Here is a 57671-nt window from a genome sequence, read left to right on the forward strand (position 1 = left end):
ACCCGGAAGCTAAGCCTCACAGCGCCGATGGTACTGCAGGGGGGACCCTGTGGGAGAGTAGGACGCCGCCGAACAATCATTGTGAAGAACCCCCGTCGGAAAACCGACGGGGGTTCTTTGCGTTCTGCCCGAATTTCCTCGGAGCAGGCGGAGAATTCGGCAGCCCAGCCCAGCCCAGCCCAGCCCAGCCCAGCCCAGCCCAGCCCACCCCAGCCCAACCCCGTCCGGCCGGCGGTGCCCCGGGCTCTGCCCCGGTGGGCGCTGCGGCCTCCGGACCCCCATCAAAATGGCGCTAAAACTCCCAGCTCAAGGCCCCGATCGCTGGCAAAGCGACGTCTTCGCCGTAGTCTCGAAGGCGAAGGGAACTGGTGTCCGGGATGGCCGCCAGCTTCGGCCGGATCAAGAATGGTGCACATGGGACGCGGCAGGCTACGGATCTACCTCGGGGCGGCCCCCGGGGTCGGCAAGACGTACGCCATGCTCGCGGAGGCGCACCGGCGGCTGGAGCGCGGCACGGACGTCGTGGTGGCGTTCGTCGAGGACCACGGGCGCCGGCACACGGCGGCACAGGTGGCGGGTCTGGAGCTGGTGCCGCGGCGGGAGCTGACGCACCGCGGGGCCGTGTTCACGGAACTGGACCTGGACGCGCTGCTGGCGCGCCGGCCGCAGGTGGCGCTGGTGGACGAGCTGGCGCACACCAATGTGCCGGGGTGCCGGAACGAGAAGCGCTGGCAGGACGTCGAGGAGCTGCTCGCGGCCGGGATCGATGTCATCTCGACGGTGAACATCCAGCACCTGGAGTCGCTCGGGGACGTCGTCGAGGGCATCACCGGGGTGCGGCAGCGGGAGACCGTGCCGGACGAGGTGGTGCGCCGGGCGGACCAGATCGAGCTGGTCGACATGTCGCCGCAGGCGCTCCGCCGCCGGCTCGCGCACGGCAATGTGTACGCGCCGGAGAAGGTCGACGCGGCGCTCGCCAACTACTTCCGGCCGGGGAACCTGACGGCGCTGCGGGAGCTGGCGCTGCTGTGGACGGCCGACCGGGTCGACGAGTACCTGCAGAAGTACCGGGCCGAGCAGGGGATCAAGGGCACCTGGCAGGCGCGCGAGCGGATCGTGGTCGGTCTGACGGGTGGTCCGGAGGGTGCCACGCTGATCCGCCGGGCGGCCCGGATCGCGGCCCGCGGGTCCGGCGGTGAGCTGCTGGCCGTGCACATCTCCCGCTCGGACGGGCTGGCCGGTTCCGGCTCGGGGTCCTCGCAGACGCTGATCGAGCAGCGGGCGCTGGTGGAGGGCCTGGGCGGTTCGTACCACGCGGTGCTGGGGGACGATCCGGCCGCCGGACTGCTGGAGTTCGCGCGCGGGGTGAACGCGACCCAGATCGTGCTGGGCACCAGCCGCCGTCCGGCCTGGCAGTACGTCTACGGGCCCGGTGTGAGCGGCACGGTGACCCGGGAGTCGGGCGACATCGATGTGCACATCGTCACGCACGAGCACGAGGCGAAGGGCCGGGGTCGCATCCCGATCCGCCGGGTGACCGATCTCGGCCGGACGCGGACGGTCGCGGGCTGGCTGATCGGGGTGGCGGGTCCGCCGCTGCTGGCGCTGCTGCTGATCAATGTGGACGGTCTCGGCCTGACCACGGACATGCTGCTGTTCCTGTCGCTGACGGTGGGCGCGGCACTGGTCGGCGGGCTGTACCCGGCGGTGGCCTCGGCGCTGGTCAGCTCCTCGGCGCTGAACTACTACTTCGCTCCACCGATCCACACCTTCACGATCGACGAGCCGCAGAACATCCTGGCGGTGGCGATATTCACCGCCGTCGGCATCGCGGTGGCCTCGGTGGTCGACCTGGCGGCCCGGCGGACCCATCAGGCGGCCCGCAGCCAGACCGAGGCGCAGACGCTCAGCGCGCTGGCGGGCACGGTCCTGCGCGGGGCGCCCAGCGGGGACGGGGTGCTGACCGCGCTGCTGGAGCAGGTCCGGGAGACCTTCCAGCAGGAATCGGCGGTGCTGCTGGAGCGGCCCGACCCGCTCGGGGCATGGCATCCGGTGGCGGCGGCGGGCCCGCGTCCGCCGGAGCGGCCGGAGACGGCCGACGTCGACGTGCCGGTCGGCGAGAACCTGGCCCTGGCGCTGCGGGGCCGGGTGCTGCCGGGCGAGGACCGGCGGCTGCTCGGGGCGTTCGCGGCCCAGGCGGCCGTGGTGCTGGAGCGGCGCCGGCTGGCGGGGGAGGCGGCGGCCGCGCGCCGCGAGGCGGAGGGCAACCGGATCCGGACCGCGCTGCTGGCGGCGGTCTCGCACGATCTGCGGACCCCGCTGGCCGGGATCAAGGCCTCGGTGAGCTCGCTCCGCTCGGAGGACGTGGAGTGGGACGAGGCGGACGAGGCGGAGCTGCTGGCCGGGATCGAGGCGGGGGCGGACCGGCTGGACCACCTGATCAACAATCTGCTCGACATGAGCCGGCTCCAGACCGGCACGGTCACCCCGCTCATCCAGGAGACCGATCTGGACGAGGTGGTGCCGTTCGCGCTGGGCGGTGTCCCGCCGGGCGCCGTCCGGCTGGACGTGCCGGAGACCCTGCCGATGATCCGGGCGGACGGCGGGCTGCTGGAGCGCTCGCTCGCCAATCTGATCGAGAACGCCGTGAAGTACAGCCCGGACGGGGTGAAGGTGCTGGTCAAGGCCGGTGCCCTGCGGCCGCCGGGCGAGCCGGGCCGGGTCGAGCTGCGGATCGTGGACCGGGGGCCGGGGGTGCCGGAGGACGCCAAGGAGCGGATCTTCGCGCCCTTCCAGCGATACGGCGACGCTCCGCGCGGGGCCGGGGTGGGGCTCGGGCTCGCGGTGGCGCGGGGCTTCGTCGAGGCGATGGACGGCTCCGTGACCGCCGAGGACACCCCGGGCGGCGGGCTGACCATGGTGGTCACCCTGCCGGCCGCCGAGCGTGTGCCCGGGCCGGGGGACGCGCCGGGGCCCGAGCTCCCCGCGGCTCCCGCATGACCGCCGCCGCCCCGGGAGCGTCCGCTGCCGGACGGCTCCCTCCGAACGACCCGGCCCCGAGCGACCGCTCGCCCGACGACCACCTCCCGATCCGACAGATCCGACAGATCCGACAGCCCCGAAAGGCGGAGCCCGCATGACCCGGGTCCTCGTGGTGGACGACGAACCGCAGATCGTCCGCGCGCTGGTGATCAACCTCAAGGCCCGCAAGTACGAGGTCGACGCGGCGCACGACGGCGCGAGCGCCCTGGAGCTCGCCGCCGCCCGCCATCCCGACGTGGTCGTGCTGGACCTCGGCCTGCCCGACATGGACGGGGTCGAGGTGATCAGGGGCCTGCGCGGCTGGACCCGGGTGCCGATCATCGTGCTCTCGGCCCGGCACGCCTCCGACGAGAAGGTCGAGGCGCTGGACGCGGGCGCCGACGACTACGTCACCAAGCCCTTCGGCATGGACGAGCTGCTCGCCCGGATGCGCGCCGCCGTCCGCCGGGCCGAGCCGGTCGCGGGGGAGGACGACTCGGTGGTGGTCACCGAGAGCTTCACCGTCGACCTGGCGGCGAAGAAGGTCAACCGGGACGGCGGCGACATCCGCCTTACCCCGACCGAGTGGCATCTGCTGGAGGTCCTGGTCCGCAACGCGGGCCGTCTGGTCAGCCAGACCCAGCTGCTCCAGGAGGTGTGGGGACCGGCCTACCGCACCGAGACGAACTATCTGCGGGTGTACCTCGCCCAGCTGCGGCGCAAGCTCGAACGGGACCCCTCCCACCCGCGCCACTTCATCACCGAGCCGGGGATGGGCTACCGCTTCGAGGCGTGAGCGGGCGGCGGTCCGGGTGCGTCCGACGGCCGCCGCGGGACGCCCGGGGGAGCCCCGCCAGGGCCCCGGGCGGCTTGCGCGACCTGCCGCCGGGGGCCCCGGAACCGGTACCCTTCCGGCATGAGTGGTGACAACAGCAGCGGCCAGCCGCAGGGGCGCTTCCGCCGCATGCTCAGCCGGCTGACCTCCTCCGCGGAGGAGCTCCAGGCCGAGGAGCTGCGGCAGGAGATCGCGGCGGAGTCGGGCTGTACCCCGATCGCCAGCTGCGGGGACCGGGAACTGGTCACCGTCGCGGGCACCCTGCGGACCGTGACGCTGCGCCCGAGGGCCGGTGTGCCGGCCCTGGAGGCGGAGCTCTTCGACGGCACCGAGGCGCTGGACGTGGTCTGGCTCGGGCGCCGTTCCATCATGGGCATCGAGCCGGGGCGCCGTCTGGTCGCCAGCGGCCGGATCAGTCATGCGCGCGGTCGGCGGGTGCTGTTCAACCCCCGCTACGAGCTGCGTCCGGTCGGACACGGGAGCGAATGAGCGTGAGCAAGCAGTCCGGCGGCGATTCCGCCGCCCAGCTCGGCGTGGTGGAGATCGACGCCGACGAGGCCGCCCGGCAGGCGCAGGCCTCGCGGGAGGCCGCCGACACCGTGATGAAGGCGTTCGGCGGGGTCCGGGGCATGATCGACATGACCCTGCCCGGTCTGGTCTTCATCGTCACGTACAACATCACCCACAAGGTCCCGGCGGCCGCCTGGGCGGCGCTGGCCCTGAGCGCGCTGTTCGTGGTGGCGCGGCTGCTGAAGCGGGAGACCGTCCAGCACGCCTTCAGCGGGGTGTTCGGCGTCGCGATCGGTGCCTGGATCTCGATGAAGACCGGCAAGGCGGAGAACTTCTACCTGCCCGGTCTGCTCTGGAACGTCGGCTACTGCGTGGGCCTGGCGGTGTCGGCGCTGGTCCGCTGGCCGCTGATCGGCATCATGCTCGGCCCGGTGACCGGCGAGATGTTCACCTGGCGCAAGGAGAACCCGGGCCGGCTGGCCGCCTACACCAAGGCCACCTGGGCCTGGGTGGTGATCATGGGCATCAAGCCGCTGATCCTCTTCCCGCTGTACTTCACCCACAACGTCAACCTGCTGGGCTGGCTCAAGGTCGCCCTGGGCATCCCGCCGCTGCTGCTGGCGATGTACGTGACCTGGCAGATCCTGCTGAAGGCGCCGCCGCCGATCAAGGCGCAGCTGGACGACGAGCCGGAGCCGGGGCAGGAGCAGCCCGGCCACGAGCACTCCGCGGGCGGTCCGACCCGGGGGCACTGACCAGGCCGGGACGCCGTACGGCAACGGCCGGGGGCCCGCACTCACGAGGAGTGCGGGCCCCCGGCCGTTGCCGTACGGCGGGCGGCGCTACTTGGCGCCCGGGGAGCTGGAGAGCAGGTCCTCCAGCTCCTCCTCGCGCTCCTGGGCGGCCACGAAGAGCAGCTCGTCGCCGCCCTCCAGGGTGTCGTCCTTGCCCGGTACCAGGACCCGGCCCTCGCGGATGATCGTCACCAGGGCGGTGTCCTGCGGCCACGCCACGTCGCCGACCCGGGTGCCGACCAGCTCGGTGTCGGAGGCGAGGGTCAGCTCGACCAGGTTGGCGTTGCCCTGGCTGAAGCGCATCAGCCGGACCAGGTCGCCGACGCTGACGGCCTCCTCGACCAGGGCGGACATCAGGCGCGGGGTGGAGACGGCGACGTCCACGCCCCAGGACTCGTTGAAGAGCCACTCGTTCTTCGGGTTGTTCACCCGGGCGACCACCCGGGGCACGCCGTACTCGGTCTTCGCGAGCAGCGAGACGACCAGGTTGACCTTGTCGTCGCCGGTCGCGGCGATCACCACGTGGCAGCGCTGCAGCGCCGCCTCGTCGAGCGAGGTGATCTCGCAGGCGTCGGCCAGCAGCCACTCCGCCATGGGCACCCGCTCCACCGAGATGGAGTTCGGGTTCTTGTCGATCAGCAGGACCTCGTGGCCGTTCTCCAGCAGCTCGCCCGCGATCGAGCGGCCGACGGCGCCGGCTCCGGCAATGGCGACTCGCATCAGTGGCCCTCCTTCTCCGGGCCCCGCGCGAACGCGGCCTCGACCGTCGTCAGGTCGGCGCGGCGCAGCATCACGTGCACCAGGTCGCCCTCCTGAACCACCATCTGGGACGAGGGCAGCACGCCTTCGCCGAGCCGGGTGAGGAACGCGACCCGGGTGCCGGACGCTTCCTCCAGCTCGCTCAGCCGGTGGCCGACCCACTCCGGGTTGTAGGCGACCTCGGCGAGCTGGACGGCGCCGCTCGGGTCCTGCCAGAGCGGCTCGGAGCCGCTCGGCAGCAGCCGGCGCAGCATCTGGTCCGCCGTCCAGCGGACGGTGGCGACGGTCGGGATGCCCAGGCGCTGGTAGACCTCGGCGCGGCGGGGGTCGTAGATCCGGGCCGCGACGTTCTCCACACCGAAGTTCTCGCGGGCCACCCGGGCGGCGATGATGTTGGAGTTGTCACCGCTGGAGACGGCGGCGAAGGCGCCGGCCTCCTCGATCCCCGCCTCCTTCAGGGTGTCCTGGTCGAAGCCGACCCCGGTCACCCGGCGTCCGTTGAATCCGGCACCCAGCCGGCGGAACGACGTCGGGTCCTGGTCGACCACGGCCACCGAGTGGCCCTGTTTCTCCAGTGCGCGGGCGAGCGCGGAGCCCACCCGGCCGCAGCCCATGATGACGATGTGCACCGGCGCTACCTCACCCGTCCCGTTGGGGCCATGACCTGCGCAAACACCGCTCAATCTCCGTTTCCCCGCCCCGGTGTCCGGGGTGGGCGTCCTCGTGGGGCTCGGTACGACAACCTGAGTGTTGCCGCCCTGCTCGTATCCGACACGCTAGCCGGTCCACCGAACACAGTCGCGACGAAGGGGCACCCCGACGGGCGGCAAAGGGGTGGCCCTTCGGACCCCGGGGTCGACTACCCCTACGATTCCTTAACGTGCCTATGCCGACTGACCTACCGAAACGCATCCTGATCGGGCGTGCGTTGCGCAGCGACAAGCTGGGGGAGACTCTGCTCCCCAAGCGCATCGCGCTGCCCGTCTTCGCCTCGGACGCGCTCTCCTCGGTCGCGTACGCGCCCGAGGAGATCCTGCTGACACTCTCCCTGGCGGGTGCCTCGGCCATCCACTTCTCGTGGCAGATCGGCGTCGTCGTCGCCATCGTCATGCTCGCCGTGGTGGCCTCGTACCGGCAGAACGTGCATGCCTACCCGAGCGGCGGCGGCGACTACGAGGTCGCCACCGTGAACCACGGCCCCAACTCCGGCCTGGTGGTCGCGAGCGCGCTGATGGTCGACTACATCCTGACCGTCGCGGTCTCCACCACCTCGGGCGTGGCCAACGTGGTGTCGGCGGTGCCGGCCCTGCGCGGCCACGAGCTGACCCTGTCGGTCGTCGTGGTCATCGTGCTGATGGGCATGAACCTGCGCGGCGTCCGGGAGTCCGGTTCGGCCTTCGCCGTGCCGACCTACGCCTTCATGGTCGGCGTGATCGGCATGGTGGTGTACGGCGTGGTCCGGCACTTCGGCCTGGGGCAGGACATGCCCGCCGAGAGCGCCGGCTTCCATCTGCAGGCGACCCCGGGGAACGAGTCCCTGGCGGGCTTCGCCATGGTGTTCCTGCTGCTCAAGGCGTTCTCCTCGGGCTGTGCGGCGCTGACCGGCGTGGAGGCGATCTCCAACGGCGTGCCCGCGTTCCGCAAGCCGAAGAGCAAGAACGCGGCGACCACCCTGCTGATGATGGCCAGCATCGCGGTCGTGATGTTCATGGGCATCATCTGGCTGGCCCGGCTGACCGGCGTCCAGATGGCCGAGCAGCCCGCCGAGCAGCTGGTCGGCGTGCCCGGCGACTACCACCAGAAGACCGCGCTGGCGCAGATCAGCGAGGCCGTGTTCTCCAACTTCACGCCGGGCTTCTACTTCGTCGCCGCCGTGACCGGTCTGATCCTGGTGCTGGCCGCGAACACCGCGTTCAACGGCTTCCCGGTGCTGGGCTCGATCCTGGCGCAGGACCGCTACCTGCCGCGCCAGCTGCACACCCGCGGCGACCGGCTGGCCTTCTCCAACGGCATCATCCTGCTGGCGCTGGCCGCGATCCTGTTCATCATCGCCTTCGACGCGGACCCGACCAGGCTGATCCAGCTCTACATCGTCGGCGTCTTCGTGTCGTTCAACATGAGTCAGTCCGGCATGATCCGGCACTGGACCAGGCACCTGCGCACCGAGACCGACCCGGCCAAGCGCCGCCACATGCAGCGCAGCCGGGCGATCAACACCTTCGGCCTGGTGATGACCATGGCCGTGCTGATCGTGGTGCTCGCCACCAAGATCAGCCACGCCTGGATCGCGATCGCGGCGATGGTCGTGCTGTTCGTGATGATGAAGGCGATCCGCCGGCACTACGACCGGGTGTCGGCGGAGCTGGTCGCCGCCGAGGAGCCGGACGACGTGGTGCTGCCCACACGGGTGCACGCCATCGTCCTGGTCTCCAAGCTGCACAAGCCGGCGCTGCGCGCGCTGGCGTACGCGCGGCTTGCCCGGGCGCACACCCTGGAGGCGGTGACCGTGAACGTCGATCCGGCGGACACCGCGGCGCTGCGCGCGGAGTGGGACGAGCGCGGTATCGAGGTGCCGCTGAAGGTCCTGGACTCGCCGTACCGGGAGATCACCGCGCCGGTGCTGGACTACGTGAAGAACCTGCGCCGCAGCAGCCCGCGCGACGTGGTCTCGGTCTACATCCCGGAGTACGTGGTCGGCCACTGGTACGAGCACCTGCTGCACAACCAGAGCGCGCTGCGGCTGAAGGGCCGGCTGCTGTTCAAGCCGGGCGTGATGGTCACCTCGGTGCCGTGGCAGCTGGAGTCGTCCGAGCGGCGCAAGCCGCAGAAGGCCTGGTCGGCGCCGGGCGCGGTGCGACGTGGTGAGCCCCGGGCGCCGAAGGCCGTAAAGTCGGAAGTCTCGGCGAAGCCCGCCGGGTCGGCTGACAGCGGCAAGAAGGACTCCTCCCAGTGACCCGCAACACCCCGTCTCGTTCCAACGGCTCCTCCGGCAAGGGTGCCCGCAAGGGCGGTTCGTCCGGCAAGCCGGGGCAGGTCGCCCGGCCCCGCTGGGGCAAGCCGCAGCGGCCGGAGGCGACCGACCGCGACGGATTCACCGCGCGGACGGCGCCGCTCGCGCCGGAGGAGCGCGCTCCGGAGCGTGCCCCGGAGCGCACTGAGCGTCCCGAGCGCGCCGAGCGTGCGGGCCGGCCGGAGAAGGCCGGGCGCACCGAGCGTGCGCCGCGCGGCGAGCGTGACGGCCGTTCGGACGGTTCCGGTCGTTCGGACCGTTCGGACCGTTCCGACCGGCAGGGGCAGCCGGGCGACCGGTCGAAGGACGGCGCGCGCCCGCGCAAGCAGGCCGTGCGCCCGCCCCGCGCGCTGCGCTCCACCGCCCGCGCGCCCCGGGCCGAGTCCGCGCCCAAGGTGCCCGCCGGCGACTCGCTGATCGGCGAGCGCTACGAGGTCGAGGTCGGCCCGGTCGCCCACGGCGGCGGGCACTGCGTGGCCCGGCACGAGGGCCGGGTGCTGTTCGTCCGGCACACGCTGCCGGGCGAGCGGGTGATCGCCCAGGTCACCGAGGGCACCTCCTCCTCGCGCTTCCTGCGTGCCGACGCGGTCGAGGTGCTGGAGCCCGCCAAGGAGCGGATCGCCCCGCCGTGCCCGTTCTCCGGGCCGGGCAAGTGCGGCGGCTGCGACTGGCAGCACGTGACGCCCGGCGGCCAGCGCAAGCTCAAGGTGCAGGTGCTGACCGAGCAGCTGGCCAAGCTGGCGGGCCTGACCCCGGCCGAGGCCGGCTGGGACGGCAGTGTCGAGCCGGTCGGCGACAAGCTGCCGGCCGGACAGGTGCCGACCTGGCGCAGCCGGGTCCAGTACGCCGTCGACCCGGCCACCGGCAAGGTCGGGCTGCGCAAACACCGCTCGCACGACATCCAGCCGATCGACCGCTGCTTGATCGCCACCGAGGGCGTCACCGAGCTGGGCGTGGAGGCGCACGACTGGCCGGGGGTCGCCTCGGTCGAGGTCATCGCCGCCGCCGGCTCCTCCGACCGCCAGGTGGTGCTCACCCCGGCCCCGGGCGCGCAGCTGCCGCTGGTCGAGCTGGACCGGCCGGTCTCCATCAGCCGCATCGACGACCAGGGCAACACCCACCGGGTGCACGGCCGGAACTTCGTCCGCGAGCGCGCCGCCGGGCGGACCTGGCGGGTCAGCGACGGCGGCTTCTGGCAGATCCACCCCGAGGCCCCGGACACCCTGGTCGACGCCGTCCTGGACGGCCTGGACCCGCAGTGGGGCGAGAACGCGCTCGACCTGTACTGCGGGGTGGGCCTGTTCGCGGGCGCGCTGGCCGACCGGGTCGGCGAGGACGGCGCGGTGCTCGGCATCGAGTCCGGCAAGCAGGCGGTGGCCGACGCCCGGCACAACCTGGCCGCGCTGGAGAACGTCCAGATCGAGTGCGACCGGGTGGAGGCGCTGCTGCCGCGCACCGGCATCACCGCCACCGACCTCATCGTGCTCGACCCGCCGCGCGCGGGGGCCGGGCGGGAGACCGTCGCGCACCTGGCCGGCCTCGGTGCCCGCCGGATCGCGTACGTGGCGTGCGACCCGGCGGCGCTGGCCCGGGACCTCGGGTTCTTCCGCGAGGGCGGCTACCGTCCGGTGTCGCTGCGGGCGTTCGACCTGTTCCCGATGACGCACCACTTCGAGTGCGTGGCGATCCTGGAGCCGATCGCGGGCGCGTAGCCGCGGGCCCGGCCGGCGGCCGGGTACGGGCAGGACAGGACAGGACATGACGGAGGCGGTACCCGGCGTTCGCGCGGGTACCGCCTCCGTCGTCTCGTGGGCCGGTGCGGCGGCTCAGGGCAGGTTGTGCTCCTCTTCCCGGGCGTCGTGCGGCAGGTCGACGCCGTGCTGGGCGGCGAGCCGCAGCAGCCCGGCGATCCGGCCCTCGTACGCCTGGACGCCGTCGGCGTCCCCCTCGGCCCGGGCGGCCGCGAGTTCCTTGCGGGCCTGGTCGAGCTGCTCGCGCAGCTCCTGGTCGAACATGGCTGTCATTGCCGGCCTCCACAACCGGTCGGTGCCGCTCCAGGGAATGCTCAGGGCACTTCAGAGTCTCCGAACGTGAAGAACTCTTCAAGTCTCACTCCCGGCGGCCCCGGGCGCGTCGGACGACGGGGGAGCGGGTAGTCGGTAGGGGCGTACGGCGGGCGTGTCGGCGGGGCGTGCGGGTGTGCGCCGGCGGGGCGTGCGGCGGATGCGCGAGCCCTTGTTGTGCTAGCACTTCGGCGCTAGCTTGAAGGCATGGGTAAGAAGCAGCTGAACGTCCGGGTGGACGCCACCACCGCGGAGATGGCCCGGGAGCGGGCGGAGCAGCAGGGGATCAGCATGAACCAGTACATCGAACGCCTGGTCCAGCAGGACATGGGCGAGGCGGGCCGGGTGTTCGTCGACGCGGCCGCGCAGTTCATGAAGGAGTACGAGACGGCCTTCCTGGCCGAGTTCGGCGAGCAGCGGGGCGAGGCCGACCTCCAGGACGTGCGCCGTTGAAACTGGAGGTCGACCTCTCGTGGCTGCTCATGACCGCCGAGCAGTACACGCCCGGTGACCCGCAGGTCACCGACTACGGATCGCTGCTCGCCGCCGTCGCCCGGCACCAGGCCGAGATCTTCGACATCGCCGTCTACCCCGAGCCGCAGGACCGCGCCGCCGCCCTCATGCATCAGCTGATCCGGGTCCCGGCGCTGGAGAAGACCAACGAGCTGTTCGCCACCGCCGTCGCCTACGCCTACCTGGTGGCCAGCGGCTGCACGGTGGCCACCACCGCCCGTGAGGTGCGCAGCCTCGCCCGGGCCATCCGCGAGGGGCGGCTGACCGTCTCCGGGGTGGCGGACCGGCTGGCCGCCTGGGTGGTGGACGAGGCCGAGGACGAGGAGGTCAGCGGCGAGGACGACGACGACGCGGAGTGAGCGGCGGGACCCGGCGGACGGTGCGGGCCCGGTGGGACCCGGCGGCCGGCCCGGTGTCCGGTTCGGTGTCCGGTTCGGTGTCGGCTTCGGTGTCGGCTTCGGTCTTCTACCCGGCGTCCGGTTCGGCTCCCGGTTCGGCGATCAGTGCCGTCGCGAAGGAGCGGAAGCCCGCCCGGCGGTAGATCCGGGCCACGTCCTCGTCCGCGGCGGACAGGAACACCGTCCGCGCCCCGCCGGCCCGGGCGTGCGCGACCAGGGCCGCGGTGACCGCCAGCGCGAGGCCCCGCCGCCGGGCCGAGGGGAGGGTGCCAACCCCGGCCACCTCGGTGACCTCGCCGACCGGGTTGTGCTGGCCCGCGCAGAGCGCCGTGCCGTCCCCGAACGCCGCCGCGAGCGCCGTCCTCCCGGCGGTGATCCGCCCGGCGAGTCGCTCCGCGCTCCCGTCGGCCCTCAACGCCTCGGCCCGCACGGCCAGTTCGGCCGGACCCGCGCTGCCCACGCCGGTGCCCGGCTCGCCGAACGCCAGGTGCGGAACGGCCAGCGCCTCGGCGAGGGCCGGATCGTCGGCGGCCAGCACCCGCACCGACACACCGTCCGGTCCGGCGGCGTCCCCGTGCCCGTCCAGGGGGTCGTCCAGAGGCTCGGCCGGGTGCCCGTCCTGCGGGCCGAGCACCAGCAGCGGGTGCTCGTGCACGGTCAGCCCCGCCTCCTCCACGGCGGCGCGCAGCAGCGGGTCGTGCTCCGCCACCCACTCGAAGGCCTCCGGCAGTCCCAGCTCGCGCTGGCGGGCCCGCACCCGGCGGACGTCGTCCGCGGTGACGGCCGGACCCTGGTGGCCCAGCGCCGGCCGGGCGTAGTACGGCCAGCCGGTGCCCTCCGCGACGAACAGGCTGAGCGGGCCGAAGTCCTCGACCCGGGCCGAGCCGCGGGGCACGGCGTCGTAGTAGCGCTCGATCGCTTCGAGGAGGACCGGGTCGGGCCGCGCCGGGTCGGCGGAGGCGGCAGTGGTGCCGGTGGTGCCGGTGTCGGCGGTGGTGCCGGGGGCGGTCGGGGCGGTGGATGCGGGATCGTGGGAGGTCACGCCGTGCATCAAAGCAGGCCCGCCGCGTTCCCGCCGGGAATTTCCGGACGCCCCGTCCGGTCCCGCCCGGCCCCGCGCCGACGTGACCTGCGGGGCGCTCCGGCGGCTGTTCGGCCCGGGCATTTCACCGCGATTGTTGCCCAACGCTTACAGGCCGGGCGATCTTGCGTGAGGGCCTCGTGGCATCCTGGGGCCTTTACAGCTCTGCCGGACGTGAACGGCGGACGTCCGCGCTGGGCGAAGCGAGGGGGATGACTGGCTCATGAGGCTCTGCTTTCTGGTGGAGGAGCACTACCGGCACGACGGCATGCCGCTCGACGTCGTACGCCAACTCACGGCGTGGGGGCACCGGGTGGACGTGCTGCGCCCCGGCGACTCGCTGATGGCGATCTCCGAGGCGGTCCGGGCCGGCAGCCACGACGCCTGGGTGCTCAAGACCGTCTCCGGCGGACCGGGCCTCACCCTGCTGGAGGCGGCCGCCGCCGTCGGCCTCACCACCGTCAACGACGTCCGGTCCATCCGCGGCGTCCGCGACAAGGCCCTCGCCTCCGTGATCGCCCGCACCCGGGGGCTGCCCGTCCCCGTCACCTACGCGGCCGCCCGCTGGGAACGGCTCGCCGAGATCCCCGCGGCCGAGTACCCGCTGGTCGTCAAGCCCGCGGACGGCAGCTCCGGGCGGGCCGTGCGGCTCGTCCGCGACCCCGGGCACCTCGCCGAGGTCGGCCCGCTGCTGGCCGGCGAGGGACTGCTGATCGCCCAGCCCTACGTGCCCAACTCCGGCACCGACCTCAAGGTGTACTGCGTCGACGGCGAGCTGTACGCGACCGAGCGGTGCTCGCCGCTCAACCCCGACCAGGGGGTGCGGGAGCGGCAGGTGCCGCTGCCCGCCGAGGTCGCGCGGATCGCCGCGCAGGTCGGCGAGGTGTTCGGGCTCGACCTCTACGGCGTCGACGTGCTGCTCGGGCCGGACGGTCCGGTGGTCGTCGACATCAACGACTTCCCGAGCTTCCGGCAGGTGCCGGACGCGGTCGCGCGGGTGGCGCGGGCGGTGCTGCGGCTGGCCCGCACCGGCACGGCGGTCACGGCCCCCGCGGTGGCGCTCGACGCCTCGGGGCTGGAGGCGGTCGGCCTGGGGTCCGGCGCGGTCCGGATGCCCGCGCAGGGCGGCGGCGCGGCGGTGGGGGCCGGTGTCGCGAGCGGACTCGGGGGCGGTGGCGTCGCGGTCGGTGGCATCGGCGGTGTCGGCGTCGGTGGTGTCGGCCTTGGCGGCATCGGGGCCGCGCCGGTCGGCGGCGCGATATGAGGATCGGTCTGATCACCTCCGCCCCGGACCATCCGGTGCTCGCCGCGACCACCGCGCTGCTGACCGCGCGCGGTCACCACGTCGAGGCCCTCGACCCGACGGCCGGTCCGGACGGGCAGGCCGGGCCGTCCGACCCGCCCGCGGACGTCTACCTGCTCAAGGCGCACACCCCGGCGGCGCTCGCCCTCGCCCGGGGGCTGGAGGAGCGCGGCGTGCCCGTCGTCAACCCGGTCGCCGCCACCGAACTCTGCCAGGACCGGCTCGCCATGGCCGAACTCGCCCGGCGGGCCGGACTGCCCTTCGCACCCACCCGCGCCGCCGCCGACCCCGCCGAACTGCTCGCGGCGGTCGAAGCCGGGGACCTCGTCCTGCCGCTCGTCGTCAAGAGCCGGCACAGCCGCCGCCACGACCTCGTCGCCCGCGTCGACGACACGGCCCGGCTGCGCGCCCTCGCCGAGCAGTGGCCGGACGAGCCCGTCGTCGCTCAGCCCTACCTGCCGAGCACCGGCTGGGACCAGAAGCTGTGGGTCGTCGCCGGGCAGCTGTTCTGCACCCGCCGCCGCTCCGAGCTCGCCGGCCCCGAGCACACCGAACTCCCCGACGGCGACGACGGGTTCGGGCCCGCCGAGCTGTCCGCCGACCGGGCCGCCGTGGCGCTGCGGGCCGGCGAGGTGTTCGGCCTCGACGTCTACGGCGTCGACCTGCTGGACGGGCCGGGCGAACCGGTCGTCGTCGACGTCAACGCGTTCCCGGGCATCCGGGGGCAGGCCGGGGCGCCCGAGGCGCTCGCCGCGCTCGCCCTGCGCGTCGGCGGGGCGGCGTCCGGGGTCCCGCGCCCGCGGGCGGACGGCACCGACACCGGCACCGACGCCGCGACGCCCGCGCCGGCGGATGCGGGACCGGGCACCGTCGCTGGTTAGGCTGGCACTCCCGGCCCGAGCACACGACCGGGCCGCGAGAGAAGACGGACCCTTGCTGCAGGACATCGAGCCCTACCTGGCCTGCCCGCACTGCGCGCGGCCGCTCACCCTCGACGGGCGCACCCTGCGCTGCCCCGGCGGGCACAGCCACGACCTCGCCAAGCAGGGCTACGTCAGCCTGCTCGCGGGCGACGCCCACATCGGCACCGGGGACACCGCCGACATGGTCGCCGCCCGGGGCGACTTCCTCGCGGCCGGCCACTACCGGCCGATCGCCGACGCGCTCGCGGAGGCGGCCGTCGAGGCCGTCGCCGTCGCCGTCGCCGTCGCCGTCGCCGTCGCCGATGCCGATGCCGGCGCCGCTGACTGCGGTGACGGTCCCGGCGTTGACGGTCCCGGGGCGCTGGTCGCCGACCTCGGCGCCGGCACCGGCCACTACCTCGCCCACGTCCTCGACGCCCTGCCCGGCCGGCCCGGCGCCGCCCTCGACATCTCCAAGTACGCGCTGCGCCGCGCCGCCAGGGCCCACCCCCGGATCGGTGCCGTGGTCTGCGACGCCTGGCGGCCGCTGCCCCTGCTGGACGCCTCCGCCGGACTCGTCCTCAATGTGTTCGCCCCGCGCAACGGACCCGAGATCCGCCGCGTGCTGCGGCCCGGCGGCACGCTGCTGCTGGTCTCGCCCACCTCCCGGCACCTGCGCGAACTCGTCGACGCGCTCGGCCTGTTGTCGGTCGACGAGGAGAAGCAGCGACGCATCGACGAGAAGCTCGGGCCCTACCTGACGCCCGCCGGCCGGCGCGAGGTCGAGTTCACCATGCGGCTGTCCGCCGAGGACGTGCGGACCGTGGTCGGCATGGGGCCGAGCGCCTGGCACACCGACCCGGCCCGGCTCGCGGAGCGGCTCGCCGCACTGCCCGACCCGGTCGAGGTGACGGCGTCCGTCACCGTCGCCGCCTACCGGCGCTGAAACGGCGGGCCGCCCCGGCACGGGGGCGTCCCGCCCGGTGTTCCGCCCGGCGTCCCGGCCTCGCGCCGGAGTCACCCCGATGGGATGAATCTGCCGGGCAGGCACGTTTCTGCCGCGCGACCGGAGGCTAACGTCCGACGGGTGAACCGCGACGCCACCCGCCCCGCCGTGTCGGCCCACCCGCAGCAGCGCACCCCGGAACCAGGACCGGCGGCCGCGACCGCCCGGCGCCCGGTCGTCGAGGAGCTCCGGCTCACCTCCTTCAAGTCCTACCGGCGCGCGACCCTCCCGCTCGCCCCCCTCACCGTGCTGCACGGGCCCGCCGGCGTCGGCAAGTCCAACGCGCTCGACGCCCTCGCCGTCCTCTCCCGACTCGCCCTCGGCGAGGAGATCGGCGACTCCCTCGACGGCCGCCCCGGCACCACCGGGCCGCTCGCCGCCCCCGTCCGCGGCGGCCTCGCCGGGTGCGTGCCGCACGGCCGCGACGCCCTCATCCTCGGCTGCACCGTCCGGTCCCCGGACGGGCCGATCACGCTGGAGGTCGTCATCCGCACCGACGGCCCCGTCCGCATCGCCAGGGAACAGCTCACCCTCGACGGCCGGACCCTCGTCGAGACCGGCGAACAGGACCTGCGCCACCGGCGGGTCAACGTCAGCTGGCACAACGACACCCGGCAGGGCGACATCCGCGCCCCCTTCCCCAGCGGCACCCTGGTCACCGCCCAGATCCCGCTGCGCGTCGCCGGATCCTCGCCCGGCGAACGCAAGGTCCTCGCGGCCGCGGAACAACTGCTCACCGCGCTCCGCGAGGTCTTCCCCGTCTGCCCCGTGCCCGCCCTGATGCGGGGCTGGGCCCGCCCCCACCCCCAGGCCAGGCTGCTCAGCTCGGCCGCCAACATCTCCGCCGTCGTCGCCCGGCTCGGCAACGAGTGCGGCCGCCGGTTCGGACAGCTGCTGCGCGTCGTCCAGTCCGCCGCCCCGCACCCGCTGCTCGGCCTCGACCTCGCCCACCGCGGCACCGGCGCCGACCGGCGGGTGCTCGCCGTGTTCGACGAGGGCGTGCTCGGCCGCACCGGGGCCGACCAGGCCTCCGACGGCATGCTCCGCCACCTCGCCTTCGCCGCCGTGCTGCTCACCGGTGCCGGTGTGCTGGACCTCGACGTGGCCGTCGAGGTGCCGTGGGCGCAGCGGCAGCTCACCGTGCTGGCGGAGGACCTCGGCGCCGGGCTCTCCACGGACCAGGCCGCCTCGCTGCTGCGGCTCGCCCGCGACATGTCGGGACGCAACCAGCTGCGGGTGCTCGCCACGCTCCAGGAGCCGGCCGCGGCCCGGGACGCCCTGGGCGGGCCGGGCGAACTGCCGGCCGGGGTGGCGGTGGTGGAGTGCCGGCGCGATCCGGGCTCGGGGCTCACGGTGCTGCGGACGGAGACGGCGCGGGTGCCGGTCCAGACGGTGCGCGACGGCGCACCGGCGGCCTCGGGGCCGGGGCCGGAGATGTCGGAGGTCGGGGCGCCGGGCCCCGGGGCCGACCGGACGGCGGGCGATGCGGTAGACCTGGACGGGTGAACGAACACCACACGGAACCCGCCGGGCCGACCCTGGAGGAGCTGCGGCAACGGCTCGTGGACTTCGCCGCGGCCCGCCGCTGGGAGCCCTTCCACACCCCCAAGAACCTCGCCTCGGCCCTGACCGTGGAGGCCGGCGAGCTGCTGGAGATCTTCCAGTGGCTCACCCCCGAGCAGGCGGCCGCCGTGATGGCCGAGCCGGACCGCGCCCACCGGGTGCGGGACGAGGTGGCCGATGTGCTCGCCTACCTGCTCCAGTTCTGCACGGCCGTCGGGGTCGATCCGCTGACGGCCCTGGCGGCCAAGATCGAGCGGAACGAACTGCGCTTCCCGGTCCCCGAGACCCCCGCCGAGAGCGAGGAAGTCAACCCGTAGGACCGCTCATAACCCCTGCGGGGGAAGGAAGTTGTCCACAACCCCGGGGTTGTCCACAGGTTTCCGAAGTCCGGATGCGCCACCCCTCCGCCCCGTCGCACCCTCTCACCGTGACCGCACGGCAGGGCGCCGCGCGGGCGACGGAAAGGGTGTCCGGCCGTGGAAGCGCTGCGACTGATCAAGACCGCCCGGCACGCCCTGGCGGAGACCAGGAACGTCCCCGACGTGCTGGCCGAGGCCCGGCAGGCCGCGCTGCTCACCGAGGCGGTGGCCACCCGGATCGCCAGATCGGGGGAGGAAGGGCTCTCCGGCCTCGGGCAGCTGCTGGCTGAGGCGGCCACCCACGCGGCCTGCTGCCTGGAGCATCCGGAGGAGGGCGCCTCCTCGGCGTCCGCCTTCGGGCCCGGCGGCCGGGCCCGAAGGCTCACCGAGCTCGGGGAGTTCGGGCCGATGCTCGACGAACTCGGCCGCCTGCTGCGGGACATGGGCGAGACGCTGGTGGTGCTGGCCTGCGGGGCCGACACCGAGAGCCTCTACTGGGCCTGCATCGACGGGGTCGACGCGGGAGCGGAGTGCACCCAGCTGGTCGACCAACTGCTCGACACCGTCCGGCAGATGGCGGGCGAGCGGCCCGAGGAGTACGAGGCGGAGCCGTGCGGGGCGGTGGAGGGCGGGCCCGGGGAGCCGTTCGGGCCGGACGGTGCCCGGCGGCTCCCCGAACCGGCGGCGGAGCACGAGGAGCGGTTACTGGTGCTCCGGCTCGACCCGCCGGGTCAGAGGGCGGCGGAGAGCCCGCCGTCCTCGCCGTCGGCGGAAGCGCTCGCGGCGGGGGAGGTGGTACGGGCACCGATGGCCTGAAGGTCGGCGAGGTCCGCGGTCACCGAGGCGAGCAGCTCCTGCATCTGCTCCAACAGGCTCTTCGGGGCGGCCGGCGCCGCCGCCCCGTCGGCGGTGGGGTACGGCGAGGTGGCGGACGCCTCGGACCAGGGCTCGGACATGAGGGGACCTCTTCGGATCGGTGGTGCGGTGTGGAGCGGTTGGCGGTCGGCCGGACGCGGCCCCGCCGCTGCAACCAACGAACACCCCGCCGCGCGGTCACCGGCCACCACTCGATGCGGTCCAACCGCCGGTGCGGGTAAGCCGCCCGGGTGACGCCGGGCTTGCCGCCACCGACCGGCCTGGGCTACGGCCGCCCGGGTGCGCGGAGGGCTGCCGAGGGCCTTCGTTCCCCGGCGGCCCGCCCCACCGTGGCGGGCCGCCGGGGAGAGGACCAGGGCGACGGCCGGTCGGAGCGGCGGCTGCCGGAACAGCAGATGCCGGGGCTCCGAGCCGTTGGCTCGGAGCCCCGGCACCGGGAGCCGGACCCTCAGGGGCGGGTGGGGTCAGTTGTGGGCGTGGAGGTCGGCGTTGAGGCCGCCCCAGGAGCCGGAGCGGGCGATGACCTCGACGGCGCCGGTCTGGGAGTTGCGACGGAACAGGAGGTTGTCCTGGCCGGACAGCTCGACGGCCTTGGCCACGGTGCCGTCCGGGGTGGTCACCCGGGTGCCGGCGGTGACGTAGAGGCCGGCCTCGACGACGCAGTCGTTGCCGAGCGAGATGCCGATGCCCGCGTTGGCGCCGAGCAGGCAGCGCTCGCCGACGGAGACGACCTGCTTGCCGCCGCCCGACAGCGTGCCCATGATCGAGGCGCCGCCGCCGATGTCGCTGTGGTCGCCGACCACGACGCCGGCGCTGATCCGGCCCTCGACCATCGAGGTGCCCAGCGTGCCCGCGTTGAAGTTGACGAAGCCCTCGTGCATCACGGTGGTGCCGACGGCCAGGTGCGCGCCGAGGCGGACGCGGTCCGCGTGGGCGATGCGCACACCGGAGGGGGCGACGTAGTCGGTCATCCGCGGGAACTTGTCGATCCCGTAGACGGCGAGCTGGCCGCCCTGGGCGCGCACGGCCAGCCTGGCCTGCTCGACCTTGTCCACCGGGACCGGGCCGATGCTGGTCCACGCCACGTTGGCGAGCAGCCCGAACAGACCGTCCAGGCTCAGGCCGTGCGGCTGGACCAGGCGGTGGCTGAGCAGGTGCAGACGCAGGTAGGCGTCGTGCGCGTCGAGAGGCTTCTCGTCCAGCGAGGCGATGGCGGTGCGCACGGCTACCACCTCGACACCGCGGCGGGCATCGGCGCGCAGTGCCTCGGCGGCACCGGAGCCCAGCTCGGCCTCGGCCTGCTCGGCGGTCAGGAGGACGGTCCCGGCCGGGCCGGGCGCGGCGGTCAGCGCGGGGGCCGGGTACCAGGTGTCGAGGACGGTGCCGTCCGCGGCGATGGTGGCCAGACCTGCGGCAACGGCGCCGCTCACGGGGGAGGTGGATTCAGCAGTCACATCGTGCACGTTAACGAATCGGAGTGGCCGTTGCCGAACGCGCTCACCGTCCGGACAGATCGGCGGGACCCGACGCACCGGGGAAAATCCGGCGGTCGGTCGGGCGCGGCTGGGCGATACTCGGACGGGTGTTCATGTCGATCTCCACCACCGGAGCCACCGGTCAGCCCGGCCCCGCAGGACGCCCGGCCACCGATCTGGCGCGCCTGCTGCACCGGCGCCCGGACGCGGTGCACCGGGTCGCGACCGCGTTCGGTGAGGCGCACGTCTTCTTCCCCGAGGCCGATGCGGAGCGCTGCACCGCCGTCCTGCTGGCGGAACCCGACCCGGAGGCGCCGGTCCGCGGTCGCCGGGGCAAGGCCCGGCCGCCCGCCGTGCCCGACGCGCACGTCGGCGACAGCCCCTACGCGGCCTCCTCGGTGTTCGCGGCGGTGCTGCGGACGGTGTTCCCGCAGCCGTTCGGGCAGTCGCCCGAGTCGCCCCGGCCGTCCGAGTCCTCGGCGGACGAGACGCTGCCGCTGGAGATCGAGCTGCCGGTCGTCCGCGCGGACCGTGAGCCGGAGCCCGCCGCCCCGGGCGGTGGCGACGGGGTCGCGCTGGCGCGGCGGCTGTTCGAGCCGTTGGGCTGGCGGGTCGAGGCGGCGGAGCTGCCGTCGGACGCCGCACCCGCCGCCGGTGGTTCGCCGTACCTGCGGCTCCGGCTGGCCGCGCCGGCGGTCCGGCCGGCCGAGGCGCTGCGGCAGGTGGCGGCGCTGCTGCCGGTGCTGGACGGCGCCGCGCACCACTGGGTGCCGCCGGAGCGGGCGGACCTCGACGGGCTGCTCGCCGTCCACCCCGAGCGGGCCCTGATCGCCCGCCGCCTGGCCCGGCACGGCCACGCCGTGTCCTGGGGCGGCGACGGCCGGTACGACGGGGACGACGGGGCGGCGGTGCGGGCCGCGCTGGGCGCGGTCGGGGCGAGCCGGGTGGTGCACCTCGGGTGCGGGCACGGCGAACTGCTCGCCGGGCTGCTCGGGGGCGGCGGTTTCACCGAACTGCTGGGCGTGGACGTCTCACCGGCGGCTCTGGCCGCGGCCGCCCGTCGGCTGGGGCTGGAGCGCACGGCGGACCCGTCGCCGGAGTGGGAGCTGCAGGGTGGAGCGGGCCGCCCCCGGGTCCGCCTGGTGCAGGGCGCGCCGGTCTACGCGGACGCCCGTCGGACGGGGTTCGACGCGATGGTGTTCGAAGTCCCGGCCGAAGGCCCGGCCGAAGCCCTGACCGGGTCCGCCCCCGCCCCCGAGCCCGCACCCGGGACGACCGACCGGGTGACGCCCGCCGCGCACCCGGCCTATCTGGAGCACGCGGCGTTCGGCGCCGCCCGGCCGCCCGCCGTGGTGGCGACCGCGCCGCCCGGGGCCGACGGGACGGCCTTCGCCGCCTGGGCGCGGCGGACGGCCGCCGGGTACGGCTACGCCGTCACCCTCCCGCCGACATCCCGACCGCCCCTGCTCGCCCTGTTCGAACGCGGTACCCCGGCCCCCGAAGGAGGTGGGCCCCGATGACCCGGCCCGACGACGCACCCAGTACCCCCACGCCCGCACCCGTACCCGCCGGAGAACCCGCCCCCGCCCCGCACCCCGTCCTCCCCCTGACCGAGGGCTCCCTCGTCCTCCTCGTCGGTACCAGCGCCGCAGGCAAGTCGACCTTCGCCCGCCGCCACTTCCGCCCCACCGAGGTGGTCTCCTCCGACACCTGCCGCGCCCTGGTGGGCGACGACGAGAACGACCAGTCCGTCACCGCGGACGCCTTCGAGCTGCTGCACTTCCTGGTCGGCAAGCGCCTGGCGGCCGGCCGGCTGACCGTCGTGGACGCCACCAATGTGCAGGCGGACGCCCGCAAGCAGCTGCTCGCCGTCGCCCGGGAGCACGACGCGCGGGCGGAGGCGATCGTGCTCGACGTCCCGCCGGGCGTGTGCGCCGAGCGCAACCGCACCCGTCCGGACCGTGAGCTCCCGGCGTTCGTGATCCCGCGCCAGCACCGGGACCTGCGCGCCTCCCTCCCCGGCCTGGCCAAGGAGGGCTTCCGCCGGGTGCATGTGCTGCGCGGGGCGGCCGAGGTGACGGCCGCCGAGGTGGTGCTGGAGCGCCGGCGCGCCGATCTGCGCCATCTGACCGGCCCGTTCGACCTGGTCGGCGATGTGCACGGGTGCCGGTCCGAACTGGAGACGCTGCTGGACCGGCTCGGCTACCGGCTGGTGCGGGACGCGGCGGGCCGCCCGGTGGACGCGGTGCCGCCGGCGGGGCGGACGGCGGTGTTCGTCGGCGACCTGGTCGACCGGGGTCCGGACACCCCGGGCGTGCTGCGCCTGGTGATGGGCATGGTGGCGGCGGGTCACGCGCTCTGCGTGTCGGGCAACCACGAGCTGAAGGTGGCCCGCGCCCTGGACGGCGACCGGGTGACCCTCTCCTACGGGCTGCGGGAGTCGATGGAGCAGCTGGGGGCGGAGCCGGCGGATTTCCGGGCCGAGGTGCGGGAGTTCGTGCGGGGCCTGGCCGACCACTACCTGCTGGACGGCGGCGCCCTGGTGGTCTGCCACGCGGGGTTGCCGGAGCGGTACCACGGCCGTTCCTCGGGGCGGGTGCGTTCGCACGCGCTGTACGGCGGCACCACGGGGGAGACGGACGACTACGGTCTGCCGGTGCGTCAGGCCTGGGCCGAGGAGTACCGGGGGCGGCCGCTGGTGGTCTACGGGCACACGCCGCTGCCGGTGGCGAGTTTCCTGCACAACACGGTGTGCCTGGACACCGGTTGCGTCTTCGGCGGCGCGCTGACGGCGTTGCGGTACCCGGAGCGCGAGCTGGTGCGGGTGGAGGCGGAGCGCCGGTGGTACGAGCCGGTCCGGCCGCTGCTGAGCGGCGCGCCGGGCGGCCGGGAGGGGCGTCCGCTGGACGTGGCGGACGTGGCGGGCCCGCGCACGGTGGAGACGGCGCTGCACGGGACGGTGGCGGTGCGGCCGGAGAACGCCGCCGCGGCGCTGGAGACGGTGGGGCGGGCCGCGGTCGATCCCCGGCTGCTGGTGTACCTGCCGCCGTCGGTGCCGCCGGTGGCGGCCGGGCGCCGGCCGGGTTTCGCGGAGCATCCGGACGAGGCGTTCGCCGGGTACCGGGCGGACGGGGTCGGGCGGGTGCTGTGCGCGGAACTGTTGCCGGGGCCGCGCGCGGTGGTGCTGGTGGCGCGGGACGACGCGGCGCTGGCGCGGCGGTTCGGTCCGGCGGGTCCGGGGGCGGTCTGGTCGCGGACCGGCGGGGCGCTGTTCGGGCCGGCGCAGGAGGCGGAGCTGCTGGCCCGGCTGCGGGCGGCGGCGGAACGGTCGGGGCTGTTCGAGGAGCTGGGGAGCGGCTGGCTGCTGCTGGACGCCGCCCTGACGGGGCAACCCGCAGCTGCCGCCGCCGTCGGCCAGGGCCTCGCGGTGTCCCCGTCGGCGTCCTGGCAGGACCGGAACGCGGCGGTGCTGGCCTCGGCGGGGGCGCTGCTGCCGCCGGTGCTGGCCGCGTTGGAACGGGCCGAGGCCCGGGGGTTGGATGTCGCCGGGCTGCTGGAACGGCAGCGCGGCCGGGCGGCGGACCTGCGGGACTTCGCCGCTGCGCACCGGCGGGCCGCGGCGCCGGGGCGTGCGCTGCTCGCTCCGTTCCGGTTGCTGGCCGCCGAGGGGGTGAATCTCGCGACCGGCCCCGAGCACGAGCACGTGGCCCGGATCGACCGCCTGGTCGACGCCGACCGGCCGACCCCGGCCGACCGGACGACCCCGACCGACCGGACGACCCCGACCGACGGCACGGCGCCCGCCGACGGCACCACCCCCGCCGACGGCACCGCCCCGGCTTCCGTCCTCCACCGCACGGCCCGCCGCTGGGTGGACACCGCGGACGAGGCGTCCACGGCCGCCGCCGTCGCCTGGTGGGAGGAGCTGACGGCGGCTGGCGGCGCGGGCATCGTGGTCCGTCCGCCGGTGTCGCCGACGCGGGCGGCGCCGGGGGAGGGCCGCCCGGGCGGGCTGGTGCAGCCGGCGGTGCAGGTCAGGGGTCGCGAGTGGCTGAGGCTGCTCCACGGCCAGGACCGCCAGGACCGCCCGGAGCACCCGGCCCGGCCGTCCGGCGGCGTGCTCGGTCTGCGGCGCTCGCTGGCGCTGCGCGAGTACGCCCTGGGGCTGGAGGCCCTGGACCGGCTGGCCGCCGGGGAGCCGCTGTGGCGGGTGCACCAGGCGGTGTTCGCGGTCCTCGCCCTGGAGTCCGACCCGGCGGACCCGCGACCGTGAGCGGGAAGCGGGCGGGCAGCGGGCAGGCAGGCGTCGGGTGGCCGGCCGGCAGGGGTATCAGTGCATACAAATTCTGAGCATCGTATAGACTTGCCGCTTTCCACTCGCCCGCCCGTCACCGTCACCGTCATCACAGGAGCCCGGCATGGCGTACAACCTCCGGAACAGACACTTCCTCAAGGAGCTCGACTTCACCCCCCAGGAGTTCCGCTTCCTGGTGGACCTCGCCGCCACCCTCAAGGCGGCGAAGTACGCGGGGACCGAGCAGCCCCGGCTGCGCGGCAAGAACATCGCGCTGATCTTCGAGAAGACCTCCACCCGGACCCGCTGCGCCTTCGAGGTGGCCGCGCACGACCAGGGCGCCACCACCACCTACCTGGACCCGGCCGGTTCGCAGATCGGGCACAAGGAGTCGATCAAGGACACCGCCCGGGTGCTCGGCCGGATGTTCGACGGCATCGAGTACCGGGGGCACGGGCAGGCGATCGTCGAGGAGCTGGCCGCGCACGCGGGGGTGCCGGTCTGGAACGGCCTCACCGACGAGTGGCACCCCACCCAGATGCTGGCCGACGTGCTCACGGTCACCGAGCACACCGCCAAGCCGCTCACCGAGGTGACGCTCGCCTACCTCGGCGACGCCCGTTCCAACATGGGCAACTCGCTGCTGGTGACCGGCGCGCTGCTCGGCATGGACATCCGCATCGTCGCGCCGCGCGCGCTGTGGCCGGACGAGGAGGTGCGCAAGGCCGCGGAGTCGCTGGCCGGGGACACCGGGGCCCGGATCACCCTCACCGAGGACGTCGCCGAGGGTGTCGCGGGCGCCGACTTCCTCTACACCGACGTGTGGGTGTCGATGGGTGAGCCCAAGGAGGTCTGGGCCGAGCGGATCGCGCTGCTCGGGCCGTACCAGGTGTCGATGGACACGGTGCGGGCGACCGGCAATCCGCAGGTGAAGTTCCTGCACTGCCTGCCGGCCTTCCACGACCTGGGCACGGTGCTCGGCCGGCAGCTGTTCGAGGAGACCGGCATGGCCGAACTGGAGTGCACCGACGAACTGTTCGAGTCGGCGCACTCCGTGGTCTTCGACCAGGCCGAGAACCGGCTGCACACCATCAAGGCCGTCCTCGTCGCGACCCTCGGCAGCTGAGGCTGCCCCCGGACGGCCGAGGGCCCGTCCCGCTACAGTCCCTCGCCGTCCAGCCCCTCCAGGTTGACGCAGGCGGCCCGCTCGGCGGCGGCGTGCGCGCCGGTCGGGGTGCCCGCGTGCAGGACCAGGGAGCGGGCCTCGCCCGGCCGGGGCCGCCAGGCCACCGAGGTGGCGGCGGTGCCCTCGCCCCGCTCGTCGGTGTGCAGGGCGAGCCGCAGTTCGTTGCGGTCGTTGGCGTAGGCGGGGTCGGTGGACGGGCTGACCGGGTCCACCGCGTCCTGGTAGTGCGGGCCGGACGCGGCCGGATCGGCCCCGCAGAGCCCGGTGTGCAGGTGCACCGGGAACTCGTGGTCGGCGGCGACCCCGGACACGCTCATGGTCAGGATCGTGCGGCCGGGCACCGAGCGGTCGACGATCACCCGTACGTGCGAGCCGAACGGCACCAGGTCCGGCGCGTGGCTGATCGCGGTCGGCGGCAGGAAGGCGGTGGCCGGGTCGAAGTCGGCCTCGGTGACCGAGACCGGCGAGGCGGCGGGGGCCAGCAGGGCGAGCGGGAGCAGGGCGGCGGCGAGCGGAGCGGGCATCGGCGGACCTCTTCGGGTGGGGGCGCGCGCACCCTGGTCGGGGCGCGGCGGACCTGACACCCCGTTCAACGGTCCGCGGGCACCCCGGACACGCCCGCCCGCCCCACCTGCCTCCGGCCGACCCGCCTGACCCACCCGTCCCGCGCGAGCAGCCCGCGTCAGCCGCCGGACCGGCCGATGCCCCGGATCTCGCACCGGGGCCCGCTGGCCCGCATCAGTCGCAGGTCGGCCGTCACCAGTGGCGCGCCGACCAGCTCCGCCACCGCCACGTACGCGGCGTCGTCCGGGGTGAGGTTGTCCTTGAGTTCCCAGATCCGCCCGAGCAGCGGCTCGACCGGGACCTTGCGGATCGCCAGCCCGGGCAGTTCGGCGGCGAGCTCGCCGACCCGTGCGGCGTCGAGTTCGCGGGCCAGGTAGAGGCCGCGCAGGGACTGCATCACCTCGATGACGATGTGCTCGGGCGCGACCCACTCCCCGTCCGCGGCCAGTTCGGCGCGGGCGGCGGTGCCCCGCTCGCCCTCGTCGGCCAGTGCGAGCACCAGCGCGGACGCGTCCACCACGATCATCGGTCGGCCCCCGGCCCGTTCGGCTTGTCGGTCTCCGGCCACGCTACCGGGGCGTTCGGGGCGGGCGCGGTACGGGCCCGCGGCGGGTCACGGCGGCGGTCACCGGTGCTCCCGGCGGCAGCCGCGGCACCGGTCCGCAGGCCGCCGGATCCGTGGTACCCGGGGGCGCGTGGCGCGCGCCCGGGAGGAGGGGGCAGGCTGGACGTGGTGCCGACGTGGCGGACGCGGCGCCATGCACTATGGTTTATCTCGACATCGAGATAACTCCGCCTTAAGATATATCTCGACATCAAGATACTTGCCGAGAGGCGCTCACCGGCGGTGCGGGCAAGGTAAGCCTAAGTAAGGCTGACCTTACCACCGTGGCGGCCGGATACCGCACGAAGCACCTAGAAGGAGTCAGTCGTGTCCGCGAACAGCTTCGACGCCCGCAGCTCGCTGCAGGTGGGCGACGAGTCGTACGAGATCTTCAAGCTCTCCGCCGTCGAGGGGTCCGAGCGGCTGCCCTACAGCCTCAAGGTGCTGCTGGAGAACCTGCTCCGCACCGAGGACGGCGCCAACATCACCGCCGACCACATCCGGGCCCTCGGCGGCTGGGACGCCGACGCCCAGCCGAGCCAGGAGATCCAGTTCACGCCGGCCCGCGTGATCATGCAGGACTTCACCGGCGTGCCGTGCGTGGTCGACCTCGCCACCATGCGTGAGGCCGTCAAGGAGCTGGGCGGCGACCCGGCCAAGATCAACCCGCTGGCCCCGGCCGAGCTGGTCATCGACCACTCCGTCATCGCGGACAAGTTCGGCACCCCGGACGCCTTCGTCCAGAACGTCGAGATCGAGTACGGCCGCAACAAGGAGCGCTACCAGTTCCTGCGCTGGGGCCAGACCGCCTTCGACGAGTTCAAGGTCGTCCCGCCGGGCACCGGCATCGTCCACCAGGTGAACATCGAGCACCTGGCCCGCACCGTCATGGTCCGCGGCGGCCAGGCCTACCCGGACACCTGCGTCGGCACCGACTCGCACACCACCATGGTCAACGGCCTGGGCGTGCTGGGCTGGGGCGTCGGCGGCATCGAGGCCGAGGCCGCGATGCTCGGCCAGCCGGTCTCCATGCTGATCCCGCGCGTCGTCGGCTTCAAGCTGACCGGCGAGCTGCCGGCCGGCACCACCGCCACCGACCTGGTGCTCACCATCACCGAGATGCTGCGCAAGCACGGTGTGGTCGGCAAGTTCGTCGAGTTCTACGGCGACGGCATCGGCTCGATCCCGCTGGCCAACCGCGCCACCATCGGCAACATGTCGCCGGAGTTCGGCTCGACCTGCGCGATCTTCCCGATCGACGCCGAGACCATCAACTACCTGAAGCTCACCGGCCGCGACGCGCAGCAGCTCGCCCTGGTCGAGGCGTACGCCAAGGAGCAGGGCCTCTGGCACGACCCGTCGGTCGAGCCGGTCTACTCCGAGTACCTCGAGCTGGACGTCTCCACCGTCGTCCCGTCGATCTCCGGCCCGAAGCGCCCCCAGGACCGCGTGATCCTGGCCGAGGCCGCCGCGAAGTTCGCCGAGGCGCTGCCGACCTACTCCGCCGAGGCCTCGAAGCCGACCGCCGTCACCGCCCCCGACGGCTCGACCTACGAGATCGACAACGGCGCGGTCGTGATCGCCTCGATCACCTCCTGCACCAACACCTCCAACCCCTCCGTCATGCTGGGCGCCGCCCTGCTGGCGAAGAAGGCCGTGGAGAAGGGCCTGACGGTCAAGCCCTGGGTCAAGACCACCCTGGCGCCCGGCTCCAAGGTCGTCATGGACTACTACGAGAAGGCCGGCCTGCTCCCGTACATGGAGAAGCTGGGCTTCAACCTGGTGGGCTACGGCTGCGTCACCTGCATCGGCAACTCGGGCCCGCTGCCCGAGGAGGTCTCGGCCGCCGTCAACGAGGCCGACCTCGCGGTCGTCTCGGTGCTCTCCGGCAACCGCAACTTCGAGGGCCGGATCAACCCGGACGTCAAGATGAACTACCTGGCCTCCCCGCCGCTGGTGGTCGCCTACGCCCTCGCCGGCAACATGAACATCGACATCACCCGTGACGCCCTGGGCCAGGACGCCGACGGCAACGACGTCTTCCTCGCCGACATCTGGCCGTCCGAGCAGGAGGTCGCCGACACCGTCGCCGGCTCCATCGACGAGGCCATGTTCGACAAGGGCTACCAGGACGTCTTCGCCGGCGACCACCGCTGGCAGTCGCTCCCGGTCCCGACCGGCAACACCTTCGAGTGGGACGCCGAGTCCACCTACGTCCGCAAGCCCCCGTACTTCGAGGGCATGGCCAAGACCCCGAGCCCGGTGAACGACATCGCCGGCGCCCGCGTCCTGGCCAAGCTGGGCGACTCGGTCACCACCGACCACATCTCCCCGGCCGGCAACATCAAGCCGGGCACCCCGGCGGCGCAGTACCTGACCGCCAACGGTGTCGAGAAGCGTGACTTCAACTCCTACGGCTCGCGCCGGGGCAACCACGAGGTCATGATCCGCGGCACCTTCGCCAACATCCGCCTGCGCAACCAGATCGCGCCGGGCACCGAGGGCGGCTACACCCGCGACTTCACCCAGGCCGACGCGCCGGTGTCGTTCATCTACGACGCCTCGCAGAACTACCAGGCCGCCGGCACCCCGCTGGTCGTCCTGGCCGGCAAGGAGTACGGCTCCGGCTCGTCCCGCGACTGGGCCGCCAAGGGCACCGCGCTGCTCGGCGTCAAGGCCGTCATCGCCGAGTCCTACGAGCGCATCCACCGCTCGAACCTGATCGGCATGGGCGTCCTCCCGCTGCAGTTCCCGGAGGGCGAGAACGCCGACTCGCTGGGCCTGACCGGCGAGGAGACCTTCTCCTTCACCGGTGTGACCGAGCTCAACGAGGGCCGCACCCCGAAGACCGTCCGGGTCGTCGCCGGTGACAAGGAGTTCGACGCGGTCGTCCGCATCGACACCCCCGGTGAGGCGGACTACTACCGCAACGGCGGCATCCTGCAGTACGTGCTGCGCAGCCTGATCAACGGCTGACCACCCGGCAGCACCCGCACGGCCTGAGAGGGGCCGGACCGCGTTCGCGCGGCCCGGCCCCTTTCGCGTGCCGCCCTCTCGCGTGTGTCGCCTTCCGGCGGGCCGCCCTTTTTGCATGCTGCACCGTCCGGATCCGTCCCCTTGTGCGGCCCGGGCGCAATGGACTAAACCTCTTTGTCATTCTGGTCCAGACCATTTGACGACGCCTCAGAGGACAGGTCAGGTATGCCCACACGTGCCTCCGCCATGCTCGCCGCCGCCACCGTCGCCGCACTGCTGACCACCACCACCGCCACCGCGACCGCCGCCGAGGCCCTCCACGGCCCGAGGCTGGAGGGCCAGCGGGTCGGCTACTTCACCCAGTGGGGCGCGGACAGCTCCGCGAAGCGCGTCCAGGAGACGGGGCAGGCCGGCCGACTCACCGTGATCAACTACGCCTTCGGCAACGTCTCCGCCGACGGCACCTGCTTCGAGACCAACGACGCCGGCCAGGGCGACGCCCACAACGACTACCAGCGGGCGTTCTCCGCCGCCGACTCGGTGGACGGCGTGGCCGACGCCCCCGGCCAGCGGCTCAAGGGCCACTTCAACCAGCTGCGCAAGCTGAAGGCGAAGAACCCCCGGCTCAGGACCGTGATCTCGCTGGGCGGCTGGAGCTGGTCCAAGTACTTCTCGGACGCCGCCGCCACCGACGAGGCCCGCAGGAAGTTCGTCTCCTCCTGCCTCGACCTCTACCTCAAGGGCGACCTGCCGCGGCTCGCCGGCTCCCCGGAGGGCGGCCCCGGCGCGGCCGCCGGGGTCTTCGACGGCATCGACCTCGACTGGGAGTACCCGGGCGGCGGCGGTGACGCGGGCAACGTGGTCCGCCCCGAGGACGGGCACAACTTCACCCTGCTGGTGGCCGAGTTCCGACGGCAGCTGGACGCCCTGGGCGGCCGCAAGGGCAAGCACTACCTGCTGACCGCCGCCGTCGCCGCCAACGAGACAGTCGCCGACCGGCTGGAGCTGCCCGAGGTCGCGGAGTCGGTCGACTGGCTCAACCTCATGACCTACGACCTGCACGGCCCCTGGGAGGGCAAGGGCCCGGCCAACCACCAGGCCAACCTCTACGCCGACCCGACCGACCCCGACGCCCGGCAGCGCAGCGCCGACAAGGCCGTCGTCCACTACGGCGAGCGCGGCCTGCCCTCGCGGCAGACCGTCCTCGGCGCGCCGTTCTACGGCCACGGCTGGACCGGTGTGCCGGCCGGGAACCGGGGCGGCCTCTACCAGAAGGCCACCGGCACGGCGCCGGACCTCTCCTACAAGGAGATCAACGCGTTGCCCGGCCGCACCTACGTGGACCGCGACCACGGCGCGTCCTGGAGGTACGACGGCACCACCTTCTACAGCTTCGACTCGGCCGAGGTGCTCACCGAGAAGGCCCGCTACGCCCGCTGGAACGACCTGGGCGGCGTGATGGTCTGGTCGCTGGACGGCGACGACGCGCGGGGCAGCGGCATCGCCGCCCTGGACAAGGGCCTGCGCGGCAGGTGATCCGGCGCCGAGCCGCCGGTACGGCCGGGGGCCCCCCCCCCCCCCCCCCGGCGCGCCCCCCCCCCGCCCCCCCCCCCCCCCCCCCCCCCCCCCCCCCCCGTCCGCTCGGCCCAGACCCGCTCCAGCAGCTTGAAGTAGGGCGCCGCGTAGAGGGTGGTCAGGTCGCGGTGGGCGGGCACCGCGAAGCCGGCGATGTTGGCCTCGACCAGCGCGTTGGGCAGTTCGTCGGAGTCGATCACGGCGGACCAGGCGGCGGCCTTGGCCTCCGGGGTCGGCCGGGCGGCCAGGCACTGGGTGTGCTGGCGGCGGCCGCTCGCGGTGTTGTCGGCGGCGAGCTCCCCGGCCAGCTCCTCCTCGCCGGCCTGGCCGGCCGCGGCCAGGGTCAGCCACAGCGCCCAGCGCAGCTCCTGGTCGACCTCCAGGCCGTCGATCCGGGCGCTGCCGGCCAGCAGGCCGCGGACCAGGCCGAGGTGCTCGGAGCCGTTGGCGGTCTGGGCGAGGAACCGCGCCCAGGCCAGCTGGTGGTCGCTGCCGGGTGCGGCGGCGCGCAGTTCGCGCAGCGCGCTGTCGGCGAGCAGCCGGCCGCCCTCGCCGCGCCAGGCGGGGTCGGCGTAGAGGTCGACGGCGGTCCTGGCCTGGGCGTGCAGCGACTGCAGGACGCCGATGTTGCCCTCCTGGCCGCCGAACCGCAGGACCAGCGCGACGTAGTCGCGGGCCGGCATCAGGGCGTCCCGGGTGAGGTTCCAGACGGCGGACCAGGCGAGCGCGCGGGCCAGGTCGTCCTTGATGTCGCCGAGCCCGGCGCGCAGGGTCTCCAGCGACTCCTCGTCGAAGCGGATCTTGCAGTACGTCAGGTCGTCGTCGTTGAGCAGGACGAGCGCGGGCCGGGCGAGGCCGGCGGCGCCGTCGACGACGGTGCGGGCGCCGGTGACGTCCAGCTCGAAGCGCTCGGTGCGCACCAGCGCGCCGTCGGCGTCGCGGTCGTAGAGGCCGACGGCGATCCGGTGCGGGCGCTGGACGTCGCCGTCCTGGAGCACGGCGAGTTCGGTGATCCGGCCCTCGGCGTCGACGGTGAGCTGCGGGGTGAGGGTGTTGACGCCGGCGGTCTGCAGCCAGGCGGCGGCCCAGGACTTGAGGTCGCGGCCGCTGGTCTCCTCCAGGATGTCCAGCAGGTCGGCGAGTTCGGTGTTGCCGAAGGCGTGCCGGTGGAAGTAGCGGCGGGCGCCCTCGAAGAAGGCGTCGGCGCCGGCGTACGCCACGAGCTGCTTGAGCACCGAGGCGCCCTTGGCGTAGGTGATGCCGTCGAAGTTGAGCTTGGCGTCCTCGAGGTCCCGGATGTCCGCCGTGATCGGGTGGGTGGTGGGGAACTGGTCCTGCCGGTAGGCCCAGGCCTTGCGCTGGTTGGCGAAGGTGACCCAGGCGGCCCGGTAGCGGGTGCCGGCGCCGACCAGCCCGTAGGAGCCCATGAAGTCGGCGAAGGACTCCTTCAGCCACAGGTCGTCCCACCAGCGCATGGTGACCAGGTCGCCGAACCACATGTGCGCCATCTCGTGCAGGACGACGTTGGCGCGGGCCTCGTAGGCGGCGTCGGTGACCTTCGAGCGGAAGACGAACTCCTCGCGGAAGGTGACGCAGCCGGGGTTCTCCATCGCGCCGATGTTGTACTCGGGGACAAAGGCCTGGTCGTACTTGCCGAAGGGGTACGGGTAGTCGAACTTCTCGTGGAAGAAGTCGAGTCCGAGCTTGGTGACGCCGAGGATCTCGTCGGCGTCGAAGTACGGGGCGAGCGAGCGGCGGCAGAGCGCGGCGAGCGGGATGTCGAGCACGGTGCCGTCGGCGAGGGTGCGGCTGTAGTGGTCGCGCACGACGTGGTACGGGCCGGCGACGACGGCGGTGAGGTAGGTGGAGATCGGCTTCGTCGGCGCGAACTCCCAGGTGCGGGCGGAGCCGTCCTCGGTGACGCTATCGTGCGCGGCGTTGGAGCGGACGTCCCAGGCGGCCGGCGCGGTGACGGTGAAGGTGAACGGCGCCTTCAGGTCGGGCTGTTCGAAGGTGGCGAAGACCCGGCGGGCGTCGGCCGGTTCGTAGTGGGTGTAGAGGTAGGTCTCGCCGTCGACCGGGTCGGTGAAGCGGTGCAGGCCCTCGCCGGTGCGGCTGTAGGCGCAGTCGGCCTCGACGGTGAGCACGTTCTCGCCGGCCAGGCCGTCGACGTGCACCCGGGCGCCGTCGTAGGCGGTGGCCGGGTCGAGGGCGCGGCCGTTGAGGGTGACGGCGCGGACCGCGGGGGCGAGCAGGTCGACGAAGGTCGAGGCGCCCGGTTCGGCGCAGCGGAAGGCGACGGTGGTGGTGGACCGGAAGGTCGCGGCCGCCGGATCGGGGGCCGAGGTCAGGTCAAGCCGGACCCGGTAGCTGTCCACGGTGAGGATGCTGGCCCGCTGCTGGGCTTCGTCGCGGCTCAGGTTCTTGCCCGGCACGGCGGTACTCCTTTGTCCGGCTCGCACGGTGGTGCGGTCTTCGCTGGTGCACTGGTGCGGCGCTCTGTGACGCTGCGGGGGCATCCTTTCACGCCCCCCGCGCCGGTACCATTGCACAACTCGTCGGGGCGGGCCGGAATCAGCGGCCGGGTCCGGGTGTTGGGGGGTGACGGGGCGGTCGCGCGGGTTCGCGCGGCCCCGGCCCCCCGACCGCTTTCCTGCCGCGTCTCCCCGGACGACGCCCGGACGACCCTCGAAGGACGACAGCCGTGACGACTGCCGCTGATTCCGCCGCCGCTTCCACCGCCACCGAGCGCAGGACCGCCGACTTCTGGTTCGACCCGGCCTGTCCGTGGGCGTGGATGAGCTCCCGCTGGCTGATCGAGGTCCAGCAACTCCGTCCGGTGGACGTGAAGTGGCACGTCATGAGCCTGTCGGTGCTGAACGAGCACCGCGACCTGCCGGCGAACTACCGCGAGCTGCTGGACAACGCCTGGGGCGCGGTGCGGGTGTGCATCGCCGCGGCGGAGAAGCACGGCGAGGAGGTGCTGGGCCGGTTGTACACCGAGCTGGGCACCCGCTTCCACAACCAGGGCCTGCCGCAGAACCGGGAGACGATCGAGGCGGCGCTGGCCGCGGCCGGTCTGCCGGTGGAGCTGGCGGACGCGGCCGGTACCGATGCCTTCGACGAGGCCCTGCGGTTCTCGCACAAGGAGGGCATCACCCTGGTCGGCGAGGACGTCGGCACCCCGGTGATCGCGGTCGAGGGCGCGGACGGCGGCCGGGTCGCGTTCTTCGGCCCGGTGGTGACCCCGACCCCGCGCGGCGAGGACGCGGCCCGGCTGTGGGACGGCACGCTGCTGGTGGCCTCCACCCCGGGCTTCTACGAGCTCAAGCGGACCCGCACGGCGAGCCCGTCCTTCGAGTAGCCGCCCGCCGCGGGCAGCGGCACATGCGGGAGGGCCCGGTACCAGCTGGTACCGGGCCCTCCCGCATGTCGTGTCCGGCCCGTCAGCCGCTGGTGGTCGCGGCGGCGGCGTCGCGGCGCTGCTTCACCAGACCGGCGGTGATCAGCAGTGCGACCAGCACGCCGGCGGCGTACAACTGCTCGCGGTTGCCCTCGGTGGTGGTCATCAGCGCCAGGATGCCGACGACGGCGGCCATCGCGATCCAGGTCAGGTACGGGTAGCCCCACATCCGGACGGTCAGCAGCTCGGGCGTCTCGCGCTCCAGCCGGCGGCGCATCCTCAGCTGGACGACGCAGATGAACAGCCAGACCACCAGGATGGCGACGCCGGTGGTGTTCATCAGCCAGGTGAAGACGGTGTCGGGCCAGAACTTGGCGGCCAGGACGGCACCGAAGCCGAACAGGCAGGAGGCCAGCACGGCCCGCCGGGGGACCCCGCCGCTCACCTTGGCGAGCGCGCGCGGGCCCTGGCCGCGGCCGACCAGCGAGTACGCCATCCGGGAGGCGCCGTAGATGTTGGCGTTCATCGCGGACAGCAGCGCGATCAGCACCACCACCTGCATGATCGTCCCGGAGCCGGGCACCCCGAGGTGGCTCAGCACGGTGACGTAGGGGCCGTCGGAGACGACCGCCGGGTCCTTCCAGGAGACCAGGGTGACGACCAGGGCCATCGAGCCGATGTAGAAGATCGCGATCCGCCAGACCGCGGTGCGCACGGCGTTGGCGACGTTGCGCTTGGGGTCGTCGGACTCGGCGGCGGCGATGGTCACGGTCTCCAGGCCGCCGTAGGCGAACACGGAGGCGAGCAGGCCGACGATCAGTCCGCTGGTGCCGTTGGGCAGGAAGCCGCCCTGGCCGGTGAGGTTGGCCGTGCCGGGGGCGCCGGGGCCGAGCACCCCGGCCAGGCCGAGCCCGCCGAGCACCAGGAAGGCGACGATCGCGGCGACCTTGACGGTGGCGAACCAGAACTCGAACTCGCCGAAGTTCTTCACCGCGGTGAGGTTGCTGGCGCAGAAGAACACCATGAACAGGGCGACCCAGACCCAGGCGGAGACGCCGGGGACCCAGCCGTTGACGATCTTCCCGGCGGCGGTGGCCTCGGCGGCGACGCCGCAGCAGAGCATCACCCAGTACATCCAGCCGGCGGTGATCCCGGCCCACGGGCCGATCTCCTTCTCCGCGTGCACGGAGAAGGAGCCGGAGGCGGGGCGGGCCGCCGACATCTCGCCGAGCATCCGCATGATCAGCATGACCAGCAGGCCGGAGAGCACGAAGGCCAGGATGATGGCGGGCCCGGCCGCCGCGATGCCCGCGCCGGAGCCGACGAAGAGGCCGGCGCCGATGACGCCGCCGAGCGCGATCATCGAGAGGTGGCGCTGCTTGAGCCCGTGGGACAGCTGTTGGCCGCCGCCCGGGGGAGCGGGCGTGGTGGTCCCGGGCGCCGTGGGCGCGGAGGTGGGGGCCATGGGGGTGGGATCCAGACTGTTCGACATGCGGTGCGAGTTGCCCAATATCCGGGGACGAGGCCTTCGGTGCCAAGAATGTCCGGTTCGGGCCCAGAATGCGGACCCTGCAATGACTCTACTCGCCTGCCCGGTTGCACTCGGTAGCGAGAAGTGGGCAGGGGTGGGTCCGGAGCGGTCGGCGGGCGGGGGTGGGACCCGACAAGGACGGGGCCCGGGGGTTTGTCCGGATCCATGGCGGTCGCCCGGGTGATCGACGCGTAGGTTCGGAGTGATCACTCACTCCGTCCGTCGGCCCCCGGCCGTCCGGATCCGCACCGTGCCGAGGAGAAGCCCGATGGCCACCGCCAGCACCCCAGTCCCCAGCCGCGCCGTCCTGGCCGACCTGCTGCCCGCCGTCGGCACCCGCCTCGGCACCCAGGCCCGGGACCTCGCCCTGGTCGCCGGGGGCGCCGCCCTCACCGGCCTGGCCGCCCAGCTGTCGGTGAACGTCCCCGGCTCCCCGGTGCCGGTCACCGGCCAGACCTTCGCCGCCCTGCTGGTCGGCACCGCGCTCGGCGCCCGCCGCGGCGTCGCCTCGCTCGCCCTCTACCTGCTGGCCGGCGCGGCCGGCCTGCCGTGGTTCGCCGAGGCCACCTCGGGCTGGGCGACGGCCTCGTTCGGCTACGTGATCGGCTTCGTGCTGGCGGCCGGCCTGGTCGGCGCCCTGGCCCGGCGCGGCGCCGACCGCTCGCCGGTGCGCACCGCCGCCGCGATGGTGCTCGGCAGCCTCGCCATCTACGCCGTCGGGGTGCCCTACCTGGCGTTCGCGCTCGACGTGCCGATGGCCCGCGCCGCCGAGCTCGGCCTCTACCCGTACCTGGTCGGCGACGCCCTGAAGGCCGCCCTCGCGGCCGGCGCCCTCCCGCTCGCCTGGAAGCTGCTCGGCCGCCGCCGGGACTCGTGACCGGGGCTCACCGGCCCCCTGCGGAGCCCGGGTACGGGCGCATGCCACACTCATGGGCATGCGCGTGTACCTGGGCTCCGACCATGCCGGATACGAACTGAAGAACCACCTCGTGGAGTGGCTGAAGGAGGCCGGCCACGAGCCGGTCGACTGCGGGCCGCACATCTACGACGCCCTCGACGACTATCCGCCGTTCTGCCTGCGGGCCGCCGAGCGCACCGCCTCGGACCCGCAGTCGCTGGGCATCGTGATCGGCGGCTCGGGCAACGGCGAGGCGATCGCCGCCAACAAGGTCAGGGGCGTCCGCGCCGCGCTGGCCTGGAGCGAGCAGACCGCCGCGCTCGGCCGCGAGCACAACAACGCCAACGTGATCTCCATCGGCGGCCGGATGCACACCGAGGAGGAGGCGACCAAGTTCGTCGAGATCTTCCTCAACACCCCGTACAGCGGCGACGAGCGGCACACCCGCCGGATCGACATGCTGAGCGTGTACGAGACCACCGGCGAGCTCCCGCCGGTCCCGGCCCACCACCCGCAGCAGGAGGGCTGACCCTCCCGCCCGCGGCGGCCTCCCACGATCGGCCTCCCACGACCGGCTTCCCACGACCGGCTTCCCACGACCGGCCGCGCCCCGACGGCGCGGCCGGTCGTCGCGTTCCCGGCCCCGTCCCGGCGGGCCCGGCGGGGCCCGCGGAGCGGCCGGAACCGGCCGTACGGCAGCTGAACGGCAGCTGGACGGCAGCTGTGTGATCGTCGTGCGACCGCTGTGTGATCGGCCACAGCGCGCACCCCGGCGCGCGCCCCGTCCGACCGCCCGCGCGCGGGCCGCGTGCGCCGCCCGGGCGGTTCGTACGCCCCGTGCCCGTACGCCTGCTGACGCTCCGGACGGCGCCCGCCGCAATCGGCCGAAACCCGCTGACACGCCCGCGCCGACGGGACACCGCCACCGCCCCGGCCGTCGACGCCGACGGGGAGCGCTGGATATGGTCGGTCCCCATGGCTGGCAGACCGCCGGGCACACCGCCCCAGACGACTGCGACGAGGCCCGGCGCCGCTCCGGCGTCCGACCCCGTGACGGCCCGGTTGCGCAAGAGGCTCCGCCGGGTCCGCCGAAGGCTGCGCACTGCCGCCGTCGACTGGTTCCGCGGCGGCGCCGCCGACTGGCCGGTGCTCTGCGCCCTGGCCCTGCTGGTGCCGCTGCTGATCGTGCTCAACGTCCGCTGGCCCGCCTGGGCCCCGCCCACCGCGCTGGTCCTGCCGATCCTGGCGGCCGCCCTGCTGCTGCGCCCCGGCTCGCTGGTGGTGCTGTACGCGCTGGCCGCGCTCGGGCTGTCCGCCGAGTCGGTCATCCACACCGGCCAGCGCGTCGCCAGCGACCATCCCGAGGCCTACACCTACGGGGTCACCCCCGGCGCCGCCCTGGTGGTCGGCGCGGCCGGGGTCGGCGGCCTGCTGCTGGCCCAGTTCCGCAGCCGGGTCGGCGTGCCCTGGTGGGGCGGCTCGACGATGCTCTTCGACCTGCGCGAGCGGCTGCGGGTGCAGAGCCGGGTGCCCCGGCTGCCGGAGGGCTGGCACGCCGACATGGCGCTGCGCCCGGCCGGCGGGCAGTCCTTCTCCGGCGACTTCGTGGTCGCCGACCGCACCGGCCCGGGCCGGCGGGTGCTGGAGGTGGTCCTCGCGGACGTCTCCGGCAAGGGCATGGACGCGGGCTCGCGGGCGCTGCTGCTCTCCGGCGCGTTCGGCGGACTGCTCGGCTCGCTGCCCGCCCACGACTTCCTCCCGGCCGCCAACGGCTATCTGCTGCGGCAGTCCTGGGAGGAGGGCTTCGCGACGGCCGTGCACCTGGTGCTCGACCTGGACACCGGCGAGTACGAGCTGCTCTCGGCCGGCCACCTGCCGGGGATGCAGCGGCTGGCGGGCGCCGGCCGCTGGGAGACCAAGGAGGCCCTGGAGGGCCCGGCGCTGGGCATCTACGACGGCGCCAAGTTCGAGGGCGTGCGGGGTCGGCTGAACCGCGGCGACGTCCTGATGCTGTGCACCGACGGCATGGTCGAGGCGCCCGGCCGGGACCTCTCCGAGGGCATGGACCGGCTGATGGGCGAGGCGGACCGGCTGGTGCCGGGCGGCGGCCCGGGCGCCGGCGGCGGCTCGGCGTCCCGGCTGATCGAGACGGTCGCCCGGGACATCAACGACGACCGCGCGGTGCTGCTGCTCTGGCGCGACTGAGCGCCCGGCCGGCCCCGGCCGGGGCCGGTGGACGGTGGCATGTGCCAAGGGCAGCTGCTGTCAACCCCCGGAGCTGATCTTCGGCCAATTCCGGTGCTCCGGAGGCGGAGCGGACCTGCCGGTTCCGGTCCGGCCCGCCGAACGTTTCCCGGCCGCTCAGCGGCACCCCGCCGACGAATCGTCAGGATGTCTCGACTATCGTCCCGGTCGGCGGAAACTCGTCTCGCATCGCAGGATGTCGGCGTTCGACAGACAGTCAGACCTTTACGCAATCGGCATGGTCGACCACACTGAGTCCGGGCGGGACTGTTCAGGATTCGGGGGATGGGGGGCGTCACATGCGGCACGAAGGACACCGTGCGGCCGTGCCGGGCGGCCCTCCCTCCGGCCTCGACGTGCCGGACGAACTGCTGTTCCGCCTCGGGACCGTCGGACAGGCCGGGGTCCGGCTTCACAGGGGTCGTCAGCCGGTGGCGCCCCGCTATGAAACGAGGAAGTGAGTCCGGGTGGCACTCTCCGTCTCCGCGCTGGTCCTGTTCGGCATCGTCTGCTTCATCTTCATCCGCCAGAAGCAGCTCAAGACCGGGCACTTCATCCTGGCCGCCCTGTTCGGCTTCATGCTCAACCAGAGCACGGCCGCCAAGCCGATCCAGGACTTCCTGAGCCAGGTGGCCAAGTCCATCTCCGGCATCGCCAGCTGACCTGCGGCCCGCCGGCCCTCCGCGGCCGGCGAACCGTTCACCGGTCCGCGCGTCTCGCCTGCCGCCACCGTGCGAACAGGCCCTGCGGGCGTGCCGCCGCCACGGCCGCCGGCCGGGCCGGACCGGCCCCGTCGGCGCCCGTCGCCGGTGCCGCAGGCTCCCCGTGGGCCGTCAGCAGGACGAACAGCCGCGCCCAGCACAGCCTTTCGCCGCGCGGCCAGTCCAGCGCGCGCAGCGCCGCCGAGGCCGCCTCGCTGACCTCGCCGTCGACCCGGACCTCGGCCACGTCGTCCCCCGCGCGGCCGCCGAGGAACAGCTTCACCCCGTGCGGCCGCCGCCCGCCCGGCCCGGCCAGCTCCGCCAGCAGCGCGGGCGCCAGCGCCGGCACCACCCGGTTCCCGGCCAGCCAGGCGGCCAGCCGCTCGTTGCCGAACCCGAACACCGCCGCCGGCCCCTGGACGGCGTGCCAGCCCGGCAGTTCGGGGTGGTCCGCGTGGTCGCCGTGCGCTCCGCGCCCCTCCGCCAGCTCTACCAGCGCGCTCGCCGTGGTGGTCGCCCACATCCGCACCGCGTTGTCGAGCTTCTCCTCCTCGGTCTTGCCGAGGCCCGCCGTGCAGTCCCACACCACCGGCGCGTCCGCCCGGCCCAGCTCCAGCACCCAGCCGAGGTCGACGTGACCGGGGCCCTCGCCGTCCTGGTGCTCGCGCACGGCCACCGCCGTGGTGCCGGGACCGCGCACCACCTCGCCGTCGGCGGTGAACACCTGCCCGAGCCGTGCCATCTCCCGGACCACGCAGCGCTGTATGACGGCCAGTCGGTCCTGCGGGCGCACGGGGACTCCTAGGCTCGGGGCTTCGAATCGTCTCGAACTGTCGTCTGCCCGTCGAACTGCTCTCGAACGCCGCCGAGGCTATCGGCCCGGAGGCCACCCGGGAAACCGCAGGGGAAACCGCACGGGAAGCAGCCCGGGCACGGCGGCGCCGGGTCCGGACGGGCCCGGGCGCCTACCCGGCCGCGGACCCCGCGCTCCGGTCGCGGGAATGTCACTGATGCCCCACTTTGGGTAGCGGACACCACTGGCACCGCCTGGAGAACGCCGCATGCCCCGCACCGCCCCGAAACCCCCGCCGGTACCGCTGCTCACCCCGGACGCCTCCGGCCTGGTCGCCGAGATCGAGGCGTACCTGGCCTCGCTGCCCGCCCCGGCGCGCACCCCGGCGCCCTACCTCCCGCCGCACGGCGGGCCGTACGTCTGCCCGTTCGGCTCGGTGCTCCGGCCCTGGTACGCCGACCACGCCCCGCCCCGCGCCACCCTGCTCGACCGCGCGCTGCGCCGCCCGCCCCGGCCGGTCCCGGTGACCGCCGCCGAGCACCTCGGCCTCGCCTCCCGCTACATCACGGCGCACGGATGGCTGCAGGGCGCGATGTGGGACGGCGCCGGCCGGGTCTGCCTGCTCGGCGCCCAGGCCGCGGTGCTCGCCCACGGCTACGGCACCCCGGCCACCGTCCGCACCGCCAGGGGCCAGCTGATGGAGGTGCTGCACACCACCGGCCGCCGGGTCCACTCGCCGGACGAGTTCAACGACCGGCCCTCCACCCGCCAGTCCGACGTGCACCGGCTGCTGGAGCGGGCCGCCGCCCGCGCCGCCCGGCTCGGCCTCTGAACCGCCCGCGCCGGCGGCACGGTCCCGGACATGCGAACGGCCCCGACGGATGCTCAGCATCCCTCGGGGCCGTTCTGTGGAGCGGGCGACGAGAATCGAACTCGCGTGACTAGTTTGGAAGACTAGGGCTCTACCATTGAGCTACGCCCGCGCGATCCCCCGGCCGTCACCGGACGGAAGGTCGGGAACAGCGTACCTGGTCCGGTCGGCTGCGCGCACACCCCATTCCCGTGAGGGCCTCGGAATATCTCGCCGATCCGGCAGGGCCCGGCGTGTACGCTTCCTCTCGGCACCACGGGGTGTGGCGCAGTTTGGTAGCGCGTCCGCTTTGGGAGCGGAAGGCCGTCGGTTCGAATCCGGCCACCCCGACAGAGTGCGCAGGGTCTCGCCCACGGCGGGGCCCTGTTGTCGTTGGCGGCGTCCCCGACGCCCGGCCCGACCCCTTTTCGACCTCCCGTTCCTCCCCACGTTCCGCCCCGCGGCGCGGCGTCCCTCGGCGCTTCCCGGAAAGCTGTCCCGGAGAGCTCGCCGGAAAGTTCGCCGGAAAGTTCGCCGGAGTGCTCGCCGGAAAGAGTGCCGCACACCACACTCCGGGCGCGCGCTCCCGGGCGCGGCCGCCTCCCCGATCGCCCGCGAACAGGGCGGAAACACCCCGGAACGGCCCCGAAGGGCCGTCTGCGGCGGCGGCCTGGCGTCCGCCTTTCGTGGTACCGGTAGGATGGGGCGCTGGCGGTAGTCCCTGTGGCGTCAACCCAGGCCGACCGCACGAGGGCGAGGAGTCACGCTCACCGTCCACCCCCCACGGGAGATGCAGCTCCAACCGCCCATCGCCCGTCTCGCCCGACTCGACCGAACCGGCTCCGGCCGGCCGTCCGGGGAGGGTGCAGGCAACCCGACCGCAAGCCCCATAGGAGACCCAACCGTGAAGAGCGCCGTCGAGACTCTGAACCCGACCCGGGTTCGACTCACCGTCGAGGTGCCCTTCGAGGAGCTCAAGCCCAGCCTCGACGCGGCGTACAAGAAGATCAACCAGCAGGTCTCGGTCCCGGGCTTCCGCAAGGGCAAGATCCCGAACCGGGTCATCGACCAGCGCTTCGGCCGTGGCGCTGTGCTGGAGGAGGCCGTCAACGACGCCCTCCCGCGCTTCTACACGCAGGCCGTCGACGAGGGCAAGATCGAGGTTCTCGGACAGCCCGACATCACCAACATCGAGGGTGTCGAGAAGATCGCCGATGGCGGCGACCTGAAGTTCACCGCCGAGGTGGACATCCGTCCGGAGATCACTCTCCCGGACTTCTCGGCCATCGAGGTCACCGTCGACCCGATCGTGGTCTCGGACGAGGACATCGACAAGTCCCTGGAGCAGCTGCGCGAGCGCTTCTCCTCGGTCAAGGACGTCGAGCGCGCCGCGGCCGCCGGTGACACCGTGGTCCTCGACCTCGAGGCCAAGGTCGACGGCGAGGTGCCGGAGGACGGCACCGCGTCCGGCGTCAGCTACGAGATCGGCTCGGGCCGTCTGATCGACGGCATCGACGAGGCCGTCGTCGGCCTGGAGGCCGGTGGCACCGCGACCTTCACCACCGAGCTCAAGGGCGGCACCCAGGCCGGCCAGACCTCCGAGGTCACCGTCACGGTCACCGCGGTCCAGGAGAAGGAGCTGCCGGAGCTGGACGACGAGTTCGCCCAGCTGGCGAGCGAGTTCGACACCCTGGAGGACCTGAAGGCCGACTCCCGCAAGCGCCTCGAGCGCATGAAGGAGTACGACCAGGCCACCCAGGCCCAGGAGAAGGTGCTGGACGCGCTGCTCGGCCTGGTCGAGATCGAGTTCCCGGAGAAGCTCCTCAAGGACGAGATCGAGACCCGCAAGCACAACCTGGAGCACCACCAGCTGGAGCCGATGGGCCTCACGCTGGCGGCTTACCTGGAGACCCAGGGCAAGTCGGAGGAGGAGTTCCTGGCGGAGACCGAGGAGCAGGCGAAGAAGGGCATCAAGACCCAGTTCGTCCTGGACCAGATCGTCGCCGACGAGGAGCTCAACGTCTCCCAGGAGGAGCTGACCGAGCACCTCATCCGTCGCGCCGCCGGCTCGGGCCTCACCCCGGACCAGTTCGCCCAGCAGGTCGTCCAGGGCGGCCAGGTTCCGCTCCTGGTCGGCGAGGTCGCCCGCGGCAAGGCGCTGGCCACCGTGGTCGAGGCCGCCAAGGTCGTCGACACCGAGGGCAACGAGGTCAACTTCGACGACGACGAGGCCGACGAGTCGGCCGAGACCGTCGAGGCCCCGGCCGCCGAGGCCGAGGAGAAGACCGAGGCCTGATCGCCCCGGTAGCCTCGCTCGACCCGAGGTCCCTCAGCGGGCCCGGACGCCTTACGGTGTCCGGGCCCGCTGCCGTTGCCGCCGCGAACCCTGCGCTCACAGCGAACAGTTCTGCGTGAGGGATTCTGCGGCCCGGCCTGCGCGTTAGGGTCCATGGACAGCAACAATCACGACGTGATACCCGGAAGCTGTGCGACACCGTGACGGCCGTGGAGCGACCGTCCAAATCGACTGAGCAGGTGGCTAAGTGACGTACCCGCAGATGCAGATGCCCGGCCCGATGGCGCCGCACGCCGCCGCTGGTGACGTGCTCGGCGGCCTCGGCGACCAGGTCTACAACCGGCTGCTCAACGAGCGGATCATCTTCCTCGGTCAGCAGGTCGACGACGACATCGCCAACAAGATCACCGCTCAGCTGCTGCTGCTGGCCGCGGACCCGGACAAGGACATCTTCCTCTACATCAACTCCCCGGGCGGCTCGATCTCGGCCGGCATGGCGATCTACGACACCATGCAGTACATCAAGAACGACGTCGTGACGATCGCGATGGGCATGGCGGCCTCGATGGGTCAGTTCCTGCTGACCGCGGGCGCCAAGGGCAAGCGCTTCTCGCTGCCGAACGCCAACATCCTGATGCACCAGCCGTCCGCCGGCCTCGGCGGTTCGGCCACCGACATCCGGATCCAGGCCGAGCAGCTGCTGCGCACCAAGAAGCGGATGTCGGAGCTGATCGCCTTCCACAGCGGCCAGTCCTTCGAGCAGATCACCCGGGACTCCGACCGTGACCGCTGGTTCACCCCGGAGGAGGCCCTGGACTACGGCCTGATCGACGCGATCATGCACAGTGCCGCGGACGTCCCCGGCGGCGGCGGCACCGGCGCCTGAGCCCCGCCCCGGGCCCACGAGACCACAGCCACAACGCTCCGGAGGACCAGAACACCCATGAACATCCCCAGCCTGTCGGCCGCCAAGGCCCGCGTCGAGGACATGCGAGCGGAGGGCCGCTACATCGTCCCGCGCTTCGTCGAGCGCACCTCCCAGGGCATCCGCGAGTACGACCCGTACGCCAAGCTGTTCGAGGAGCGCATCATCTTCCTCGGCTCCCAGGTGGACGACGTCTCGGCCAACGACATCATGGCGCAGCTGCTGTGCCTGGAGTCGATGGACCCGGACCGCGAGATCCAGATGTACATCAACTCGCCCGGCGGCTCGTTCACGGCCCTGACGGCCATCTACGACACCATGCAGTACGTCAAGCCCGACATCACCACCGTCTGCATGGGCCAGGCGGCCTCGGCGGCGGCCGTGCTGCTGGCGGCGGGCACCCCCGGCAAGCGGATGGCGCTGCCGAACGCCCGCATCCTGATCCACCAGCCGTACACCGAGACCGGCCGCGGCCAGGTCTCCGACCTGGAGATCCAGGCCCGGGAGATCTTCCGGATGCGCGAGCAGCTCGAGGAGATGCTGTCGAAGCACTCCAACAAGTCGGTCGAGGAGGTCCGCGAGGACATCGAGCGCGACAAGATCCTCACCGCCGAGGAGGCCGTCGAGTACGGTCTGGTGGACCTGGTCATCTCGACCCGCAAGGCCTCGCTGACCTCCTGAGGCCAGCACCCCCCGCGGCGCCCTCCTCGGGACGCGGGGGCCGGGGCGGGGCGCGCGATCGGTTCGCGCGCCCCGCCTCCGGCACACCAGCGGCTCCTCCGACGGCATCTGTTCGGTATCAATTCGCCCAGGGCGTAGGGCAGACCCGGCGAAGAGGGCGGAATCGACGGCTCGGCAGAGTACCGTCGGACAGCGAGACCGATCGCCGTCGGCGTCTTCGGTCCACAGCACCAGGCCCCGGATCCCCCGCGGGGCCCCTGGCGAAGGGGAAGCACCTCGTGGCACGCATCGGAGACGGTGGCGACCTGCTCAAGTGCTCGTTCTGCGGCAAGTCGCAGAAGCAGGTGAAGAAGCTGATCGCCGGCCCAGGCGTGTACATCTGCGACGAGTGCATCGACCTGTGCAACGAGATCATCGAGGAGGAGCTCGCCGAGACCTCCGAGGTGCGCTTCGAGGAGCTGCCGAAGCCCCGCGAGATCTACGAGTTCCTCGACCAGTACGTGGTCGGCCAGGACCTCGCCAAGAAGGCGCTGTCGGTCGCGGTCTACAACCACTACAAGCGGGTGCAGGCCGGTGAGGCCGGGCGCAGCGGCGGGAACGGCCGCGAGGACGCCATCGAGCTGGCGAAGTCCAACATCCTGCTGCTCGGTCCGACCGGCTCCGGCAAGACGCTGCTGGCGCAGACCCTGGCCCGGATGCTGAACGTGCCGTTCGCGATCGCGGACGCCACGGCGCTGACCGAGGCCGGCTACGTCGGCGAGGACGTCGAGAACATCCTGCTCAAGCTGATCCAGGCGGCGGACTACGACGTCAAGAAGGCCGAGACCGGGATCATCTACATCGACGAGATCGACAAGGTCGCCCGTAAGAGCGAGAACCCGTCGATCACCCGGGACGTCTCCGGCGAGGGTGTGCAGCAGGCGCTGCTGAAGATCCTGGAGGGCACCACCGCCTCGGTGCCGCCGCAGGGCGGGCGCAAGCACCCGCACCAGGAGTTCATCCAGATCGACACCACCAATGTGCTGTTCATCGTGGGCGGCGCGTTCGCGGGCCTGGAGCGGATCATCGAGGGCCGGGCGGGTGCCAAGGGCATCGGCTTCGGGGCGAACATCCGCTCGAAGCGGGAGCAGGACGCCAGCGACCACTTCCGTCAGGTGATGCCGGAGGACCTGGTCAAGTTCGGCATGATCCCCGAGTTCATCGGCCGTCTCCCGGTGATCACCAGCGTGCACAACCTCGACCGCGAGGCGCTGCTGCAGATCCTCACCGAGCCGAAGAACGCGCTGGTCAAGCAGTACCGCAAGCTCTTCGAACTCGACGGCGTGGAGCTGGAGTTCTCCCGGGACGCGCTGGAGGCCATCGCGGACCAGGCGATCCTGCGGGGCACCGGCGCGCGCGGTCTGCGGGCCATCATGGAGGAGGTGCTGATGTCCGTGATGTACGAGGTCCCCTCGCGTCAGGACGTCGCCCGGGTGGTGGTGACCGGGGACGTCGTCTCCAAGCACGCCATCCCGACCCTGGTGCCGCGCGACATGATCAAGCGGGAGCGGCGCGACAAGAGCGCCTGAGACCCCTCCGGCCCGCCGGTCCGTCCGTCGGACCCGGGCCGGGACGAGGGCCCCGGTACCGCCTCCGCGGCGGCGCCGGGGCCCTCGCGCGTGCGCCCGTCCGGGCCGGTCCGGGAGTCCGGGGGGTGAAAGGCGTTCGTAACCGGGTTCCCGGGTTACGTAAACTGTGCGTCGTGACCGACACCACGAACCAGCGCCCCGCCAGTACGCCCGCAGGGGACGACGCAGCCACCCTCCCGACGACCTACGCTCCGGCGGACGTAGAGGGCGAGCTGTACGAGCGCTGGGTAGAGCGCGGTTACTTCACCGCCGACGCCACGAGCGACAAGCCCCCGTTCACCATCGTCATCCCGCCGCCGAACGTCACCGGCTCGCTGCACCTGGGCCACGCCTTCGAGCACACGCTGATCGACGCCCTGGTCCGCCGCAAGCGGATGCAGGGGTTCGAGGCGCTGTGGCAGCCCGGTATGGACCACGCCGGCATCGCCACCCAGAACGTGGTCGAGCGCGAGCTGGCCAAGGAGGGCAAGTCCCGGCACGACCTGGGCCGCGAGGAGTTCGTCGAGCGGGTCTGGAAGTGGAAGGCGGAGTCCGGCGGCCAGATCTCCGGCCAGATGCGCCGGCTCGGCGACGGCGTCGACTGGTCGCGCGAGCGCTTCACCATGGACGAGGGCCTGTCGCAGGCCGTCCAGACCATCTTCAAGAAGCTCTTCGACGACGAGCTGATCTACCGGGCCGAGCGCATCATCAACTGGTGTCCGCGCTGCCTGACCGCCATCTCGGACATCGAGGTGGAGTACCAGGACGACGACGGAGAGCTGGTCTCGATCCGCTACGGCGAGGGCGAGGACTCCATCGTCGTCGCCACCACCCGGGCCGAGACGATGCTCGGTGACACCGCGGTCGCCGTCCACCCGGACGACGAGCGCTACCGGCACCTGGTCGGCACCGAGATCGAGCTGCCGCTCACCGGCCGCCGGATCCCGATCGTCGCCGACGAGCACGTCGACCCGGAGTTCGGCACCGGCGCCGTCAAGGTGACCCCGGCCCACGACCCGAACGACTTCGAGATCGGCCAGCGCCACGGCCTGCCGAACATCGCGGTGATGGACGAGCACGCGGTGATCACCGTGCACGGCCCGTTCCTGGGCCTGGACCGGCTGGAGGCCCGCTCGGCGATCGTCGCCGCGCTGCGCGCCGAGGGCCGGATCGTCGCCGAGAAGCGCCCGTACGTCCACTCGGTGGGCCACTGCTCGCGCTGCAAGACCACCATCGAGCCGCGGCTGTCGATGCAGTGGTGGGTCAAGGTCGGCCCGCTGGCCCAGGCGGCCGGCGACGCCGTCCGGGACGGCCGGGTCAAGATCCACCCGCAGGAGATGGAGAAGCGCTACTTCGACTGGGTGGACAACCTGCACGACTGGTGCATCTCGCGCCAGCTGTGGTGGGGCCACCGGATCCCGGTCTGGTACGGCCCGAACGGCGAGATCGTCTGCGTCGGCCCGGACGAGCAGCCGCCGGCCGGCGAGGGCTGGCACCAGGACACCGACGTCCTGGACACCTGGTTCTCCTCGGGCCTGTGGCCGTTCTCCACGCTCGGCTGGCCGGAGCAGACCGAGAGCCTGGCGAAGTTCTACCCGAACTCCGTCCTGGTCACCGGCTACGACATCCTGTTCTTCTGGGTCGCCCGGATGATGATGTTCGGGCTCTACGCGATGGACGGCACCCCGCCGTTCCACACCATCGCGCTGCACGGCATGGTCCGTGACCAGAACGGCAAGAAGATGTCGAAGTCCTTCGGCAACGTGGTCAACCCGCTGGACTGGATGGACAAGTACGGCTCGGACGCGCTGCGGTTCACGCTGGCCCGCGGCGCCAACCCGGGTGTCGACGTCCCGATCGGCGAGGACTGGGTCCAGGCGGCCCGCAACTTCGCCAACAAGATCTGGAACGCGACCCGCTTCGCGCTGATGAACGGCGCCACCGTCGAGGGCCCGCTGCCCGCGCCGGAGGAGCTGACGGCCGCGGACCGCTGGATCCTGTCGCGGCTGAACAGCACGGTCGCCGAGGTGGACGCGCTGTACGACGACTACCAGTTCTCGAAGCTCTCCGAGGCGCTGTACCACTTCGCCTGGGACGAGGTCTTCGACTGGTACGTGGAGCTCTCCAAGACCACCCTGGCCAAGGGCGGCCCGCAGGCCGACGCCGCGCGCCGGGTCCTCGGCGAGGTCCTCGACATCACGCTGCGGCTGCTCCACCCGATCGTGCCCTTCGTCACCGAGACGCTGTGGACCACGCTCACCGGGGCCGAGTCGCTCGTCATCGCCGACTGGCCGCAGGACAGCGGGTTCCGCGACGCCGGCGCCGAGGCGGAGATCGCCACCCTGCAGCGGGTGGTCACCGAGGTGCGCCGGTTCCGCACCGACCAGGGCCTGAAGCCGGGCCAGCGGGTCCCGGCCCGGCTGGACCTGGACGGCACCGTGCTGGCCGTCCACGAGGACGCGATCCGCTCGCTGCTGCGTCTGACCGTGCCGGAGGAGGGCTTCGCGGCCACCGCCTCGCTGCCGGTCGCCGGTGCCACCGTGGCGCTGGACCTGTCCGGCACGATCGATGTCGCGGCGGAGCGCAAGCGCCTCGCCAAGGACCTCGCGGCGGCCGAGAAGGAGAAGGCCCAGACCGCCGGCAAGCTCGGCAACGAGGCGTTCCTCGCCAAGGCGCCGGACGACGTGGTCGCCAAGATCCGGACCCGCCAGGAGGCCGCCGAGGCCGACATCGCCCGGATCACCGCCCAGCTCGCGGCGCTGCCGCAGGGCTGACGCGCCGACGGCTCTCCGGAGCCGTCGCCCGGTCCACCAGGAGCCGCACCCCGCCGACGCGGGGTGCGGCTCCTCCGCTTTTCCGGATGTCGGCTGATCGGGAGTCCCAATAGCCCAATTCGTTGCTCCCTTCCGGCGAATATTCATCCTGGATCGGGTGAGGTCCTATTCCTTCCGAATTGATCCCGGTCTTGCCCGCGCGGTTTCGCGGAATTTCGCAGGTCGGATGTGTACGGTGTGCTTCGAGTTCCGGACAGTGAGGGACGACGGGAGGGCATGGGCGTGGTGGTGGTGACCGAGGTGTTGGCCGACGAGCTGCCTGCCGAGGCGGTCGAGGAGGCCAAGGCGCGCGCGGCGACCCTGCTGCTCGCCTTCCGGCACGGCAACCAGCTCGCGTTCGACCACGCGCTGGACCGGCTGCTGGACGAGCACGTCGAGCGCGAGGTGACCACGCTGCTCACCTGGATCGCCGCCGAGGCGGTCCGCAAGGCCTACGCGCCCGAGGTGGGCGACCGGGTGCTGCGCTCGATGGCCCGGCGGGCCCCGCGCGACACCGGCGCGGTGCACGTCGAGGAGGACGGTGTCGACGCGGCCCGGCTGATCGAGGCGGTCGCGGCCGGCGAGGTGACGGAGGTCAGGGACCTGGTCGCCGCCACCCCCGACACCACCTTCCTGCTCGGCGGGCTGCTCCAGGGCGTGGCGATGATGCTGCCGCTGCTGCCGGAGGGGGAGCTGGCCGAGATCACCGCCGAGCTGCGCCGCCGGCACGGAGGGGTGCCCGCAGGCGTGCCGGAGGCCCGGGCCGGCGTTTAGGGCTTGTCTCTCGGATCCTTGCCGGGGGCCGACAAAATCCAAGAGACAAGCCCTGACCGGCTCCGGGCCTCCGGCCCCGTCAGGGGCGGGTCCGCGTGCCGGTTACGGCATCGCGTGCAGGTGCGAGCCGACGGTGGAGGCGATGCCGCCGCCGGCCTTGGCGTCCCAGTTGGTCGACCAGGTCATGGCCCCGCCGATCCCGGGCCACTTGGTGTCGGGCTTGAAGCTGCCGCAGTTGGTGCCGGCGGCCAGGCAGTCCAGCGCGTTGTTGACCACGCTCGGGCTGACGTAGCCGCCGCCGGCCGCGCTGGTGGAGGCCGGCACGCCGAGGCCGACCTGGTCGGGCCGCAGTCCGCCCTTGAGCTGGATGCAGGCCAGGCCGGTCAGGAAGTTGACGGTGCCCTGGGAGTACACCTGCCCGTCGCAGCCCAGCATCGCGCCGGAGTTGTAGTACTGCATATTGACGATGGTGAGGATGTCCTTCACGTTCAGCGCCAGCTTGAAGTACTCCGCGCCGGTCGACTGCATGTCGATGGTCTGCGGCGCCATGGTGAGCGTGAAGCCGGAGCCGGCCTTCGCCGCCAGGGTGTGCAGCGCCTGGCCCATCCAGGTGGAGCTGACGCCGTTCTCCAGGTCGATGTCGACGCCGTCGAAGCCGTAGGTCTGCATCAGCGACCAGGCGCTGTTGGCGAAGTTGGTGGCGGAGGCGGAGCTGTTGACGGACACCGTGCCCTTCTCGCCGCCGACCGAGAGGATCACCTTCTTGCCGGCCGCCTTCTTGGCCGCGATGTCGGCCTTGAACTGCGCCTCGGTGTAGCCGCCGAGCCGGGAGGAGAGCGTCGGGTCCAGGGCGAAGCCCAGGCCGCCGGGCGTGCCGGTGGCCTCGGCGAAGGAGACCGCGATGATGTCGTACGCGGCCGGGACGTCGCTGATCCGCTGCACGGTGGCGCCGTTGTCGAAGTTCTGCCAGTAGCCGGTGAGCAGGTGCCTGGCCGGCGGCCGGGGCGTGGTGGCGGTGGGGGAGGGCGTGGTGGTGTCCGTGGGCGACGGGCCGACGGTGCCGGTCGGGGTGGGGCTGGTCGCGGTGGGGGAGGGCTTGGGGTCGCCCGGGCCGAGCAGGGAGACATCGTCGGCCAGGAAGGCCGGCTGCCCGTACCAGCCGTGCAGGTAGACGGTGACGCTGGTGGTGGCGGCCCCGGTGGTGAAGGTGGTGCTGAGCTTGGACCAGCCGGTGCCGCCGGGGGTCCAGGTGCTCGGATCGGTGCCGCCGGTGCCGCGGGCGCCGAGGTAGACGTACGAGCCCTGGACCCAGCTGCTCAGCGTGTACGTCGAGGAGGGCTTGACCGTGACGGTCTGGGTGCACTCGCCGGTGGCGCTGCCGCTCGGGGTGGAGCGCAGCGCGCCGGTGCCGGCGTGGACGGTGGCGGTCTCCGGCGCGCCGGCCGCGCAGGTCCAGCCGTTGAGGCGGTTGGCGTCCTCGAAGCCGCCGTTGGTGACGAGTTCGACGTCGCTGGGGGCGGCCTGGGCGCCGGCGCCGCCGGCGAGGACCAGGCCGCCGAGGCCGAGGGCGACGGCGGTGGCGCCGGCGAGCAGCGAGTGGACGGCGCGCGGGCGCCGGTGGGTGGCAGGTGGCATGGCTCCATCTCCGGTGGGGGAGGCCGGCGGTCCTCGTGGGGGAGGGCCGTCCGGGTGTCGACGGATCTGTGTGCGGGAGCTACCGACAACACAAGTCCCTGTCGGGGGAGGAGACTTGCCTTCACAAGGTGGAGTAGACCAATTCCGCTGTCAAGAGGGCCCCCGGCCGGGCGGCCCCCGGCGGGTCAGGCGGCCTGCGGTACCGCGGCGGGCCCGTGGGCGAGCCGGGCGGTCAGGTCGGCGATCCGGGCGGAGGCCAGGCCGTCCCCGTACGGGCTGGGGGTGCCGGCGAGCCGGGCGAGCCGCTCCGGGGTGTCGGCGAGCCAGGCGCGGGCGAGCGCGCCGAGTTCGGCACCGGGCGCCACCAGGGCGGCGAAGCCGGTCTCGACCGCCTCGGGCCGTTCGGTGGAGCGGCGCACGACCAGCAGCGGGCGGCCGAGCACGGTGCACTCCTCCTGCACCCCGCCGGAGTCGGAGACCAGCAGCGCGGCGTGCCGGGCGAGGCCCAGGAAGTCGGCGTAGCCGACCGGTCCGGTCACCGTGAGCCGGGCCAGCAGGCCGTCCAGGGCGAAGCGCTCGACGGCGGCCCGGGTGCGCGGGTGCATCGGGAACAGCACCGGTGTGCCGGCCCGGGCGATCCGGTCGAGTTCGGCGAGGACGGCGCCGAGCGCCTCGGCGGTGTCGGTGTTCTCCGGCCGGTGCACGGTGGCGAGGACGTAGCCGTCCGCGGCGAGGCCGTGCCGGGCGAGCAGGGCGGCCCGTTCCCCGGTGCCGGGCAGCGAGCGGCGGACCACCTCGACGACGGTGTTGCCGGTGAGCGCGATCCGCTCCTCGTCCAGGGACTCGGCGCGCAGGTTGGCGGCGTTGTCGGGGGTGGCGGCGCACAGCAGGTCGGAGACGTGGTCGACCATCACCCGGTTGTGCTCCTCGGGCATCGCCCGGTCGAAGCTGCGCAGTCCGGCCTCGACGTGGACCAGCGGGATCTCCCGGGCGTTGGCGGCGAGCGCGCCGGCCAGGGTGGCGTTGGTGTCGCCCTGGACGACGACGGCGGCCGGGCGGTCCTCGGCGAACGCGGCGTCGAGCTGGCCGAGCGACTGGGCGATCTGGCCGGCCCGGGGGCGGCCGCCGACGCCGGTGAGCAGCTCGGGGCGGGGCAGGCCGAGGTCGCGCAGGAAGCGGCCGGACATCGCCTCGTCCCAGTGCTGGCCGGTGTGGACCAGCCGGGTGGCTGGGCCGAGTTCGTGGATCAGCGGGGCGAGCTTGACCAGCTCCGGGCGGGTGCCGAGGACGACGGCGACGCTGCCGGGGGCGAGCGGGCGGGCGGCGGACCGGGGGGCGGGGCACAGGCTCATGGCGGGACGGCTCCGGGGTCTGGGGGCGGGGCGGCGGGCTGCCGGACGGCGGGGCGGCGGCGGACGAGGGGGGAGGGAGGGCGGCGGCGCGGCCGGGGTCAGGACTCCAGGGCGGTCGGGGCGCCGACGGCGACCTTCTCGGCGTTGCGCCGGGTCTTGGCCCAGCCGTTGCGGCCGAGCAGGATCCGGACGGCGGCCCGGGCGGCGACCACGAACAGGTGGTAGGCGTAGAGCCAGACCAGGACGCCCCAGAGCAGGCCGGTGAGCCTGCTCCGGTCGGGGCGGACGAGCCGGCGGTAGGTGGGGCCCCAGAAGACCATCGGCAGGGTGGCGAGCACGAAGGCGGCCACCATCCAGGGGCCGTAGGTCAGCTGGAAGTCGGCGGTCTCCTCGGGGAAGAGCACCAGTCCGGCGCCGGTGATGGCGAGCGACAGCGGGGTGAGGACGACCAGCAGGACGCAGACCACCGGCTGGAGGAAGGTGTACAGCACCTCGGCCTTGCCGGCGGGCCGGTAGTGCGGCGAGCGCAGCACCCGGCCGGTGTAGCGCAGGCACTGCATGTTGCCCTGGGCCCAGCGGGTGCGCTGGGTGAGGAAGCGGCGCCAGGAGACCAGGGCCTCCTGGGAGACGTTGGTCTCGGTGACGTGGGTGAGCCGCCAGCCGGCCAGCCGCAGGTCGAGGCCGGACTCGTAGTCCTCCAGCAGGGCGCGCTCGGGCCAGGGGCGGCCGTCGCGGCCCTCCTCGGCGGTGAGCGAGTCGAGGGCGGTGAGCCGGACGAACTGGCCGTTGCCGCCGAGGCCGACGCTGCCGGTGCGGCGGCGCAGCAGCTGCATGCCGGCGTTGTTGGCCTGGAACTCGACGTCCTGCATCCGGACCAGGGCGCGGGCGAGGGCGTTGGCGAGCCGGCCGCGGCCGGCCAGCGGGCGCGGGTCTTCGGCGTTGCGCATCCGCACGCCGATCTGCACGGCGCCGGTGTCGGGGCGGCCCATCGCGTGCTCGTTGCCGACCTGTTCGAGGGTGCCGGGGTCGAGCTGCCCGTCGGCGTCGACGACGCCGAGCACGACGCGGGAGCGGTCGGTGCCGGGCGGCAGCGAGGCGGAGATCTCCCGGTAGGCGGCGTTGAGGGCGGCGCCCTTGCCGATCCGGGCGTGCGGGCGGCGGCGCTGGACGAGGTGGACCAGGGCGTCGTGCCCGGCGGCGGCCAGCACCAGGTCGCGGGTGGCGTCCTCGCTGTCGTCGTCGATCACCCAGAGGTGGGCGGCGGGGGCGACGGCGCGCAGTCCGGCCAGGGTCTGGGCGATCACCGCCTCCTCGTCCCGGCAGGGGATCATCAGGTGCCACTGGAAGGCGGCGGGGTCGCCGGGGCGGGCCGGGCGGTTGCGCCGGAAGGCGTTCCGGGAGCCGGCCCAGTAGACCAGGAAGCGGCCGAAGACCAGGGCCATGTAGAGCACGAGGGCCAGCGAGATCAGCCCGGCGAGCTGGACGAAGCCGTCCCGGCGCATCTCGAAGAACTGGCGCAGGGCGTCGGGCATGGCGCGGTGCTCCTCATGATCAAAGGCGATCTGTCTCCCTGGGGTGCGAATCAATGCTTCGTTGCGGTCTGATATCGCCAAAACGATAGTAAACGCGGAAAACGGCCAAGTCGGGCAAAGTGGTGGTTCTCACCCCGTCGGGAGCGGCGCCCCGCGCTCCGTAGACTGTGGACGTGAGCGACAAGGCCGACCCGAACCCGTACACCCTCCGCCCCGCCGACGGCAGCCCCGCCGACGCCCTGCGCGACGTCGAGGTGGAACTCTCCGAGCGCTGGCCGGAGAACAAGCTGGAGCCCTCGCTCGACCGGATCGAGGCGCTGATGGACATCCTGGGCCAGCCCCAGCGGTCCTTCCCCTCCATCCACATCACCGGCACCAACGGCAAGACCTCCACCGCCCGGATGATCGAGCAGCTGTTCAGCGCCTTCGAGCTGCGCACCGGCCGCTACACCAGCCCGCACGTGGAGAGCGTCACCGAGCGGATCAGCCTGGACGGCGCCCCGATCACCCCCGAGCGGTTCGTCGAGGTCTACCGCGACATCGAGCCCTACGTGCGGATGGTCGACGAGCGCCAGCCGGTCGCGATGTCCTTCTTCGAGGTGCTCACCGGCATGGCCTACGCGGCCTTCGCCGACGCGCCGGTGGACGTCGCCGTGGTCGAGGTCGGCATGGGCGGCTCCTGGGACGCCACCAACGTCATCGACGCCGGGGTCGCCGTGATCACCCCGATCGGGCTGGACCACACCGACAAGCTCGGGGAGACCACCGGCGAGATCGCCGTCGAGAAGTCCGGGATCATCAAGTCCGACGCGATCGCGGTCGTCGCCCAGCAGCAGCTCGACGCCGCCCAGGTCATCCTGCGGCGCGCGGTCGAGGTGGACGCCACGGTTGCCCGCGAGGGCATGGAGTTCGGCGTCGTCCGCCGCGAACTCGCGATCGGCGGCCAGCTGGTGACGCTGCGCGGGATCGGCGGCGAGGAGTACGAGGACGTCTTCCTGCCGCTGCACGGCGAGCACCAGGCGCAGAACGCGGCCCTCGCGCTGGCCGCCGTCGAGGCGTTCTTCGGCGTCGGCGGCGCCCGCGGCGGACAGCTCGACGCCGACAAGGTCCGCCAGGGCTTCTCCGGCGTCAGCTCCCCGGGCCGGCTGGAGGTCGTCCGGCGCAGCCCCACCATCCTGCTGGACGCCGCCCACAACCCGCACGGCGCCCGCGCGGCCGTCGCCGCCATCGGCGAGTCCTTCGGCTTCACCCGGCTGGTCGGCGTGATCGGCACCAGCGGCGACAAGGACGTGGCCGGCCTGCTGGAGGCCTTCGAGCCGCTCCTCGCCGAGGTCGTGATCACCCAGAACTCCACCCACCGCGCGATGGACGTGGACGCCCTGGCCGCGCTCGCGGTCGAGGTCTTCGGCGAGGACCGGGTCCAGGTCGAGCCCCGGCTCGACGACGCCATCGCCGCCGCCGTCACCCTGGCCGAGGAGGAGGGCGACCTCGGCGGCGCCGGGGTGCTGGTCACCGGATCGGTCATCACGGTGGGCGAGGCCCGCCTGCTGCTCGGGAGGAAGTGACGATGAGGACGCTCTGCTCCTCGACGCTGATCGGCGAGGCCCTCGTGGTGCTCTTCGCGGCCCTGGTCGCGATGCAGCTCACGGACGTCTCGCACGGCGCCCTGTGGACGGTCAGCGGCATCGCCATGGTGCTGTGCGTGCTGCTCTGCGGCATGATCACCCGCCCCGGCGCGGTGGCCGTCGGCTGGGCGCTGCAGCTCGGGCTGATCGCCAGCGGCTTCGTGGTGCCGACCATGTTCGTGCTCGGCGTGATCTTCGCCGGCCTCTGGTGGTGCTCGGTGCACTACGGCCGCAGGATCGACGAGATCAAGGCCGCCCGGACCGCCGCCGCGGCCGCCTGAGGCGCCTCCGGGCCGGCTCCGGGACGCCTCGGAGCCGGGCCAGGACCGGGTCCGGGGCGTTCG

The 57671-nt window shown here is 73.2% G+C and carries 47 protein-coding genes, 2 tRNA genes and 1 rRNA gene; 35 read left to right on the top strand and 15 right to left on the bottom strand.

Annotation, left to right across the window (positions count from 1 at the left end):
- From rrf to IF01_RS0133415, 5 genes are all read left to right on the top strand, one after another.
- Nucleotides 1-74, top strand: a 5S ribosomal RNA gene (gene rrf, locus IF01_RS51815); the annotation flags it as partial.
- 340 nt (nucleotides 75-414) lie between these two features.
- Nucleotides 415-3000 carry a DUF4118 domain-containing protein gene (locus IF01_RS0133400; protein WP_030397354.1) on the top strand — a complete coding sequence of 862 codons (2586 nt, stop codon included), beginning with the start codon at nucleotides 415-417 and terminating at the stop codon, nucleotides 2998-3000.
- 136 nt (nucleotides 3001-3136) lie between these two features.
- Nucleotides 3137-3817 (top strand): response regulator, encoded by a 681-nt coding sequence (locus IF01_RS0133405; protein ID WP_030397355.1) that lies wholly within the window; start codon nucleotides 3137-3139, stop codon nucleotides 3815-3817.
- A 120-nt stretch (nucleotides 3818-3937) separates the two neighbouring features.
- A complete protein-coding gene (locus IF01_RS0133410) occupies nucleotides 3938-4345 on the top strand; it encodes an OB-fold nucleic acid binding domain-containing protein (RefSeq protein WP_030397356.1) in 408 nt (135 codons plus the stop codon).
- 2 nt (nucleotides 4346-4347) lie between these two features.
- Nucleotides 4348-5121, top strand: coding sequence for a DUF3159 domain-containing protein (locus IF01_RS0133415; protein WP_244215712.1), 774 nt, complete (start codon nucleotides 4348-4350; stop codon nucleotides 5119-5121).
- Between the two features lie 87 nt (nucleotides 5122-5208).
- Here IF01_RS0133415 and IF01_RS0133420 read toward each other — a convergent pair whose 3' ends face one another.
- Both IF01_RS0133420 and IF01_RS0133425 read right to left on the bottom strand, forming a co-directional pair.
- A complete protein-coding gene (locus tag IF01_RS0133420; protein ID WP_030397358.1) occupies nucleotides 5209-5880 on the bottom strand; it encodes a potassium channel family protein in 672 nt (223 codons plus the stop codon).
- Nucleotides 5880-6548: a potassium channel family protein gene (locus IF01_RS0133425; protein WP_030397359.1), complete on the bottom strand. Its 669-nt coding sequence runs from the start codon at nucleotides 6546-6548 to the stop codon at nucleotides 5880-5882. The genes IF01_RS0133420 and IF01_RS0133425 overlap by 1 nt, the downstream gene beginning before the upstream one ends.
- Before the next feature lie 251 nt (nucleotides 6549-6799).
- Here IF01_RS0133425 and IF01_RS0133430 point away from each other — a divergent pair, with 251 nt between their 5' ends.
- Together IF01_RS0133430 and IF01_RS0133435 are read left to right on the top strand one after the other, a co-directional pair.
- Complete coding sequence (locus tag IF01_RS0133430; protein ID WP_094745709.1) at nucleotides 6800-8872, top strand: APC family permease; 2073 nt, start codon at nucleotides 6800-6802, stop codon at nucleotides 8870-8872.
- Between the two features lie 452 nt (nucleotides 8873-9324).
- Nucleotides 9325-10641, top strand: a complete 1317-nt coding sequence (locus IF01_RS0133435; RefSeq protein WP_030397361.1) for a class I SAM-dependent RNA methyltransferase — start codon at nucleotides 9325-9327, stop codon at nucleotides 10639-10641.
- Nucleotides 10642-10755: 114 nt separating this feature from the next.
- Here IF01_RS0133435 and IF01_RS0133440 read toward each other — a convergent pair whose 3' ends face one another.
- Complete coding sequence (locus IF01_RS0133440) at nucleotides 10756-10953, bottom strand: hypothetical protein (RefSeq protein ID WP_149030414.1); 198 nt, start codon at nucleotides 10951-10953, stop codon at nucleotides 10756-10758.
- Nucleotides 10954-11199: 246 nt separating this feature from the next.
- Here IF01_RS0133440 and IF01_RS0133445 point away from each other — a divergent pair, with 246 nt between their 5' ends.
- A complete protein-coding gene (locus tag IF01_RS0133445; RefSeq protein WP_030397363.1) occupies nucleotides 11200-11445 on the top strand; it encodes a toxin-antitoxin system HicB family antitoxin in 246 nt (81 codons plus the stop codon).
- Nucleotides 11442-11864: a hypothetical protein gene (locus IF01_RS0133450; RefSeq protein ID WP_037782157.1), complete on the top strand. Its 423-nt coding sequence runs from the start codon at nucleotides 11442-11444 to the stop codon at nucleotides 11862-11864. The genes IF01_RS0133445 and IF01_RS0133450 overlap by 4 nt, the downstream gene beginning before the upstream one ends.
- Before the next feature lie 106 nt (nucleotides 11865-11970).
- Here IF01_RS0133450 and IF01_RS0133455 read toward each other — a convergent pair whose 3' ends face one another.
- Complete coding sequence (locus IF01_RS0133455) at nucleotides 11971-12819, bottom strand: GNAT family N-acetyltransferase (RefSeq protein WP_037782173.1); 849 nt, start codon at nucleotides 12817-12819, stop codon at nucleotides 11971-11973.
- A gap of 388 nt (nucleotides 12820-13207) precedes the next feature.
- On the opposite strand from IF01_RS0133455, the gene IF01_RS0133460 reads away from it, so the two are divergent.
- The 6 genes from IF01_RS0133460 (at nucleotide 13208) to IF01_RS44550 (ending at nucleotide 18933) form a co-directional block, all read left to right on the top strand.
- On the top strand, nucleotides 13208-14248 hold the full coding sequence (locus IF01_RS0133460; protein ID WP_078880532.1) for an ATP-grasp domain-containing protein: 1041 nt from the start codon (nucleotides 13208-13210) through the stop codon (nucleotides 14246-14248).
- Nucleotides 14245-15168: an ATP-grasp domain-containing protein gene (locus IF01_RS0133465; RefSeq protein ID WP_030397367.1), complete on the top strand. Its 924-nt coding sequence runs from the start codon at nucleotides 14245-14247 to the stop codon at nucleotides 15166-15168. The genes IF01_RS0133460 and IF01_RS0133465 overlap by 4 nt, the downstream gene beginning before the upstream one ends.
- 52 nt (nucleotides 15169-15220) lie before the next feature.
- Complete coding sequence (locus IF01_RS0133470; RefSeq protein ID WP_030397368.1) at nucleotides 15221-16135, top strand: putative RNA methyltransferase; 915 nt, start codon at nucleotides 15221-15223, stop codon at nucleotides 16133-16135.
- Between the two features lie 141 nt (nucleotides 16136-16276).
- On the top strand, nucleotides 16277-17701 hold the full coding sequence (locus tag IF01_RS0133475; protein WP_051756719.1) for an AAA family ATPase: 1425 nt from the start codon (nucleotides 16277-16279) through the stop codon (nucleotides 17699-17701).
- Nucleotides 17698-18075 (top strand): nucleotide pyrophosphohydrolase, encoded by a 378-nt coding sequence (locus IF01_RS0133480; RefSeq protein ID WP_030397370.1) that lies wholly within the window; start codon nucleotides 17698-17700, stop codon nucleotides 18073-18075. Before IF01_RS0133475 ends, IF01_RS0133480 begins: the two co-directional genes overlap by 4 nt.
- 159 nt (nucleotides 18076-18234) lie before the next feature.
- Entirely contained in the window at nucleotides 18235-18933 is a 699-nt protein-coding gene (locus IF01_RS44550) for a DUF6099 family protein (RefSeq protein WP_051756720.1), read from the top strand.
- Here the strand turns inward: IF01_RS44550 and IF01_RS47850 are convergent.
- Together IF01_RS47850 and dapD are read right to left on the bottom strand one after the other, a co-directional pair.
- On the bottom strand, nucleotides 18849-19073 hold the full coding sequence (locus IF01_RS47850) for a hypothetical protein (RefSeq protein WP_106981255.1): 225 nt from the start codon (nucleotides 19071-19073) through the stop codon (nucleotides 18849-18851). The genes IF01_RS44550 and IF01_RS47850 overlap by 85 nt on opposite strands.
- Nucleotides 19074-19457: 384 nt before the next feature.
- Nucleotides 19458-20447, bottom strand: a complete 990-nt coding sequence (dapD, locus tag IF01_RS0133490; protein WP_030397372.1) for a 2,3,4,5-tetrahydropyridine-2,6-dicarboxylate N-succinyltransferase — start codon at nucleotides 20445-20447, stop codon at nucleotides 19458-19460.
- Nucleotides 20448-20581: 134 nt separating this feature from the next.
- Here dapD and IF01_RS0133495 point away from each other — a divergent pair, with 134 nt between their 5' ends.
- From IF01_RS0133495 to argF, 3 genes are all read left to right on the top strand, one after another.
- Nucleotides 20582-21988: a hypothetical protein gene (locus tag IF01_RS0133495; RefSeq protein ID WP_051756722.1), complete on the top strand. Its 1407-nt coding sequence runs from the start codon at nucleotides 20582-20584 to the stop codon at nucleotides 21986-21988.
- Nucleotides 21985-24741: a polynucleotide kinase-phosphatase gene (locus IF01_RS0133500; RefSeq protein WP_030397374.1), complete on the top strand. Its 2757-nt coding sequence runs from the start codon at nucleotides 21985-21987 to the stop codon at nucleotides 24739-24741. Before IF01_RS0133495 ends, IF01_RS0133500 begins: the two co-directional genes overlap by 4 nt.
- Before the next feature lie 145 nt (nucleotides 24742-24886).
- Nucleotides 24887-25888 carry an ornithine carbamoyltransferase gene (argF, locus tag IF01_RS0133505; RefSeq protein ID WP_030397375.1) on the top strand — a complete coding sequence of 334 codons (1002 nt, stop codon included), beginning with the start codon at nucleotides 24887-24889 and terminating at the stop codon, nucleotides 25886-25888.
- Nucleotides 25889-25920: 32 nt separating this feature from the next.
- On the opposite strand, the gene IF01_RS42735 is transcribed toward argF, so the two are convergent.
- A complete protein-coding gene (locus IF01_RS42735) occupies nucleotides 25921-26472 on the bottom strand; it encodes a hypothetical protein (RefSeq protein ID WP_051756724.1) in 552 nt (183 codons plus the stop codon).
- Nucleotides 26473-26630: 158 nt separating this feature from the next.
- Nucleotides 26631-27038 (bottom strand): type II toxin-antitoxin system VapC family toxin, encoded by a 408-nt coding sequence (locus tag IF01_RS0133515; RefSeq protein WP_030397377.1) that lies wholly within the window; start codon nucleotides 27036-27038, stop codon nucleotides 26631-26633.
- 405 nt (nucleotides 27039-27443) lie between these two features.
- Here IF01_RS0133515 and acnA point away from each other — a divergent pair, with 405 nt between their 5' ends.
- Both acnA and IF01_RS0133525 read left to right on the top strand, forming a co-directional pair.
- Nucleotides 27444-30092, top strand: a complete 2649-nt coding sequence (acnA, locus tag IF01_RS0133520) for an aconitate hydratase AcnA (protein ID WP_030397378.1) — start codon at nucleotides 27444-27446, stop codon at nucleotides 30090-30092.
- A 225-nt stretch (nucleotides 30093-30317) separates the two neighbouring features.
- A complete protein-coding gene (locus tag IF01_RS0133525; RefSeq protein ID WP_078880533.1) occupies nucleotides 30318-31628 on the top strand; it encodes a glycoside hydrolase family 18 protein in 1311 nt (436 codons plus the stop codon).
- On the opposite strand, the gene pepN is transcribed toward IF01_RS0133525, so the two are convergent.
- On the bottom strand, nucleotides 31520-34102 hold the full coding sequence (pepN, locus tag IF01_RS0133530) for an aminopeptidase N (protein ID WP_078880534.1): 2583 nt from the start codon (nucleotides 34100-34102) through the stop codon (nucleotides 31520-31522). The two genes, IF01_RS0133525 and pepN, sit on opposite strands and share 109 nt — an antisense overlap.
- Before the next feature lie 269 nt (nucleotides 34103-34371).
- Between pepN and IF01_RS0133535 the strand changes: the two genes are divergently transcribed.
- The gene (locus IF01_RS0133535) at nucleotides 34372-35031 is read left to right on the top strand and encodes a mycothiol-dependent nitroreductase Rv2466c family protein (RefSeq protein ID WP_030397381.1); all 660 of its coding nucleotides are present in this window, start codon (nucleotides 34372-34374) and stop codon (nucleotides 35029-35031) included.
- Nucleotides 35032-35113: 82 nt separating this feature from the next.
- On the opposite strand, the gene IF01_RS0133540 is transcribed toward IF01_RS0133535, so the two are convergent.
- A complete protein-coding gene (locus IF01_RS0133540; protein WP_037782160.1) occupies nucleotides 35114-36535 on the bottom strand; it encodes an amino acid permease in 1422 nt (473 codons plus the stop codon).
- Between the two features lie 334 nt (nucleotides 36536-36869).
- On the opposite strand from IF01_RS0133540, the gene IF01_RS0133545 reads away from it, so the two are divergent.
- The 4 genes from IF01_RS0133545 (at nucleotide 36870) to IF01_RS0133560 (ending at nucleotide 40405) form a co-directional block, all read left to right on the top strand.
- Nucleotides 36870-37478 carry a biotin transporter BioY gene (locus tag IF01_RS0133545; protein ID WP_030397383.1) on the top strand — a complete coding sequence of 203 codons (609 nt, stop codon included), beginning with the start codon at nucleotides 36870-36872 and terminating at the stop codon, nucleotides 37476-37478.
- 58 nt (nucleotides 37479-37536) lie between these two features.
- Nucleotides 37537-38028 carry a ribose-5-phosphate isomerase gene (locus IF01_RS0133550; protein WP_030397384.1) on the top strand — a complete coding sequence of 164 codons (492 nt, stop codon included), beginning with the start codon at nucleotides 37537-37539 and terminating at the stop codon, nucleotides 38026-38028.
- Nucleotides 38029-38561: 533 nt separating this feature from the next.
- Nucleotides 38562-39704, top strand: a complete 1143-nt coding sequence (locus IF01_RS0133555; RefSeq protein WP_030397385.1) for a PP2C family protein-serine/threonine phosphatase — start codon at nucleotides 38562-38564, stop codon at nucleotides 39702-39704.
- A 506-nt stretch (nucleotides 39705-40210) separates the two neighbouring features.
- The gene (locus IF01_RS0133560; RefSeq protein WP_030397386.1) at nucleotides 40211-40405 is read left to right on the top strand and encodes a hypothetical protein; all 195 of its coding nucleotides are present in this window, start codon (nucleotides 40211-40213) and stop codon (nucleotides 40403-40405) included.
- A gap of 37 nt (nucleotides 40406-40442) precedes the next feature.
- Here IF01_RS0133560 and IF01_RS0133565 read toward each other — a convergent pair whose 3' ends face one another.
- Nucleotides 40443-41237, bottom strand: coding sequence for a DUF6348 family protein (locus tag IF01_RS0133565; protein WP_030397387.1), 795 nt, complete (start codon nucleotides 41235-41237; stop codon nucleotides 40443-40445).
- Between the two features lie 268 nt (nucleotides 41238-41505).
- On the opposite strand from IF01_RS0133565, the gene IF01_RS0133570 reads away from it, so the two are divergent.
- A complete protein-coding gene (locus tag IF01_RS0133570) occupies nucleotides 41506-42069 on the top strand; it encodes a DUF6197 family protein (RefSeq protein WP_030397388.1) in 564 nt (187 codons plus the stop codon).
- Nucleotides 42070-42146: 77 nt separating this feature from the next.
- Here the strand turns inward: IF01_RS0133570 and IF01_RS0133575 are convergent.
- Nucleotides 42147-42220 (bottom strand) — tRNA-Gly (locus IF01_RS0133575).
- Nucleotides 42221-42364: 144 nt separating this feature from the next.
- Between IF01_RS0133575 and IF01_RS0133580 the strand changes: the two genes are divergently transcribed.
- The 7 genes from IF01_RS0133580 (at nucleotide 42365) to IF01_RS0133610 (ending at nucleotide 51183) form a co-directional block, all read left to right on the top strand.
- Nucleotides 42365-42438, top strand: a tRNA-Pro gene (locus IF01_RS0133580).
- Between the two features lie 553 nt (nucleotides 42439-42991).
- Entirely contained in the window at nucleotides 42992-44383 is a 1392-nt protein-coding gene (tig, locus tag IF01_RS0133585) for a trigger factor (RefSeq protein WP_030397389.1), read from the top strand.
- Nucleotides 44384-44651: 268 nt separating this feature from the next.
- Nucleotides 44652-45269, top strand: coding sequence for an ATP-dependent Clp protease proteolytic subunit (locus tag IF01_RS0133590; protein WP_051741530.1), 618 nt, complete (start codon nucleotides 44652-44654; stop codon nucleotides 45267-45269).
- Nucleotides 45270-45326: 57 nt separating this feature from the next.
- Nucleotides 45327-45989 (top strand): ATP-dependent Clp protease proteolytic subunit, encoded by a 663-nt coding sequence (locus IF01_RS0133595; protein WP_030397391.1) that lies wholly within the window; start codon nucleotides 45327-45329, stop codon nucleotides 45987-45989.
- Nucleotides 45990-46267: 278 nt separating this feature from the next.
- Complete coding sequence (gene clpX, locus IF01_RS0133600) at nucleotides 46268-47557, top strand: ATP-dependent Clp protease ATP-binding subunit ClpX (protein WP_030397392.1); 1290 nt, start codon at nucleotides 46268-46270, stop codon at nucleotides 47555-47557.
- 173 nt (nucleotides 47558-47730) lie between these two features.
- Nucleotides 47731-50370: a valine--tRNA ligase gene (locus tag IF01_RS0133605; RefSeq protein WP_030397393.1), complete on the top strand. Its 2640-nt coding sequence runs from the start codon at nucleotides 47731-47733 to the stop codon at nucleotides 50368-50370.
- A 276-nt stretch (nucleotides 50371-50646) separates the two neighbouring features.
- Nucleotides 50647-51183 carry a hypothetical protein gene (locus IF01_RS0133610; protein WP_030397394.1) on the top strand — a complete coding sequence of 179 codons (537 nt, stop codon included), beginning with the start codon at nucleotides 50647-50649 and terminating at the stop codon, nucleotides 51181-51183.
- Nucleotides 51184-51285: 102 nt separating this feature from the next.
- Here the strand turns inward: IF01_RS0133610 and IF01_RS0133615 are convergent, their stop codons facing one another.
- The 3 genes from IF01_RS0133615 to IF01_RS0133625 form a co-directional block, all read right to left on the bottom strand.
- Complete coding sequence (locus tag IF01_RS0133615) at nucleotides 51286-52818, bottom strand: chitinase (RefSeq protein WP_030397395.1); 1533 nt, start codon at nucleotides 52816-52818, stop codon at nucleotides 51286-51288.
- A gap of 185 nt (nucleotides 52819-53003) precedes the next feature.
- Nucleotides 53004-54170, bottom strand: a complete 1167-nt coding sequence (wecB, locus tag IF01_RS0133620) for a non-hydrolyzing UDP-N-acetylglucosamine 2-epimerase (RefSeq protein WP_051756727.1) — start codon at nucleotides 54168-54170, stop codon at nucleotides 53004-53006.
- A gap of 98 nt (nucleotides 54171-54268) precedes the next feature.
- The gene (locus tag IF01_RS0133625) at nucleotides 54269-55612 is read right to left on the bottom strand and encodes an XrtP-associated glycosyltransferase (RefSeq protein WP_030397397.1); all 1344 of its coding nucleotides are present in this window, start codon (nucleotides 55610-55612) and stop codon (nucleotides 54269-54271) included.
- Nucleotides 55613-55875: 263 nt separating this feature from the next.
- On the opposite strand from IF01_RS0133625, the gene folC reads away from it, so the two are divergent.
- The gene (gene folC, locus IF01_RS0133630; protein WP_030397398.1) at nucleotides 55876-57267 is read left to right on the top strand and encodes a bifunctional tetrahydrofolate synthase/dihydrofolate synthase; all 1392 of its coding nucleotides are present in this window, start codon (nucleotides 55876-55878) and stop codon (nucleotides 57265-57267) included.
- 2 nt (nucleotides 57268-57269) lie between these two features.
- A complete protein-coding gene (locus tag IF01_RS0133635) occupies nucleotides 57270-57608 on the top strand; it encodes a DUF4233 domain-containing protein (RefSeq protein ID WP_030397399.1) in 339 nt (112 codons plus the stop codon).
- Nucleotides 57609-57671 lie beyond the last annotated feature (63 nt).

Origin of the sequence: Kitasatospora purpeofusca (assembly GCF_000718025.1) — a bacterium.
Lineage (GTDB): Bacteria > Actinomycetota > Actinomycetes > Streptomycetales > Streptomycetaceae > Kitasatospora > Kitasatospora purpeofusca.

What these genes read in the sequence shown, in the direction of transcription:
- IF01_RS0133410 (WP_030397356.1), top strand. Translation starts at nt 3,938, where the DNA reads ATGAGTGGTGACAACAGCAGCGGCCAGCCGCAGGGGCGCTTCCGCCGC.
- IF01_RS0133400 (WP_030397354.1), top strand. Translation starts at nt 415, where the DNA reads ATGGGACGCGGCAGGCTACGGATCTACCTCGGGGCGGCCCCCGGGGTC.
- IF01_RS0133635 (WP_030397399.1), top strand. Translation starts at nt 57,270, where the DNA reads ATGAGGACGCTCTGCTCCTCGACGCTGATCGGCGAGGCCCTCGTGGTG.
- IF01_RS0133460 (WP_078880532.1), top strand. Translation starts at nt 13,208, where the DNA reads ATGAGGCTCTGCTTTCTGGTGGAGGAGCACTACCGGCACGACGGCATG.
- IF01_RS0133590 (WP_051741530.1), top strand. Translation starts at nt 44,652, where the DNA reads ATGCCCGGCCCGATGGCGCCGCACGCCGCCGCTGGTGACGTGCTCGGC.
- IF01_RS0133525 (WP_078880533.1), top strand. Translation starts at nt 30,318, where the DNA reads ATGCCCACACGTGCCTCCGCCATGCTCGCCGCCGCCACCGTCGCCGCA.
- IF01_RS0133570 (WP_030397388.1), top strand. Translation starts at nt 41,506, where the DNA reads ATGCCCCGCACCGCCCCGAAACCCCCGCCGGTACCGCTGCTCACCCCG.
- IF01_RS0133500 (WP_030397374.1), top strand. Translation starts at nt 21,985, where the DNA reads ATGACCCGGCCCGACGACGCACCCAGTACCCCCACGCCCGCACCCGTA.
- IF01_RS0133615 (WP_030397395.1), bottom strand. Translation starts at nt 52,818, where the DNA reads ATGCCACCTGCCACCCACCGGCGCCCGCGCGCCGTCCACTCGCTGCTC.
- IF01_RS0133440 (WP_149030414.1), bottom strand. Translation starts at nt 10,953, where the DNA reads ATGACAGCCATGTTCGACCAGGAGCTGCGCGAGCAGCTCGACCAGGCC.
- argF (WP_030397375.1), top strand. Translation starts at nt 24,887, where the DNA reads ATGGCGTACAACCTCCGGAACAGACACTTCCTCAAGGAGCTCGACTTC.
- IF01_RS0133420 (WP_030397358.1), bottom strand. Translation starts at nt 5,880, where the DNA reads ATGCGAGTCGCCATTGCCGGAGCCGGCGCCGTCGGCCGCTCGATCGCG.
- IF01_RS0133540 (WP_037782160.1), bottom strand. Translation starts at nt 36,535, where the DNA reads ATGGCCCCCACCTCCGCGCCCACGGCGCCCGGGACCACCACGCCCGCT.
- IF01_RS0133595 (WP_030397391.1), top strand. Translation starts at nt 45,327, where the DNA reads ATGAACATCCCCAGCCTGTCGGCCGCCAAGGCCCGCGTCGAGGACATG.
- IF01_RS0133465 (WP_030397367.1), top strand. Translation starts at nt 14,245, where the DNA reads ATGAGGATCGGTCTGATCACCTCCGCCCCGGACCATCCGGTGCTCGCC.
- IF01_RS0133545 (WP_030397383.1), top strand. Translation starts at nt 36,870, where the DNA reads ATGGCCACCGCCAGCACCCCAGTCCCCAGCCGCGCCGTCCTGGCCGAC.
- IF01_RS0133550 (WP_030397384.1), top strand. Translation starts at nt 37,537, where the DNA reads ATGCGCGTGTACCTGGGCTCCGACCATGCCGGATACGAACTGAAGAAC.
- IF01_RS0133445 (WP_030397363.1), top strand. Translation starts at nt 11,200, where the DNA reads ATGGGTAAGAAGCAGCTGAACGTCCGGGTGGACGCCACCACCGCGGAG.
- IF01_RS0133515 (WP_030397377.1), bottom strand. Translation starts at nt 27,038, where the DNA reads ATGATCGTGGTGGACGCGTCCGCGCTGGTGCTCGCACTGGCCGACGAG.
- wecB (WP_051756727.1), bottom strand. Translation starts at nt 54,170, where the DNA reads ATGAGCCTGTGCCCCGCCCCCCGGTCCGCCGCCCGCCCGCTCGCCCCC.
- IF01_RS0133625 (WP_030397397.1), bottom strand. Translation starts at nt 55,612, where the DNA reads ATGGCCCTGGTCTTCGGCCGCTTCCTGGTCTACTGGGCCGGCTCCCGG.
- IF01_RS0133610 (WP_030397394.1), top strand. Translation starts at nt 50,647, where the DNA reads ATGGGCGTGGTGGTGGTGACCGAGGTGTTGGCCGACGAGCTGCCTGCC.
- IF01_RS0133405 (WP_030397355.1), top strand. Translation starts at nt 3,137, where the DNA reads ATGACCCGGGTCCTCGTGGTGGACGACGAACCGCAGATCGTCCGCGCG.
- IF01_RS0133495 (WP_051756722.1), top strand. Translation starts at nt 20,582, where the DNA reads ATGTCGATCTCCACCACCGGAGCCACCGGTCAGCCCGGCCCCGCAGGA.
- IF01_RS47850 (WP_106981255.1), bottom strand. Translation starts at nt 19,073, where the DNA reads ATGTCCGAGCCCTGGTCCGAGGCGTCCGCCACCTCGCCGTACCCCACC.
- IF01_RS42735 (WP_051756724.1), bottom strand. Translation starts at nt 26,472, where the DNA reads ATGCCCGCTCCGCTCGCCGCCGCCCTGCTCCCGCTCGCCCTGCTGGCC.